Below are 57,671 nucleotides of genomic sequence, written 5' to 3'. Positions count from 1 at the left end.
CAATGTAGCGATACAGCGCATCGCCATGCTTGAGCACGCGGCCAACCGCTTCGACCGTGCGCACGAAGCGGCTGTCGTCGTTGGCGACGATGCCGATATCGGCCAGCAGCAACAGCGATGCGTCCAGGCGATGACCGCCCAGCGTATCGGTGAAATGGCCGCGCTCTTCGCTCCACGCCTCGTCCAGCACGCGTTCGCGGATGGTGTCGGCGCGCTCGCGCCAGTACACGCTGCGCTCGGGCAGCACCAGCCGGTCGGCGATTTTGGAGAGGCGATCGCAGGCGGCCCAGCACATCGCAGCGGTGTAGGTATGCACTTCGGCGCGGCCGCGGAATTCCCACAGGCCGGCATCGGGCACGTTGTGCAGCGCGAAGGCGCGCTCGCCCAGCGGCTCGAGGCGGCGGAAGGTGTCCGCATCGCCCTGGTCCTTCAGGCGCAGGTCGAAGAACAGCTGGGTGGACGCCAGCACCACGCTGCCGTAGACATCGTGCTGCTGCTGGATCCAGGCCAGGTTGCCGCGGCGTACCGGGCCCATGCCGCGGTAGCCGTCCATCGTTTCGACTTCGTGCTCTTCCAGCTGGGATTCGAAACCGATGCCATACAGCGGCTGCATGGTGCCGTCGGCGGTGGCGATATTGAAGATGTAGCCGATGAACTGCTCCATCGTGCGGGTGGCGCCCAGGCGATTCAGCGCACGCACCACGAACGCGGCATCGCGCAGCCAGCAATAGCGGTAATCCCAGTTGCGCGGGGTGTTGGGCGCTTCCGGGATCGAGGTGGTCATCGCCGCGATGATGGCGCCGCTGTCTTCGTACTGGCACAGCTTGAGCGTGATCGCGCTGCGGATCACCGCTTCCTGCCAGTCGAGCGGAATCGACAGGTAGCGCACCCATTCGCGCCAGTATTCTTCGGTGCGTTCCTGCGCTTCCTGCACGTAGCCGGTGAGCGAGCGGGTCAGCGATTCGTCCACGCCCAGCACCAGGTTGACCGGGTGGCTGAGTACGAACGGCAGGCCGTCGCGCACGAAGCGTACCGGCACGTCGGTGGTCAGGCGCAGGGTGAATTCGGGTAGCACCCAGCGGATGTGATTGCTGCCCCAGGTGGTTTCCGGGCTGCGCCCGCCCCAGTCGGCCAGCGGGCGGGCGCGCACGATGATGCGCGGGTTGCCTGCGAGCGGGCGGATCTGCCGGATGATGCTGACGGGCCGATAGAAACGCCCGTTGTTGCGCCAGCGCGGTGCGAAGTCGATGACTTCCACTTCGCCGCCGTGGTGGTCGCGCAACACGGTGCGCAGCACTGCGGTATTGGGCAGGTAGTGTTGCTCGCTGCTGGCGAAGTCCTCCAGCTCCACTGCAAAGTCACCGCCTTCGCGCTTGGGCGAGAGCAGCGAACAGAACGCCGGGTCGCCGTCGAAGGCCGGCAGGCAACTCCACACCACGCGTGCCTGCCGATCGACCAATGCCCCAAAGCTGCAGTTGCCGATGACGCCCAGATCCAGGTTTGGCTCGGTCATGGAGTGCGAACGATCCTTTTGAAGAAAAGAGGGGAAGGCGCGCCGCGCTCAGGCCTGGCGCGCGTTGCGTTGCAGCCACGCATGCACGTCGGCGGTGCCGTTGACGCGGAAGCGCGCGCTGGTTTCGGCGCGATCGCCGACCAGCACGCTCCAGCCGCCGAGGCGATTGGCTGCTTCGAAACCGAATTCGTCGGTGAGGTCGTCGCCGACGAACACCGGCGTGCGGCCGGCGAATGCGCCCTGCTGCATCAGCTGTTCGACCGCCAGGCCCTTGTTGCTGCCTTCGGGGACGAATTCGACCACGTGATCGCCCGGTTGCAGGCGGTATCCGGAAAGCTGGGCGATTTCCTGCTGCGCAAAAGCGAGCACGTCGGGGCCGGCCAGCGGCTGTGCGCGCCAATGCAGCGCGACGCTGACGCCCTTGTCTTCGACCAGCACGCCGGGGTGCCGGTGCGTGAGTGCGGCGGCACGCTGATGCAGGCCATGCAGCCACTCGGAGGTGTCCTGCGGCATCGCTGCGCGTGCGGCGATGTCGCTGCGCAGTTCGTGTCCGTGCAGGCCGGCGGCCGGAAGCAGCAACGGCGCGAACAAGGCATCCAGTTGCGACAGCGGTCGGCCGCTGACCAGTGCCACGGCGCCCTGCAGGCGGTCGCTTAACTGGCCGATGGCCGCGCGGACCTCGGGCAGGAGCCGCACAGCCTCGGGGCTGTCGGCAAAGTCGATGAGAGTACCGTCCACGTCCAGAAACAATGCGCAGGCATCGTCCAGCAATGGCGGCGACGGAAGGGGGGAGTGCACGTCTGCCATCGCGCTAGTGTGCGCAAGGCGATGTGATATTCAGGTTATGCAACAGCGGGGAGTGGGGATTCGGGAGTGGGATTGGCGATGCGCCGCCCTTGCCAATCCCGAATCCCCAATCCACCCATCCCGGCGTCAGAACGAGTACCGCACCCGCCCATACCAATATGCGCCGTTGCTGCCGATCGGCGAGAGCACGTCGTACGGCAGGTTGCCGAAGTAGGCGATGTCGTCGATGGAGCGGTCCGAGTAGTTGTCGAGAATGTTCTGGCCGCCGATCGCCAGCGTCCACTGCGTGCCCAGGTGGTACTCGGCTTCCAGGTCCAGCTGCCATTCCGCGCCATAGGTCTGGCGTGGCACGAAACCGCCGCCGAAGTCGAACACGCGCGTGGCGCTGCCGTAGCGATTGACCCGGGTCTGCAGGTTCCAGTGCTCGTTGTTCCAGTTGGCGGCCAGCGCGGCGCGTGTACGTGGTGCGGCATCGGTGAGCGTGTTGCTCTCCTCGACACCGAACAGCACGTAGTCCGGGTCCAGCGCGAGCAGCTGCGCCGGGGTGCCGATGACGTTCTTCAACTCGGTCTTGGCGTAGCTGTAGGTGCCGGTCAGCAGCAGGTCGCCGCCGAATGCGTACTGGCGCCAGTTGCCGACCAGCTCGGCGCCGCGGGTGCGGGTGTCGGCGGCGTTGAGGAAATAGCTGGCGCTCTGCACGCCGGCGACGGCGAAGTTCTGCTGCACGAAGTCGGTCAGCGTGGTGCCGGTGATGTCTTCGGACAGCGCGATGCGGTCGTCGATATCGATCTGGAAGAAGTCCAGCGACAGGTCGAAGTGGTCGCCCAGCTGGCTGGTGAAGCCCAGGCTGTAATTGAGCGATTTTTCCGGCTTCAGGTCGGTGGCGCCGAGCGCGCGTGCGATCGGGTTGTTGACCGACAGCAGGCGGCCCTGGGTCAGGCGGCCGGCGGCGTCATAGCCGGTGGACGTGGCTTCGTAGCCGATCTGGCTGAGCGAGGGCGCACGCACGTTGTTGGAGACCGCACCGCGCAGCGCGAACGCCGGGGCGAAGGCATAGCGCGCGGCCAGCTTGCCGGTCCACTGGCTGCCAAAATCCTGGTAATGCTCGTAACGGCCGGCCAGGTCGGTGGAGAACTTGTCGCCGAACTGGCTGGACACGTTGGCATAGGCGCTGGCCACGTTACGCGACAGGTCGGCCTCGTCCTGCGGGGTCAGCCCACCGCCGGCCTGCGAGCCGGTGGGGCGATCGGTGAACGGGCCGGCCGCATAGCTGGCCGGGTCGCCGGCATGGGTGCGGTACTGCTCGCGGCGGAACTCGGCACCGGTGCCGAAGGTGTGGGTGGCGCCGGCCGCATCGAACACGCGGGTCAGATCCAGGTTGCCCACGGTCTGCGCAAAGGCGAAATCGCCGGTCTTGAAGCGTGTGGTGCTGCCCGGGCCGAGCGAGGCGTTGAGCGAGTTGCGCAGCCGGTAGGTGAAGTCGTTGCGGCCGTAGTTGACGCTGGCGTCGTAGTCCCAGCTGCCGAGCTGCCCACGTGCGCCGGCGACGACCTGCAGGTCGCGGTTCTCGCCTTCGGAAATCGGGCGGTAGCCGTTGGGATAGATCTCGCGCCAGTTGGCGCTGCCGTCCGGGTAACGGAAGTAATTGGCGCCTTCGGTGTCGCGCTGGTTGTAGGTACCGAAGGCGTAGAACTCGCCGTTGGCGCTGAAGGGCACCTTGGTGTTGAGCCAGGCGTTCAGGCCCTTGGTGGCGCCATCGCCGAGCACGTAGTTGCGCTTGCCGGCCAGCGCCAGGTTGGCCGGGGTCTGCTCCTCGAACGACGGAATCTGGTCGAAGCCGGCGCGGTTGGTCGCCTCGCGATTCTTCAGCTCCAGGCCGACCTTGAAGAAGCCGCCGTCATCGCCGAGCAGGCTGCCGACCTTGGCGCTGGCGTAGCTGGTCTGGCCGTCGGTGACGCGGCGATTGATCGGCTCCACGTCGGTGTTGTAGGCGCCGAAGCTGGCTTCCAGCTCGCCGCGCTCGGGGTTGTCGTCCAGGATCACGTTGATCACGCCGGCAATCGCGTCCGAGCCGTACTGCGCGCCGGCACCGTCGCGCAGCACTTCGATGCGCTTGATCGCATTGATCGGGATGGAATTGAAATCCACCGGGGTGGTGCCCTTGCCGATCTTGCTGTCGGTATTGACCAGCGCCGAGGTGTGGCGGCGCTTGCCGTTGACCAGCACCAGCACCTGGTCGGGCGAGAGCCCACGCAGCTGCGCGGCGCGAATATGGTCGGCACCACCGGAGTTGGACTGGCGCGGGAAGTTGAACGAGGGCAGCAGCGCCTGCAGCGCGCTGCCCAGCTCGCCGTTGACCACGCCGGCCTTGCGGATGTCTTCGGCGGTGAGCACGTCCACCGGCACGGTCGATTCCAGCACGGTGCGGTCGCTGGCGCGGGTGCCGGTGACGATCACGGTGTCCAGCGTGGTAGCGCCGGGGGCGGCCTTCTGGGCCTGGGCGTTGGCGCTCAACACGGCGGCCACGGCCAGGCCGATAGCCGAAAGGGTGGGGCGGGTCATCTTTCTCTCCTGCGACAGCAACTGCGAACGCGCCGCGCGGACGGCATCCGGCCGGGCAGGGGCGCAAAGGGGTTCGGATCGTCCACATTCATCCGGATGGAGAGATATTATCGCGTTGTTCAGGCGCGTGCGAGATGGCACAGTGCGCGCACGCCGGCATCAGCTGATGCCGGCCCTGCATGAGCCCGCCCCGATCCGTCGTAAACGTACCCGTTGTGGAGAAGTCGATGAAGTTGCTGCCGTCCTGCCTGCTTGCCGCCATGCTGGCGCTGTCCGCCTGCGCCACCACCCCCGGCGGCGCGCCGGGCCCGACCACTGCCAGCCTCCAAGGCGATGCGGCGCGGCCGGCGGCGGCGCGCGGCTGGGTGCGCAGCGAGCTGTACTTCGGGGTGGGCGAGGAAACCGGCCCGGCCGATCGCCCGCAGACCCGTACCATCGACGAAACCCAATGGCGCGCGTTTCTGGACAAGGAAGTGACCCCGCGCTTTCCCGACGGCCTGACCGTGTTCGACGCCTACGGCCAGTGGCTGTTCCGCGGTGCCAAGGAGCCGAATCGGCTGGGCACCAAGGTGCTGGTGATCCTGCACGAGGACACCCCGCAGCGGCGCAACGACATCGAGGCGATCCGCCTGGCCTGGAAGCAGGCCACCGGCCACCAGTCGGTGCTGTGGTCGCGGCAGGCGGTGGAGGTGTCGTTCTGAGTCTGGCGACCATGCGGCTTGAACATCTGCAGCGACTGCGCGTGAGCGCTGCACGCACGCTGCTGTTTGCCGCACTGGGCGGGCTGTCGTTTGCGTGCTCTGCGCGCGACACCAGCGTGCAGGTGACGCTGGACGCAAACACGCAGGCGACCGCCACACTGGTCGGCGCACGCCTGCATGTGGTGTTGGGCCCGGGCGGCAAGGAGCAATGGTTCGACGCGAACCTGGACGAGGGCGAAGGCGGCGCCGGTGTGGACAGCGACGACTACAACTTCGACGGACATCCGGATCTTGCGGTGTCGGCGATGCTTGGCCAGGTCAACGAAGCGGTGCTGGTATTTGTGTTCGATCCGGCGCAACGGCGCTTTCGTGCGCTGACCGCGCCCACGCGCCCGGCAGTGCAGTGCGAAGGCTTCTTCAATCTGACGCCCGACAAGCAGCAGCGCAGCCTGACCAGCTCCTGCCGCAGCGGGCCGATGTGGTACGCCGATGTGTATCGCTACGCGTCCGATGGGCGGTTGTATGTGGCCAGGACGCAGCAGCCGATCGCCTCGCCCGACATCCAGACCTTGCTGGATCCAGGCACCGGCGATGGCATGCCACTCTCGGTGTGGCCCAGTTACGACGCCCGCGGGGCGAAGGTTTCAAGCGAGATCGGCACTACCCTGGACGCGCCGATGCCGGTGCAACTGCGCGTGCAGGTGGCGCGTCTGCCGCTATACGCCACCCCTACTGCGACCGGCACCAAGCGCTATCTGGTGCAGGGCGATCGGGCCGACGCGCTGGATGTCAGCGCCGATGCCACGCGCGTGCAGGTACGCTATCGCAGTGCCGGCCGTGGCGACATCGTCGGCTGGATCGAGGTCGCTGCGGCGATGAAGTAGGGCCGTTGCTGCCACGCAGCCGCCTGGCATGGAACAGACCGGCGCAATCGCGGCGACACGCTCTGATCCACCGCGCCGCTGTCGCACGTGCGGAGCAGCGGCTACCATCGGGCGATCCCCACGCTTCCTGGCTCCCATGTCGGCCCCTTCCTCGCGTACTGCGGCATCGCCGCGCTGGTTCGTCGCCGGCGACCTCAATGGCTTCTTCGGCCTGGTCGTCGACAATCTCTCCATCCTCGGTTTCATCGCGATGGCGTTGGTCGGGATGTTCCAGTTCCCGGCCGAGGTGGTGTTCGGGCGCATGTTTCCCGGCACCGCGTTCGGCGTGCTGGTGGGCAACCTGCTCTACACCTTGATGGCGCGGCGGCTGGCCGCACGCACCGGGCGCGACGACGTCACCGCGATGCCGCTGGGCCTGGATGCGCCGACCAGCATCGGCATGGCGCTGTTGGTGCTGGGCCCGTCATTCGTCGGCTTCAAGGCACAGGGACTGGACCCGCAGGCGGCTGCCATCGCCACCTGGAAACTCGGCATGGCCGCGTTGGTGGTGATGGGCCTGCTCAAGCTGGTGCTGTCGTTCGTCGGCGAGGCGGTCACGCGCGCGCTGCCGCGCGCGGCCTTGCTGGGTTCCATCGCCGGCATCGCGCTGGTGTTGATGGGCTTGCTGCCACTGCTGGAAACCCTGCGTTCGCCGGTGGCCGGCTTCGTCACCCTGGGTTTGTTGCTGTACGTGCTGCTCGCCAAGGGCCGGTTGCCGACCAAGTTGCCCGGCGTGCTGGTGGCATTCGTGATCGGCACTGCGTTGTATTACGGGCTGGGACTGGCCGGCCTGGGTGCACCGGGCTTCGCGGTGCCGGCATGGACACCGCCGCAGATCGTGTTGCCGCTGCCCAACCTGGGCTTCATCGACGGCCTGCCCGCCACGCTGGCGTACCTGCCGCTGCTGCTGCCGTTCGGCCTGTTGATGGTGGTGGGCGGCATCAATGTCAGCGAGAGCGCACGCGCTGCGGGCGATGACTACCGCACCCGCGACATCCTGCTGGTGGAAGCCCTGGCGACGCTGGTCGCAGGCGTCTGCGGCGGGGTGGCGCAGACCACGCCCTACATCGGCCAGCCGGCCTACAAGCACATGGGCGCGCGCTCCGGTTACACGCTGCTGACCGGACTGTTCGTCGGCATCGGCGGCATGCTCGGTGTGATCTCCGGTTTGGTGCAATGGCTGCCACTGGCGGTGCTGGCGCCGATCATCGTGTACGTGTCGATCGACATCACCACGCAGGCGTTCCAGGCCACGCCCAGGCAGCACGCCGGTGCGATGGTGCTGGGCTTTCTGCCATCGGTGGCCTACTTGCTGACCATCAAGGCGCCGGGCTGGATTCCGCCCGATCAACTGATCGCACTGACCACCAAACTCGATGGGCATGGCCTGCCGGAGCTGGCGGTGATCTTCGTGTTGGGCAACGGTTTCATCATCACCGCGATGCTGTGGATCGCCGCCGTGGCGGCGATGATCGATGGCCGGCTGCGGCGCGGCGCGGTGTTTCTGCTGGTGGCCGCGGGGCTGACGCTGTTCGGTCTGATCCATTCGGTGGACCCGCGCGGCGGCATCTATCTGCCGTGGTCGCTGCACGGCCTGGCGCGTGTGATCAGCTGGCAGTTCGTGGGTGCCTATGTCGCGCTGGCGGTGACTCTGCTGCTGCTCTCGCTGCTGCCCGCACGCGAGGAGGCAGTGCAATGACATCCTGCTCCAGCGTGTTGCGGGTAGTCATCGGTGGCGCACTATTGCTTGGCGCCGGCGGTGCCTGGGCGGCCTCGTTCGATTGCAAGCAGGCCGGCACGGCGGTCGAAAAACGGCTGTGCGCGGTGCCGGCGCTGGGCAATCTGGACGATCAGCTGGACGAATCCTATCGGGCGCTGCTGGACACCACGCCGCGTGGCGCGGTCGCGGGCGTGCGTGATCAGCAACGCGCCTGGCTGCGGCAGCGCAATGCCTGCGCGCAGGACGCCAAGCTGGACGACTGCCTGCAACGCACATTGAAGGCCAGGGCCGATGTGCTGGCCAAGGCGCTCGTTGCGCAGCAACAGGCGCTGGATCGCATCATCGCCTTGATTCCCACTGCGCCTGCCGATGCCGCGCGCCAGTTGCAGGGCTACGACACGCCGCTGGCTTCGGCGTGGCTGGCGTATCTGCATCAGTTTGTCCCCGCCGCGGGCGTGGATGCGAAGCTGGCGAGTGCGCGGTTTGAAAGTGCACGCAAGGCGCTGCGCAAGGTCGACGACTTCGCCGCATCCTTGCTCGACGATGTGGATGGCATGCCCGCCATGCAGGCGCAGGAACGCGTGCTGACATTGCTGCGGATGTGGATCGAACGCGACAACAGCGATCATCGTCCTTACGTGCATTGCTTCATCTTCGCCGCAGTGGGCGAGCCGGCGTATGAGGCGTTCGGGTCGCTGTATGGCTCGACACGCGACGGGTTCGCGCCGATCTGCGAGCCGCCGGGCGGTCTGTTTGCATTGGCGAGCTGGAAGCAGCTGGATGCCGGCTTCGACGGGTTGATCGAGGCCCTGAGCAAGGACGCCGGCACCATTCGCTATGCCAGTTACGCCGAGTGGAAAATCATCGCGTTACGCGCGTCGGTATCGCCACTGCTGTACCTGACACCGGCATTGCGCAAGCGCTACGGCGAGGATCCGGACAAGGCGATTGCGGCCTGGACCGGGGAAGACAGCGACTGGCCGGCGGCACAGCGCAAGGCCGTGCGCGCGTTGCTGCCGAAGGTGCGCGCCGACACGGCCGCATGGCTGGTGCGCGAGAAGCGCCTGCCTGCGAAGCAGGCAGAGCAGGCGGCCGCCGCGATCGTGGCGGCCTGGGTGAACGCGCGGCTGGATTTCGCAAGCTGAGAGCGGCGGAGACAGCCACTCGCGGCCATCGGGCGGGCGGCGTTGTCGTTTGATGTGGCAACGCTGGTCGTTCTGGTTCGAGCGTTGGCGATGTGGGTGAGCGAGAGTCAAAGCCTAACCAGAGCTGGAGCTGGAGCTTGCGATCTGCGGCCTGGCTGCAGGGCCCTTGCCCGCCCACCCTCGCAGGACACGCCGCAAGTACGTCCTTGTAGGCTCTTACGCGGCATCCATGCCGCGTAAGGTCCCGCGACGGTGGGCGGGCAAGGACCAGTGGAGATGGTCTGTGTGCACGGGTAAGAGCAGTGCGCAATGTGCGTTGTTCGATACTCGACGTCCGACACACGCGCGACAAGCAGCTTTTCACGAGATTGCTTTTGGTGTTGTGCTCCAAAGGACTGGACGACGCCGATGTATCAGCTGCAGAGCGGTTGATCTGCCGCTTGGCTGCGGGGCCCTTGCCCGCCCACCATCGCAGGACACGCCGCAAGTACGTCCATGTAGGCTCTTACGCGGCATCCATGCCGCGTAAGGTCCCGCGACGGTGAGCGGGCAAGGGCCAGTCGAGAGGGTCGGTGTGCATGGTTGCAAGCAGAGCATGAGGTGCGCTGGACCAACTCGGCTGCCAGTTCTAGCGCTGCTGCCAGCGTTTTCTGCCAGAGGCAGGCATCCTCGCGGCCAATCGCTCTTGTGCGACGCACATGGTCTGCTTGATGGCGTCATCGCCGCACATTGATGGAACCACCGCAATATCTCGTGGTCACACCCTGGATGTTGTCGATGTAAGGAGTTCCACGATGCAATCCAAGTCTTCGCGTTGGCCCTGGCTGCTGGCGGTGCCGGTGGTGGCTGGCGCCGCCTGGTGGCTATTCAGCGGGTCACCCAATACGCCGGGCGCATTGCCTGCGCCGATCAGCCAGACCGCCAGCGCCGTGGCGGCGGCCGTGACCCCCGCGCCGCCGGCACCGGCCGGGCCGCGCCATCCGGTGCAGCAGCCCTCGGCCGATGCCGCCGACGCTGCGATTCCTGCGCTGGCACAGAGCGATGCCGCTGCGTGGCAGGCCTTGCTGGAACTGGTGCAGGACGATGGCGCCTTGTCGATCGTGCTGCGCAAGCACCTGATCGAACGCGTGGTGGTGATGATCGACAATCTCACCCAGCCCAGCATCAGCCGTCGCGCCTCGGTGCTGCAGCCGGTGGCGGGCGAATTCGCAGTGTCCGATGCCAGCGGCAGTGTGGTGATCGATCAGGCCAATGCGGCGCGGTATGCGCCTTATGTGGCGGCGTTCACCCAGGTGGATGCGCAGGCGCTGGTGCGCAGTTATGTGCGTTTCTATCCGCTGTTCCAGCAGGCCTATGCCGATCTTGGTGCGCCAGACCGCTACTTCAACGACCGCGTGATCGACGTGATCGATCATCTACTGCGCACGCCCGACCCGGTACAGCCGATCAGGGTGCAGCGCGACGAGCGTGGCCGTTATCGTTTTGTCGATCCCGCGTTGGAGTCGCTGTCGGTCGGTCAAAAGGCGCTGCTGCGGTTGGGGCCGGCGCAAGCGGGTGCAGTGAAGGCGCAGTTGCAGCGGATCCGGACGGCATTGCTGCAAGGACGTTGACGCGGTGTGGGATGACGCGAGGAGAAGGCCGCCCGAATGCGGCCTTGCATGCATGGATGCAGCGTCGTGCGCCAGCCCAGCAGGGAAACAACGCAACTTCGGCGGCACGCGGTGCATAGCGCGCCGCCTTCGCTTACGCCGCATCCAGCTCCGGATAGTGCCGGAAGATGCCATTGGTATTGAACGCCACGCGCCGTTCGGAGGCCAAATAGGCCGCGAAGCGTGGGCGAGCGGCCACGCGCTCCTGCAAGGCCTTCAGGCCGGGAAGATCGGCTGACAGTGTCTTCATGCGCTTGGGGAACATGTATTCCAGCCCGCTAGTCAGTTGGAACAACGACAGATCCACATAGGAATGCGTGCCAAGCACATGCGTGCCGCCGGCCTGTTGCAGCACCTGCTCGAAGTAGCCCAGGAACTTGGGCAGGCGGTTGTCGCGCAGATCCTTGGCGCGCTTGGCTGCCTCGGCTTTCTGGTCTTCGTAATACAGGCCGGTGGCGATCGGATGATGGCTGTCGTGCACCTCGGCCACCAGGTCGGCGATGGTCAGCTGCAACTGCAATGCCTGGATGCGCTGTGCGTCCGAGTCCGGCACCAGCTGCAGTTGCGGTCCGATGACATGCAGGATCGCCGCCACCTGTGCAACCACCGTGTCGCCGGCCTTGAGGAAGGGCGGCGCGAACGGCTGCGCGCCGGCCTGGTGGCCTTCCAGAAAGGCATTCATCACCTCATCGCCTTCGACACGCGCCACGTCGGTGTAGTCGGCGCCGGCGTCTTCCAGTGCGAGTCGGACGAATTCGCCGCGGCCTTGCAGGCCGGTCCAGTAATAGAGCTGATAGTGCATGCGCTGCTCCGCGATCGATGGCGCTACAGCGTAGAAACCGCGCGGCTAGGCGGGCGTGAGCGAAGCGTCAGCGGGCTGTGACCCGATATCGTCGTGCGGTTGCGCCAGCAACCAGGCCAGCTTGCGCGCGCGTGGTTGCTGCTTGAGCTGCCACTCTGCGCGCGAGGCGGCGGCGCGGTCCACATACGGATGGCTGGCAAGCAGTTCCAGCGGCGGGTTTGCACGGGTATAGCGCGCGCCGGTGCCGCGCTGATGCGCCTGGAAGCGCCGTTCCAGATCGTTGGTGATGCCGGCGTAATAGCTGCCGTTGCGACATAGCAGCAGATAGAGGTGCCAGGGCTTGGGTGCATCCATGGGCCCATTATCGCCATTGGCCTGGTGTCGTGCAGCGAGGATCTTGGCGAGCGCTGGTTACGGGTGGTCGACACGCGGCGGCGCGTGAGTGAATAACCACCTAAACATTGGTTATTTGACGCTCGCGGCCGCTGCAAACAGCATGCGCTACTGCATTGCAGCGCCGTGTCGGCCTGCACCGCGGCAGGGTCGCCGTGCATGCATGGCGCTCGCCAATTCGCAAGAAATCTCCCCACGCTGCTGCACGACAGCCGACGCGACGAAAGGACGTACATGCCTGCGCGACACCGGACCTCTGCAAGGATCCTCGCTGCTTCGAGATGGTTGGCCAGGCCGCAGGTGCTGGCGTGGAGTCTGGCGTGGGCATGTGCGCCGGTGCTGGCCGATGAAGTGGGCGAGGCTGCTGCGACGCCGGAGCACGCTGCGCAAACCCTGGGCGCGGTCACGGTGACCGCCACGCGCCGCGAAACCACCTTGCAGCAGGTGCCGGTGGCGGTATCGGTGGTGCAGGGCGAGACGCTGGAGCGCGAAAACCGCAACAGCGTGGCCGACCTGCCGGCGCTGGTGCCCAGCCTGAGCTTTCGCAACGGTGCCTCCAACAAGGACACCTCGTTGTTCCTGCGTGGCGTGGGCACCATCTCCACCTCGCCAGGCGTCGAGCCCAGCGTGGCGACGGTGATCGACGGCGTGGTGCTGGGGCGTCCGGGCCAGGCCACGCTGGACCTGCTCGATGTCGAGCGTATCGAAGTCCTGCGCGGGCCCCAGGGCACCTTGTTTGGCAAGAATGCCTCCGCCGGCGTGCTCAATATCGTCAGCAAGCCGGCGCCGGAGCTGTTCGGCGGCTACGTGGATTACTCGCACTTCGGTGGCGGCGACGAAGACCGCGTGCGTGCCAGCGTCGGCGGCACGCTGGTGCCGGAACTGCTCAAGGCCAGCGTGTCGGCATTGTGGGCCGAGTACGGCGGCAACGTGCGCAATGTGGCCGACGGCCAGACCGTCAACGGCTACCGGCGCGCCGGCGCGCGCTTGCGGCTGGACCTGAGCCCGAACCCGGATTTGAACGCGACGCTGCTCGCCGACTACCTGCAATCGCACAGCGACGCGCCCAGCGGTGTGGTGGTGGACAGCACGCGTGCCGACTTCGCCGCGGCGCTGGCACCGGTCATCGCCAGGGACGACAACCGACAGATCAACAGCGATTACCGCACGTACCTGGACGACATCAACAAGGGCGCCTCGCTGCAGCTGGACCAGCAGTTCGGCGATGCGCTGCTGACCTCGATCAGCGCGTGGCGGCAATGGGACAACACCCAGTTCCAGGATGGCGATCGCACCGCGCAACGCAGCGCGGCGTTTCCGTCCTCGCACGACCGTGGCGACCTGGGGTACACGCAATATTCGCAGGAAGTGCGCATCCAGACCCCGCGCGACCGTGCGGTGGAGGCGGTCGCCGGGCTGTATTACCTGCATGCGCGCAATGACGAAACCTACCGCCGCACGGTGACGACGCCGACCGCCAGCAACGTGGGCGTGGCCGATTACGCCACCCGCGCGGAAACCTATGCCGCCTTCGGCGAGGCCACCTGGCATTGGCGCCCGGATCTGCGTGCGCTGCTGGGCGCGCGCTTCACCCGCGACACGCTCGACTACCGGCATCAGCGCGTGTCCAGCTCGGCAACCGCAGTCACCGGCATCCAGCCGTCCACCGCAAGCAGCGGCAGCACCGCAGACAACGGCGTGTCCGGCCGCGCCGGCCTGCAATACGACGTCGACGCGCGGACCACCGGTTACATCACCTATTCGCGCGGCTACAAGGGCCCGGCCTACAACGTGTTCTTCAACATGCAGCCGCGCGATACGCCGGCGCTGAAACCGGAGACCTCCAATGCCTGGGAGCTGGGCCTGAAGGCGCGCGCCCTGGACGATCGCCTCAGTGCGAACGTGGCGCTGTTCCATACCGAATACGCCAACTACCAGGCCAACTTCTTCGACACCGTGGCCGGGCAGGTGGTGACGCGCCTGATCAACGCCGGGCAGGTGCGCACGCAGGGCCTGGAACTGGATCTGGACTACCGGCCCACCGAGCGGCTCAGCCTGGCTGCCTCGCTGGCCTACACGCAGGCGCGCATCCAGCGGTTTGCCTGCCCCACCGCAGCGGCGGCCACCTGCAATGTCGACGGCCGGCCGTTGCCGTTTTCGCCGGACTGGAAGGGCAATCTGCGCGCCGGTTACCGGGTGCCATTGCGCGGCAGCCTGGCGCTGGAATTCAACGGCGACGTGAGCTGGCAGGACAGCGTGCAGTACGACCTCAGCCAGACCCCGCAGACCATCCAGGGCCCGTATGCGATCTGGAATGCCAGCATCGCACTGGCCGACGATGTGCATGGCTGGCGGGTGGCGGTGCTCGGCCGCAATCTCGGCGACCGCTCATACGCCCCGTTGCTGGCCAATGCCACCGGCAACGTGTTCCGGCTGGTGCCACGCGACGACCAGCGCTATGTCGGGCTGCAACTGCACAAGGATTTTTGACGATGTCCGTGATGTTTGTTGATGCTGATTCGAGCAATGCAGGCGCACCGCACGGTGGGCTGCGATGAGCGCTGCACGGCAGCTCTCGCTCGGTGCGTTCCTGATGGCCACCGGCCATCACGTGGCCGCATGGCGGCACCCGCAGGCCAGTGCCGACCCGCTGGTGTTCGACCATTATCGCGAGATGGTGCGCATCGCCGAAGCCGCCAAGTTCGATGCGGTGTTCGTGGCCGACAGCCTGGCTGCGGCCGGTGGGCCGGTGGCGTCGCGGATGGCACGCTCCAGCCTGTTCGAACCGCTCACGCTGCTGAGTGCGTTGGCAGTGGTGAGCGAGCGCATCGGCCTGATCGCCACCATGACCACCAGCTACAACGAGCCGTATCACGTGGCGCGCAAGTTCGCCTCGCTGGATCATCTGTCCGGTGGGCGTGCCGGCTGGAATCTGGTCACCTCCGATGCTGCCGACGAAGCATTGAACTTCAACCGCGACGCGCATTACGTGCATGCCGAGCGTTATGCGCGGGCGCGCGAATTCCAGCAGGTGGTCGCGGGGCTGTGGGACAGCTGGGACGACGATGCCTTCATCGCCGACACCGCTGCGGGCGTGCATTACGATCCGGCGCGGCTGCATGTGCTGGACCATCGCGGCGCGCACTTCCAGGTCCGCGGCCCGCTCAACATCGCGCGTGCGCCGCAGGGACATCCGGTGCTGGTGCAGGCCGGCTCGTCCGAGCCCGGGCGCGCGCTGGCTGCGGAAACCGCCGAGGTGGTGTTCACCGCGCAATCGTCGCTGGCAAAGGCGCAGGCGTTCTATGCCGACATCAAGGGGCGGCTGGAACAGTTCGGGCGCGCGCGCGATGCGTTGAAAGTGATGCCGGGTGTGTTCATCGTGGTCGGGCAGAGCCAGGCCGAGGCGCAGGACAAGTTCGCGCAGTTCCAGGAGCTGGTGGAGCCGGAGGTCGGCATCGCGCTGCTGTCGCGCATGCTGGGCAACTTCGATCTGTCCGGCTATCCCCCCGATGGCCCGTTGCCGGAGCTGCCGCTCACCGAAACCGGCCAGCGCAGCCGCCAGCAGTTGTTCACCGAGCTGGCCGGACAGGAGCAGCTGAGCATTGCCCAGCTCGGTCGGCGCATCGCAGGCGGACGCGGGCACTACAGCCTGATCGGCACGCCGACACAGATTGCCGACGAGCTGCAGGCCTGGTTCGAAGGCGAGGCCGCGGACGGTTTCAACGTGCTGGTGCCACATCTGCCCGGCGGCCTGGCCGATGTGGCCACGCACGTGGTGCCCGAGCTGCAGCGGCGTGGACTGTTCCGGCGTGAATATGCAGGACGCACCCTGCGCGATCATCTGGGGCTGGCACGCCCCGTCAATCGCTTCAGCGCACGCTGACTCACCGGATACCCTGATGACCTATCTCGCACATCCTGATCGTTACGACCGTATCGCCTACCGCCGTGTCGGCCGCAGCGGCCTTGTCCTGCCTGCGCTGTCGCTGGGCCTGTGGCACAACTTCGGCGACAGCACACCGATCGACACGCAGCGCGCATTGCTGCGGACCGCTTTCGACCTGGGCATCACCCATTTCGATCTGGCCAACAACTACGGCCCGCCGTATGGCAGCGCGGAAATCAACTTCGGCCGCCTGCTGCGTGAAGACTTCAAGCCGTATCGCGATGAATTGATCATTTCCACCAAGGCCGGCTGGGACATGTGGCCGGGTCCGTACGGGCAGGGCGGCAGTTCGCGCAAATACCTGCTGTCCAGCCTGGATCAGAGCCTGCAGCGGCTGGGCGTGGACTATGTGGACATCTTCTACTCGCACCGCTTCGATGCGGACACGCCGCTGGAAGAGACCGCCGGCGCATTGGCCAGTGCGGTGCAGCAGGGCAAGGCGCTGTACGTGGGCGTGTCGTCGTATTCGGCAGCGCGCACGCGCGAGATCGCCGCGTTGCTGCGCGAGTGGAAGGTGCCGCTGCTGATCCACCAGCCGGCCTACAACCTGTTCAATCGCTGGGCCGAGCACGAGCTGTTCGATGCGACCGACGAGGTCGGCGCCGGGGTGATCGCATTCACGCCGCTGGCGCAGGGCCTGTTGACCGGCAAGTACCTCGATGGCGTCCCCGGCGATGCGCGCGTGAATCGTCCCGGTGGCGACTCGCTGCGGCCGGAACATCTGTCCGAGGCCAACCTGCAGCGCGCACGCGGGCTGGATGCGATCGCGCAGCGGCGTGGACAGAGTCTGGCGCAGTTGGCATTGGCCTGGGTGCTGCGCGACCCGCGGGTGAGCTCGGCCTTGCTGGGTGCAAGCCGCCCGGAGCAATTGATCGAAAACGTCGCGGCCTTGCAGACAGCGCAGTTCAGTGCGGAAGAGTTGGCCGAGATCGATCGCTTTGCGGTCGAGGGTGGCGTCAACCTCTGGGAAAAACCGTCCACCGATTGGCAATGAGGAACACTCCGATGCGCTACCGCTTTTTGATTGCTGCGTTGCTGTTGTCCGGCCTCGCATGGCTGCAACCCGCAGCGGCGGCCGAGCCGGCGCAGCTGCGGATCGGCTATCAGAAAGCGGTGTCCAGCCTGGTGCTGGCCAAGCAGCATCGGTTGCTGGAGCAGCGCTTCCCGCGCACCAGAATCAGCTGGGTCGAGTTTCCAGCCGGCCCGCAGCTGCTGGAAGCCTTGAACGTGGGCAGCATCGACCTGGGCGGTGCGGGCGATATTCCGCCGCTGTTTGCGCAGGCCGCCGGTGCTGATCTGCTGTACGTGGGCTGGGTGCCGCCCACGCCCAAGGCTGAGACCATCCTGGTGCCGGCCAGCAGCACGCTGCGGCGGGTGGCCGACCTCAAGGGCAAGCGGGTTGCCTTCCAGAAGGGTTCCAGCGCGCACAACCTGCTGCTGCGCTTGTTGGTCAAGTCCGGCCTGAGCATGCGCGACATCACGCCGTTGTATCTGTCGCCGGCCAACGCTCGTGCGGCGTTCGCGGCCGGGCAGGTGGATGCCTGGGCGATCTGGGACCCGTGGTATTCGGCATTGACGCTGGATGGCAGCGCACGCCTGCTCGCCAACGGCGAAGGGCTGGGATTGACCGGCGGGTTCTTTCTTTCCTCGCGGCGTTACGCCACCGCGTGGGGTCCGTTCGTGCAGCAGGTGATGCTGCAGCTCAACCAGGCCGATGGCTTGCTGGAGCGCGACCGCGCCGGCAGCATCAAGGTGCTGGCGCAGGTCAGCGGGCTGTCGCCTGCGGTGGTCGAGCGCACGCTGGCGCATCGTCCGCCGGCCAGCGTGCAACCGCTCAGCGCCGAGGTCATCAAGGCGCAGCAGGCCACTGCCGATCTGTTCTACGCGCAGCGCCTGCTGCCCAAGCGCGTGCTGGTGGCCCCGGCGGTATGGCGTGCACCCGTGGTTGCTGCGGTGCAAGCGGCAGACAAGCAGGCGGCGGGCAAGTGATGCGTGGAAGCAGTACTACATCCGCAAGCAGGAGCGCATGCGCAGGCCAGAACGCGTGCTCAGCATCCGTGAGCGGGCAGGCGCATACCGCTGTCTCGCTGCATCGCCCCAACAGCAAGGCCGCGCGATGAGTCGCCGCTCGCAGCGATTAGGCAACGTGCTGGTGCCCTGGCTAGTGCCGCTGGCCTTGCTGGTGGCCTGGCAGGTCGCGGCCTTCGGCGGCTGGTTGCCGCAGCGCATCCTGCCCGCGCCGGATGCGGTATTCCACGCCGCAGTGACGTTGGTACAAACCGGCGAGTTGTGGCAACACCTGGCGATCAGCAGCTGGCGTGCGGCGGTGGGCCTGGCCATCGGCGGTAGCATCGGGTTTACGCTGGGCCTGCTCACCGGCGTGTCGCGTGTGGCCGAACGCCTGCTCGACAGCACCTTGCAGATGCTGCGCAACGTGCCGCATCTGGCGCTGATTCCGTTGGTGATCCTGTGGTTCGGGATCGACGAGGGCGCCAAGCTGTTTCTGGTGGCGCTGGGCACGTTCTTCCCGATCTATCTCAATACCTATCACGGTATCCGCAGCGTGGACCCGGCCTTGATCGAGATGGCGCGCAATTACGGCTTACGTGGCCCGCAGCTGTTTGTCGATGTGTTGTTGCCCGGTGCGTTGCCGTCGATTCTGGTCGGCTTGCGCTTTGCGTTGGGCCTGATGTGGCTGACCCTGATCGTGGCCGAAACCATTTCCGCCAGTTCCGGCATCGGCTATCTGGCCACCAACGCACGCGAGTTTCTGCAGACCGACATCGTGGTGGTGGCCATCGTGCTGTACGCGCTGCTCGGCAAGCTGGCCGATCTGGCCGCACGCGGGTTGGAAGCCTGGTGGCTGGGCTGGCATCCGGCGCAGCAACGGCGTGCGGAGCTGCGCCGATGAGCGGAACAGACACCGGCCTGCCGCTGAGCCTGCGCGGCATCGGCAAGCGTTGGGGCGACAGCGAGGTCTTGCGTGGTATCGACCTGGAGATTGCACCCGGCGGCTGCGTGGCGGTGGTCGGGCGCAGCGGCTGCGGCAAGAGCACCTTGCTGCGCGTGATCGCCGGGCTGGAAGCGGCCGATACCGGCACCGTCGACAGCGGTCATGCAGCGCTGGCAGCGCAGCGCGATGCGGTGCGGCTGATGTTCCAGGACGCGCGGCTGCTGCCGTGGAAGCGCGTGATCGACAACGTGGCGCTGGGCCTGGGGCGTGCCGGGCGTGTGCAGGCACAGGCGGCGCTGGATGCGGTGGGGCTGGGTGCACGCGGTGGCGAGTGGCCGGCGGCGCTGTCCGGCGGTCAACGCCAGCGCGTGGCCCTGGCGCGCGCACTGGTACATCGGCCGCGGCTGCTGTTGCTGGACGAACCGCTGGGCGCACTGGATGCGTTGACGCGCATCGAGATGCAGCAGCTGATCGTGCAGTTGTGGCGGGAGTACGGCTTCACCCTGGTGCTGGTGACCCACGATGTGGCCGAGGCGAGTGCGCTGGCCGATCGCATCGTGCTGATCGAGCATGGCCAGGTCGGCCTGGATCTGCCGGTGCCGGTGCCGCATCCGCGTGCCCCCGGCGCGCCGGCCCTGGCGGCAATCCAGGCGCAGGTGCTGTCGCGTCTGCTGGGGGCATCGCACGTTCCGGCGTCAGCGGCTGCGGAGAATCCTGCCGTGGCGCCTGCGTCGCTGCCGCTGCGGCGGATCGTCTAACGACATGTCCGTCGGCCTGGGGTGGTCCAGGTCAGTGGGCGAGCCCACACCGCCCGGCCCAGGCGCCACCGCGTGTGAGCCGGTCCTGCTGCCCCGTATCGGCACCTGCGCAGCCGCCAAACCTTGAAACCCCGCACGGCAGCCGCATCTGCACGGTATCGTCGGCGTCGCCGGCCACCAGTTCAGAGGATTATCCCCATGCGGATGGACAAGCTCACCTCGCGGTTCCAGCAGGCGCTGGCTGACGCGCAGTCGCTGGCCGTGGGCCGGGACCACAACATCATCGAGCCGGTGCACGTGCTCGCCGCATTGCTCGACCAGAGTGGTGGCAGCACACGCCCGCTGCTGTCGCAGGCCGGCGTCAACGTGCCGCTGCTGCGCGAGCGGCTGGGCGAGGCGCTGGACACGCTGCCCAAGGTCTCCGGGCAGGAAGGCAATCTGTCGATCGGCAACGATCTCAACCGCCTGCTCAACCAGACCGACAAATTGGCCCAGCAACATGGCGACGCCTTCATCGCCAGCGAGTGGTTCGTGCTGGCCGCCGCCGACGATGCCAGCCCGCTGGGCGTGGCCTTGCGCGCGGCCGGCGGCGACAAGAAGAAGATCGAAGCCGCCATCGACAAGCTGCGCGGCGGCGAGACCGTGCAATCGGAAAACGCCGAGGAACAACGCCAGGCGCTGGAAAAATACACCATCGACCTGACCGCACGTGCCGAGAGCGGCAAGCTCGATCCGGTGATCGGCCGCGACGAAGAAATCCGCCGCACGATCCAGGTGTTGCAGCGGCGCACCAAGAACAACCCGGTGCTGATCGGCGAACCCGGCGTGGGCAAGACCGCCATTGTCGAGGGTCTGGCCCAGCGCATCATCAACGGCGAAGTGCCCGAAGGCCTGCGCGGCAAGCGCGTGCTGTCGCTGGACATGGGCGCGCTGATCGCTGGCGCCAAGTTCCGCGGCGAGTTCGAAGAACGGCTGAAGGCGGTGCTCAGCGACCTGTCCAAGAACGAAGGCCAGATCATCCTGTTCATCGACGAGTTGCACACCATGGTCGGCGCCGGCAAGGCCGATGGCGCGATGGACGCCGGCAACATGCTCAAGCCGGCGCTGGCGCGCGGCGAGCTGCATTGCATCGGCGCCACCACACTGGACGAATACCGCAAGTACATCGAAAAGGACGCGGCGCTGGAGCGGCGTTTCCAGAAGGTGTTCGTGGGCGAACCGACGGTGGAAGACACCATCGCGATCCTGCGTGGGCTGAAGGAACGCTACGCGGTGCATCACGGCGTGGAGATCACCGACCCGGCGATCGTTGCCGCCGCCACCTTGTCCAACCGCTACATCACCGACCGCCAGCTGCCGGACAAGGCGATCGACCTGATGGACGAGGCGGCATCGCGCATCCGCATGGAGATCGACTCCAAGCCGGAAGAACTCGATCGCCTGGAGCGCCGCCTGATCCAGCTCAAGATCCAGCGCGAGATGCTGAAGAAGGAAAAGGACGACGCCTCGCGTCAGCGCCTGGCCGATCTGGAAAACGACATCGACAAGCTCGAGCGCGAGTTCTACGACCTCAACGAGTTGTGGAAGTCGGAAAAGGCCGCGCTGCAGGGCACCACCAAGGTCAAGGAGCAGATCGAGCACGCCAAGCTGGAACTGGAGGCCGCGCAACGGCGTCAGGACTACGCCAAGATGAGCGAGATCCAGTACGGCGTGCTGCCGCAGCTGGAAAAGCAGATGGCGCTGGCCAACGAGGTCGAACATCACGACTTCAAGCTGGTGCAGGACCGCGTGACCGCCGAGGAAATCGCCGAAGTGGTGTCGCGCTGGACCGGTATCCCGGTCAACAAGATGCTCGAGGGCGAACGCGACAAGCTGCTGCGCATGGAAGACGAGCTGCACCAGCGCGTGGTCGGCCAGAACGAGGCGATCAAGGTCGTCTCCGACGCGGTGCGGCGTTCGCGCGCCGGCCTGTCCGATCCCAATCGTCCGAGCGGCTCGTTCCTGTTCCTGGGTCCGACCGGCGTGGGCAAGACCGAGTTGTGCAAGGCGCTGGCGGACTTCCTGTTCGACAGCACCGAGGCGATGATCCGCATCGACATGAGCGAGTTCATGGAGAAGCATTCGGTCTCGCGGTTGATCGGTGCGCCTCCGGGCTATGTGGGCTATGAGGAGGGCGGCTATCTGACCGAGGCGGTGCGGCGGCGTCCGTATTCGCTGATCCTGCTGGACGAGGTGGAAAAGGCGCATGCCGATGTCTTCAACATCCTGCTGCAGGTGCTCGACGACGGCCGCTTGACCGATGGCCAGGGCCGCACGGTGGACTTCCGCAACACCGTCATCGTGATGACCTCCAACCTGGGCTCGCACCAGATCCAGGAGCTGTCCGGCGACGGCAGTGCCGAGGCCTATACGCAGATGAAGGCAGCGGTGATGGGCGTGGTGCAGGCGCATTTCCGCCCGGAGTTCATCAACCGGCTCGACGACATCGTGGTGTTCCATCCGCTGGACAAGGCGCAGATCAAGTCGATCGCGCGCATCCAGTTGCATGGGCTGGAAAAACGCCTGTCCGAGCGCGGCCTCAAGCTGGACCTGGACGATGCGGCGCTGGAATTGCTCGGCAATGTCGGTTTCGATCCGGTGTATGGCGCGCGCCCGCTCAAGCGTGCGATCCAGTCGCAGGTGGAAAACCCGCTGGCCCAGCAGATCCTGTCCGGCCAGTACCTCGGCGGCGACACCGTGCGCGTGCGTGCCGAGGGTGGGCGGCTGGTGTTTGGCAAGGGCTGAGTGAGTAAGGATCGTCCCGCAGAATGCGGGACGATCCGCTGACGTCGGGCAACGTGTTCGGATGGTGTTCCGGAGCAAGCAGTCTCCCGGTACTATCGGGCCAGAGACCCACGGAAGAAACACAGATGCGCATGGCTGATCTGATCATCGGTATCGTCATGTGGACAGGCTCGGCAGTTGCAGGCCACGCCGCCCAACCACCGGATTTCGTGGCTGCCGTCGATGCCTATGAAGCAAAGGACTATTTGCGCTGCGCGGAAATTTTAGGCTCGCTGCAACGCGCTTCCATCCCGTTTCCACAAAATGCGCAGCTGCTGCAGGTGGAATGTCTTGCGGCAGCTGGCCGCACCGATGAAGCGTTGCGTTATCTCGATTCGGAGATTCCGCACGGTCGTATCGCTGTTGAAGACCTGCGTGATAAAGATCGTCCCGGACTCAATCGACTGCGCAAGACCGAGGCGTGGCCAGCGTTGTTGGCGAAGGCAGAGCGTCTTGGTGCGCAGCAAAATGCTTTTTTGGATCAAGCGCTGCGACAGGAACTGCTGGTGCGTGTAGAAAAGGACCAGCAGGTCCGTCGCGCCGCGATTGCTGCCGGCGGAAAGCCGGAAGATTGGGCACGCATCGCACCGGTCGATCGCGATAACACCGCATGGTTGAAGCAAGTCGTCGCACGCCAAGGCTGGCCAGGCAATGCACTGGTTGGAGAGGACGGCGCAGAGGCCGCGTGGATACTGGTACAGCATGCCGATGCAGATCCGACGTTTCAGGCGCAGATGTTGCCGTTGCTGGAAGCGGCGCTTTCCCGCAGAGATGTAGCGGCAGACCATGTTGCGTTGCTGACTGATCGCGTGTTGCGTGCACAAGGCAAACCGCAGCGTTACGGAACGCAGTTTGAGACCGAGGCAGACGGGTACATGTCGCTGCAACCTACCGAGGACGAAGCGGGACTCGATGCGCGGCGGCGCGCAGTGGGGTTGCCGTCCATTGCCGATTACAAGCGGATGCTGCAAGAGACGTATCACACGCCAGTGCGTTGATCGTCGCGCACTGGGTACGCAATCGCGTAGTCAAACCGGGCGTCAACGGAACTAACCGCTGGCGATGTCGTCATGGCGTGCTGGCATGAGGTGCGGGCCGGTAGCCGGGTATTGTCGAATGTCCTGTCCGAGCGAGCCGCGCCATGACCGATCCGCAGTGGAAGCCCGAAACCATCGCCGTGCACGGCGGCTATCAGCCCGATCCCACCACGCGGGCGGTGGCGGTGCCGATCTACCAGACCGTCGCCTACGCCTTCGACGATACCCAGCATGGCGCGGACCTGTTCGACCTCAAGGTGCAGGGCAATATCTACAGCCGCATCATGAATCCGACCAACGCCGTGCTGGAGCAGCGCGTGGCTGCGCTGGAAGGCGGCATCGGTGCGCTGGCGCTGGCCTCCGGGCAGGCCGCGGTGACCTATGCGATCCAGACTATCGCCGAGGCCGGCGACAACATCGTCTCCTCCAGTGCCTTGTACGGCGGTACCTACAATCTGTTCGCGCATACCTTGCCGCAGTTCGGCATCAGCACGCGCTTTGCCGATTATCGCGATCCGCAGGCGTTTGCCGGCTTGATCGATGAACGTACCAAGGCAGTGTTCGTGGAGTCGATCGGCAATCCGCGCGGCAACATCACCGATATCGAGGCCGTGGCCGCGGTGGCGCATGCGCACGGCGTGCCGCTGATCGTGGACAACACCGTGGCCACGCCGTCGCTGCTGCGGCCGATCGACTTCGGCGCCGACATCGTGGTGCATTCGTTGACCAAGTATCTGGGCGGCCATGGCAACAGCATCGGCGGGGCGATCGTGGACAGCGGGCGCTTCCCGTGGGCGGCGCACAAGCAGCGGTTTGCGCGCCTCAACGAGCCGGACGTGAGCTATCACGGCGTGGTCTACACCGAAGCGCTGGGTGAGGCGGCGTACATCGGCCGTGCGCGCGTGGTGCCGCTGCGCAATACCGGCGCGGCGCTGTCGCCGTTCAACGCATTCCTGATCCTGCAAGGCATCGAAACGCTGCCGTTGCGGATGGAGCGCATCAATGCCAACACGCTGGCGATTGCGACGTATCTGCAGCAGCACCCGCGGGTTGCCTGGGTCAATTACGCCGCGTTGCCGGATCATCCGGAGCATGCGTTGGCGCAGAAGTATCTGGGCGGGCATGGCTCGGGCGTGCTGACCTTCGGCCTGCCCGGCGGGCGCGCGGCCGGCGCGCGTTTTCTGGATGCGCTGCAGTTGTTCACGCGGTTGGTGAACATCGGCGATGCGAAGTCGCTGGCAACGCATCCGGCATCGACCACGCACCGTCAGCTGGGCCCGGCCGAACTGGAACATGCCGGGGTCAGCGAAGACACGGTGCGGCTGTCGATCGGCATCGAGCACATCGACGACCTGCTGGCGGATCTGGAGCAGGCGCTGCAGGGGGCGTGAGGTTTGATAGCCGTGACCTGAGCAGGGGTGCGGGAAGAGACGAGCTAGCCTCTCTCTCGTCGGGGCGAGGAGGCACAGCTGGCGCGCCATGGGCGCGCGTGCCTTGGAGCGCCCGCGCCGCAAGCGCGGGCCGGGGGGCGGTGCTGGGTTGGGGTTGGGTATGGCGAAGCACATTGCCTCTCGGTACTGGCTTCGGTAAAAGCGGCAGCGCGGCCGGGGATCGGCTCTTCGGCTCGGCAGACATCCTGTCTGACTCGCCGTCGCGGCACATCCGTGTGCCGCTCTCCGCCGATCCCCGGCCACGCTGCCGCCTCGGCACGTTGTTGCCGCGACTTCGAGTTGCCGCGACTTCGAAAAGTGCTGAACGCGGTCAGGACGAAGTCGCCCGAAGCCCCTCTCACGTCGGGGAGAGGAGGCACAGCTTGCGCGCCATGGCGCGCGTGCCTTGGAGCGCCCGCGCCGCAGGCGCGAGCCGGGGCGCGGAGCGGGGGTTGGGGTGAGGGCACGGGGGCGAAGCCCACTCGCATGTGCGAGATGACGCTCGGTGGCAGGCATGCGGACATGCCGGCAGCCCCGGCATGCTGCTTCCATCCATGGCATGAGGCTTCGCTCCGTACCCTCATCCGCCCCTTCGGGGCACCTTCTCCCGGTGGGAGAAGGAATCGGCCATTCGCCATCCAGACGCGTGGAGACGCGTTGCGCCTGGCCGCCTGCCGCAGACCTCGGAGGTGCCCTGGGCCAATCCTGCTACCATGCGCGCCCCTGAGGTGACTGCCGGTTTGCCGGTGGTTTAAACGGGAATCCGGTGCGCGGATCGCCTTGGCGAACTGCAATGCCGGAGCTGCCCCCGCAACGGTGGGCGAGGTCAGATGCCGCAACACGCCACTGTGCAGTCGCATGGGAAGGCGCGGCATCGGAGGCGCAGGCTTCCACTCGCGAGCCCGGAGACCGGCCTGAGGGATTGAACCGGCACGCGGTGGGCGTGGCCTTGATCGTCTGGCGCTGCCGCGTGGACGCCTGGCCCGTTGCTGTCTGCCGCCCCATTGCCCCCGCGCGGGTAGGCGCGGTTCCAGGAGCAGCAATCGATGTCCGTTTCTTCCGTTTTGCCGCGTCGTGCGGTGCTGGCCGTGGGGCTGTCGCTGTGCGTGGCCACCCTGGCCCATGCCGAGGCCGCCATCGATCTCGACCAGGTCGTGGTCACTGCCTCGCGCACTGCGCAGACCCAGGACCAGACGCTGGCGCCGGTCACCGTGATCGACCGCGCGCAGATCGAGCGTCGCCAGGTGAATTCGCTGCAGGACCTGCTGCGTGGCGAAGCCGGGGTGTCGCTGGCCAACAACGGCGGCCCGGGCAAGCCGACCTCGCTGTTCCTGCGCGGCACCGAGTCCGACCAGGTGGTGGTGCTGATCGATGGCGTGCGCATCGGCTCGGCCACCTCGGGCGGAGCGGCGTTGCAGGATCTGCCGATCGAGCAGATCGAGCGCATCGAAATCGTGCGTGGTCCGTTCTCCAGCCTGTACGGTTCCGAGGCGCTGGGCGGGGTGATCCAGATCTTTACCCGGCGCCCGCAAGGCCGCTTCGTGCCCACCTTCAGCGCGGCGGCCGGCAGCGACAATGCGCGCCGCTATAGCGCGGGCCTGGCCGGGCGCAGCGAAGGCGATCTGAGCGAAAGCGGTGGCTGGTATTCGGCCAACGCGGTGCATGACGAAACCGATGGCATCAACGCGTATCTGGACACCAGCTCCAGCGACTACGACCCGGATCGCGATGGCTACCGCAACGATTCGCTGAGCGTGCAGGGCGGCTGGCGCTTTAATCGCCAGTGGGACGCCGACGTGCATGCCTTGCGCGCGCAAAGCCGCAACGAATACGACGGCTCGGCCTTCGGCGGCAACCTGTCCAAGGGCGTGCAGCAGGCGGTCGGTGGCCGTGTGCGTTACGCGCCTACCGATGCGGTCAAGCTCACTGCCAGCGTCGGCAGCAGTTCCGACTTCAGCGATGCGTATTACGACGGTGCGTATCTGTCCACCTATGACACCCGCCGCAAGCAGGGCACGTTGCAGGCCGATATCGCTGCCGGCGCGGGCCTGTTCACGGTCGGCTTCGACTGGCAGCGTGACGCCATCGCCAGCAGCGACAATTATGATGCCGACAGCCGCATCGACCGCGCCGCATTCGCGCAGTGGCAACAGAGCTTCGGTGCGCAGTCCTTGCAGGCCAGCCTGCGTCGCAACGACAACAGCCAGTTCGGCGGCAAGACCACCGGCAGCCTGCTGTGGGGCTGGGATGTTGCCGAGCATCTGCGCCTGACCGCCAGCTACGGCACCGCGTTCAAGGCACCGACCTTCAACGAGTTGTATTACCCCGATTTCGGCAATCCGTTGCTGGGGCCGGAAACCTCCAAGAGCGCCGAGCTCGGCCTGCGCGGTAGCTACGGCTGGGGCACCTGGACGCTGAGCGCGTTCCAGACCCGCATCGACGATCTGATCGCCTACGACGCGTCGTTGGTGGATGCGGCGCATCCGTTCGGGCAGCCGAACAATATCGATCAGGCGCGCATCCGCGGCGTGGAAGCCGGCTATGACACCGAGCTGGCCGGCTGGACCGTACGCAGCGCCTTGACCTGGCTGCAGCCGCAGGCCGATGGCGAGGTCAACAACGGTAACTGGTTGCCGCGGCGTGCGCGGCAGAGCGGGCGCATCGATGCGGACCGCAGCTTCGGTGCATTCGGCGTCGGCGCGAGCCTGTTCGGGTCCGGCAAGCGCTTCGACGATCTGGCCAACACCGAGCGCCTGGCCGGGTACGGGTTGCTGGATCTGCGCGTGAGCTATGCCGTGACCGTGGACTGGAAGGTATCGCTCACCGCCAACAACGTGTTCGATCACCAGTACGAAACCGCACGCTGGTATGCGCAGCCGGGGCGCAATTATCTGCTGACGTTGCGTTATCAGGCCGCGCAGTAAGCGCGGCTGTTGCGCCGTGCATGCGCACTGTGAGGTGAGCGCGCAACGAGGTGGGGCAGGGCGTCGTGCCGCTGGGCGAACTCACGCGTCGATTTGTCGACAGGCCGGCCGGCTGCACCAGGCATTGGCGCTACAGTGCGAGCGTGTGGTGCTGGTGGTGGCAGGTTTGCCGATGGTTCTGACGGGAGAGGCGGTGTGACAAGCGATTGGATCCATGGTGCCTGTGCGGTGCCGGACGCGCGCGTGCGCGCGGCTGCGCTGGCGCGGCAGGAGCAACTGACCAAGCCGCACGGCGCGCTGGGCCGGCTGGAACAGCTGGCAGTGCAGCTGGCGGCCTGGCAGCGCAATGAGCACCCCACCGTGCAGCGGGTCTGGATCGCGGTGTATGCCGCCGACCACGGCGTCGCCGCCGAGGGCGTGTCTGCGTTTCCGCAGGCGGTCACCGGCGAGATGGTGCGCAATTTCGCCCGCGGTGGCGCCGCCATTGCGGTGCTGGCGCGCGAGCTCGGTGCGCGCCTGGAAGTGGTCAATCTGGGCGTGGTCAACGACCCGGGCGAGTTGCCGCGGGTGCGGCGTGCCTGGATCGCGCCGGCCAGTGCCAACATCTGCGAGCAGCCGGCGATGAGTTCCACCCAGTTGCGCGACGCGCTTGCCGCGGGCGCCGAAAGCGTCGCCCAGGCAAAGAGTTGCGACACGCAGCTGTTTGTCGGCGGCGAAATGGGCATCGGCAACACCACCTCGGCCGCGGCGTTGGGCTGCGCGCTGCTGTCGCAATTTCCGCAGGCGATGGCCGGCGCCGGCACCGGGCTGGATGCCGAGGGCATCGCCCACAAGGCCACCGTAATCACCCGTGCGCTGGCCCTGCATGCCGATGCTGCGACGCCGTTGGAGCGGTTGCGCCGGCTGGGCGGTTTCGAGATCGCCGCCCTGGTCGGTGCCTACATCGCCGCTGCGCAGGCCGGGATTCCGGTGCTGGTGGATGGCTTCATCAGCACCGCCGCGGCGCTGGTCGCCACCCATCTCAATGGCGGCGTGCGCGAATGGCTGTTGTTCGGGCATCGCTCGCAGGAGCGCGGCCACGCCGCCTTGCTGCGCGCACTGGATGCCGAACCCTTGCTGCAACTGGACCTGCGCCTGGGCGAGGCCAGCGGCGCAGCGGTGGCGATTCCGCTGCTGCGTCACGCCTGCGCCTTGCACAACGGCATGGCCACGTTTGCCGAAGCCGGCGTGTCCGACGCATGAGTGTGCAGATCAGCTTGCTGCGGTACGGCGACACTGGCTAGCACAGCGACCGCGGTCAGCTCGACGACCCGCTCGCTTAACTGGCAGGCAGCAACTGCGCGCGGCCACCGCCGATGGCGCATGGGATGCGGTGGTGGCCTCGACGCTGTAACACCTGCGCCTGGTTCGCCACCGGGTTGTATGCAGCCGAACGCGCCAGCGACGTTGCGCAAGATCGGGACCGCGCGCCGTGCCGATCTGCGCGATGCTGGGGCTGTCCAACAGGAAACGCCCATGCCAGCAGCTGCTTCGGTCGTCTTCAATCGCCAGCGCAGCGTCGAGCGCGTCGTCGCCCATCTGCAGGCCAGCATTCGCGCCGGCGAACCGCTGCCGGACCTGGCCGCATTGGCGGCAGTCGCGCAGCAGTCGCCGCATCATTTCCATCGGGTCTATCGCGCGTTGGCCGGCGAAACCCTGGGGCAGACCATTGCGCGGCTGCGGCTGAGTTATGCGCTGCATCTGCTGGGCGAGCCGGCCAGCACGGTGACCGAGGTGGCGCTGGCGGTGGGTTATCAGACCCCGCAGGCGCTGGCACGCGCGTTCCGCAGCCTGTTGCAGGCCAGCCCGAGCAGCTTGCGCAACGCGCCCGCGGTGCGCGCACAGAAACTGCAGCAGCTGGCCATGCCCTCGCTGCCGCCGCAGATGTCCGGCGCACCCTTGCAGGTGCTGGTGCAAATGCTCGATCCGCTGGAAGTGGTGGTGCTGCGCCAGCGCGGCGCCTTCGACGATCTGGACCGTGGCTTCGGCCGCATCGCGGCCTGGGCCGAGCGCGCCGGTGCAATCGAACAACTGCAGGCCTTGATCGGCCTGCCGCTTAGCGACCACCGCGATGTGCCGGCACATCGGCATCTGTTCGAATGCGGCATGGTCTTCGACGCCGCACTGTCGCCGCCGGCGCCGCTGCAACTGCGCCAGCTCGACGGCGGCGCGCATGCAGTGCTGCGTCATGTGGGCTCTTATGCAGGTATCGAAGACGCGCTCGACCGCGTGCTCGCGCAATGGCTGCCCGACAGCGGCTACGTCCTGCGCGATGCGCCGCTGCACTATCTCTACCTGGACGACCCCGAAGCGGTGGCAGAGGCAGAGCTGCGTGCCGACATCCGTGTGCCGGTCCGGCCCGCGACGCACGCCGATGCCGCCGCCTGAGCTGCCACCGGCAGGAACACCATCTGCGGCGGCGGATGCATCAGGAACTGCTGGTGCGAGATATTCCACGCATACGCGCCGGCCAGCGGGAAGGCCAGGCAGTCGCCTGGCGCCAGCGCTGCGATAGGTTGGTTGCGCGCCAGCACGTCCTTGGGTGTGCACAGCTGCCCGACCAGGGTGACCAGGGTGTCGCGCAGCACCGGCGCATGCCTGCCACGCAATACGCGGAACGGGTGATCGTGGCCTTGCGCGGCCGGGGTGCGGAAGTGATGGGTGCCGCCGCGGGCGATCGCAAACCACGCGCCGTGGCTGCGCTTGAGGTCCAGCACGTCCATCAGATACCAGCCGCAGCTGGCGCTGACATAGCGCCCGGGTTCCAGCCGCAGGCGCAGTGCCTGGCCGTGTTCGCGTAGCAAGGCAGGCAAGCCGGCGCAGAAGCCTGCCCAGTCGAACGACGATTCCGGCGCCAGATAATCCACACCGAAGCCGCCGCCTGCATTCACCCGCAACGGGCCAAGCGCGTAGGCCTGCCGCCACTGCTGCACGGTGCGCAGGTAGGCGGCGATCAGATGCAGCTGCGCGCCGGCATCGCGCTGATGCGACATCAGATGGAAATGGAAGCCTTCCAGCCGCAGCGAGGGGCTGGCCCGCAGCCGCTGGATCGCCGCATCCAGATCGTCCGGGTCCAGGCCGAACGGCGAGGGCTGCCCGCCCATCATCAGGCGCGTGCTCTGCGCGCCGGGCACTGCGATGTTCATGCGCAGGAACACCGGCACGCAGCGGCCGGCCTGCGCCGCGATCGTGGCCAGGCGTTCCAGTTCGCCCAGGCTTTCCACATGCACGGTGCAGTCGGGCAGTGCGACGGCCTGGGCCAGTTCGCCATCGAGCTTGCCAGGGCCGCCGAACAACAACGCAGCCCGGGGTTGTTGCGTGTGCAGCCAGGCCAGTTCGCCGCCGGAGGCTGCCTCGAAGCCATCCACGTGCGGGGCGAGCGTGTGCAGGATCGGCGGCTCCGCATTGGCTTTTGCCGCGTAGAACAGCTCGCAGTCGGCCGGCAGTTGCGCGCGCATCCAGGCCGCATGCGCATCCAGTGCGGCCAGGTCGTAGACGTAGGCGCACAGCGGGCCATCGCTTTGGTCGCGGATGCCCGGCAATGCCTGCATCACTGCGTCAGTATCGATGCGCAGGCTCATGCCGCCACCCGCCGTGCCGCTGCGATGCGTGGAATCGGATTAGGCAGTGCGGTGTAATCGGATTGGCGATCGGCGCGTTGCCACAGCCGCGTGCCCAGGTTGTTCTTGCCGGGCAGCGGCGCGCCGTCGAGCAGGCCCTGCAGCGCGGCTTGCGGACCATGGCGCTGTTGCCAGCGTGCGGCGAGCTCGCCCACGCATTGCCACAGGCGCGCCTCCAGCACGGCATCGCCTTCGGTCAGATGGAAGATCGCCTCGGCCAGATTGTTGACCAGCGCGCAATACGCCACGCGATTCCAGCCCTGTTCCGGCGTGTAGTACAGCGATTGCCGCGCGCGTTCGCCCACGCCCTGCAAGCGCGTGGCGGGCCAGTGATGTGCGAGCAGCTTGGTGCCTTCCAGGTCGCGGATCCATACCCGCGTCGGCCAGCCATCGGCAAATCCGATCACGGTGTTCTGCAGGTGCGGTTCTAGCGCAATGCCGTGCTGGAACAGGGCACTCCACACCCCGTCCAGCAGCAAGCCGGCATAGGCGCGGAACCACAGCAGCGTGGCGGTGTGGCGATCCATCTGCGCGCCGCCCAATGCCTGCAGCCTGGACGCACACACGCTGTTGCCCTGCGCATCGCAGGTGAACAACGCGGCGGCCACCTGCGGTTGCCAACGCGCGCGTTGCGCGGCGGGCAGGGTCTGCCGGTACAGGATGCCGAAGCTCTCCGACAGGCCACGCGCCGCCAGCGGGTCGGCGTCGTGCAAGGCGGGATCGACCTGGGCGACCTCCAGCGAGGTGGCCGCCGGCTCCAGCATCACATCGAAGCCCGGCACCTGCACGGCCAGCGCACGCCAGCTCGGTGCCAGCAGCTCGGTGAGCGCGACCGCACTTTCCAGCTCGTACCAGGCGTTCTTGCGCACGCAGTTGGTCAACCGCACATGCACCGAGCACTTGAGGAAATAATCCAGTTCCGGGTGATACAGCGTGCGCACCGACGAGGTGGGCCGCAGTGCCTCGCCCAGCATGCCGACAGGCTCGATCAGCCCGCGCGCCTGCAGGGTGCGCAGCAGCGGGTCGTCGAGCAGGCGCTGCGCTTCCCACGGATGACAGGGATACAGCGCGTCGCTGCCGGAGAGTTGCCGCAGGCTGGCACGCACATCGCGGCCCTGCATGCGCAGCAGCCGTGGGTCGATGCGGAACCAGAACAGCTGGAACGCGGCGCGTGCTTCCGGCGCGCAGGCCAGCACCTGCGCCAGATCGACGCCTTCGCGGCTCTTGGGCGTGGGATGCAAGGCATGCCCCCACAGCATCGATTGTTCGGCGTCGATCATCGCCTCGCCGGTCGCGGCGGTGCCCTGTGCCTGGCGCAGCAGTGCGGCAGTGATCGCCACGCTGTTGGCGCTTTGCGCGAGCAGTTCCGGGTTGACCGCCTGCGTGCTGCCCAGCGCCTGCAGCAGGCAACGCGCCAAGGCATGCGCGTCCAGGCTCTGCCACGGTTGGCCGGCGCTCTTGAGAAACGGCGTGGAGGCAAAGCGGCAGCGGCCCAGGCGATCGGCATAGGCGATGCGCACGCACAGCGCGCCGGTGTCGCCTAGATCGATCCGCAGCCAGCGCTGCTCGGCCACGCGCGGGCCGGGGCGATCCAGCCCGCGGTAATCGAAGTCCGCTGCGCGCTGCGGAATCGCGAACTCGCGCAGGTAGCAGTTCAACCAGCAACTGCAGGCCTGCGCGTCGGCCATGCTGTCGTACCAGGGGTCATGCATCGTGTGCGGCGACATCGGCAGATCTCCTCGAAGGGAAGCGCACCAGAACGGTGAGCGCAGCGGCCGCCGCAGCCAGCGCGGCAGCCAGGAAGGGGGTGGCAGGGCCGGCCGCCTGGGCCAGCGCACCGGCAGCGGCACCGGCGAACACGCCGGCCCATTTGCCGCAGGCATCGAAGCGGCCGAACAGGCGCCCGGCGCCATGCCCGCTGGCGACCAGCGCCAGGCTGCGGTTGAGCCCACGCAGGCCGAACAACATGCCGAACCCGAACAGCAGGCGTGCCGCTGCCAATGCGATGGCGTCGTGCAGCAGCGCCTGCCACAGGCAGGCCAGCGCGAATAGCACCAGGCCGGGTACCAGCCAGGCCTCGCCATCGCCGCGCCGCCACCACGGCAGCACCACCAGATAGACCAGGTGCGGCAGGCTGTAGAGCAGGCCAGCCAGCGCGTCGTGGCCGGCGCCGCGCGCCAGCGCGTACGGGATGAAGTAGGGGAAGGTCACCACCATCGCGAAGCAGAACAGGAACTGCGCGATCAGCAACGCAGGCCACAGTGCGCTGGCCGGTGCTGACGCCGATGGCGCCGACGCAGCCACGTGCCTGGAGGGCACGGACTGCGCAGTGGGCGCGGTCGGCCGCGGCGTAGGCCGGTCGGCGGGCAGACGCCAGGTCAGCGCGAACGCCAGCAGCGGCAGCAGCGCAAGCGCGCGATACAGCGACTGCGCCGGGCCAAGCGCCACGGCCAGGCCCAGCAACGCGGGCGCGCTGACCATCGCCAAGCGCGCCGAATACTGCGTCCAGTCGAGCGCGCGCGCCAGCGGGCCGGCCTGCGGCTGGCTGGCCAGGTACGCATTGGCCGCCGCCAGCGAGCCGCCGCAGGTGCCTTGCACGATCAGGCCGATCACCAGCCAGCTCAGCGACGGCGCGAAGCCGGCGATCGCAAAGCCCAGCGCCAGCCCCAGCTGCGCACGCAGCAGCGAGCGCTTGCGTCCATAGCGGTCGGCCAGGCGCCCCCAGGTGCCGGCCGTCAACGCGGTGCACAGCGTCGGCAACACGTACAGCACGCCGCTCCAGCCAACCGCCGCAGACGGTGCCAGTTCGGCCAGCACCTGCGGCAGAAACAACGGCATGCCCAGTGCGGTGAAGGCGGCCAGGTAATGCGCGGCCAGCACCGGGCCCAGGATGCGCTTCATCGCTGGGCACCCGCCTGCCGACGCGGCCTGTGCTGCGCGCCGGCGAAGGCGTCGCCGAAGGGATTGGGCGCGCTATCGCCGTAGAACTTGTTGATGTCGCTCGCACCGGTGAGTTGCTTGCTGAGCAGGCTGCCGGCGCTGAGCAGGTACTTCACCGGCAGCCGCGGTGCGGCCAGCAGGCGACGTGCGGGAGCAGTATCGATGCCATCGACATCCAGCTGCGCCAGCGTCAAGGCGAACTGCGTCTGCAACTGCGTATACAGCGGCGCGCGCAGCGCCGGCTGCCATTCGGCCAGGCCTTCCAGCACCGCCTGCAGATCCAGCTGCAGCACGATGGTGCAGAACATCTGCGCCAGGGCTTGCGGCTGGTCCACCGCGATGCGCGCATCGTGCAGCGGGCCCAACGCGTCCAGATCCGGCAGCTGCGCGCGCAACTGCGGCATCGCGATGCGCGCGGCGTCGTTGTCCTTCATCAGCAGCCGCGTCGCCTGGCCATCGGCGTAGACCAGCACGCTGTTCTGCTGATTGGCTTCCAGCGCGATGCCGTAGCGCAGCCAAAGACGCAGATGCACCGCCAGCATCAGCTCGGTGTACTCGCGCCACCAGCCGAGCACATCGCCCTGCGCAAAGCGCTCGGCCAGATGGATCGCCATCGGCCGGCCATCGGGCAACCGCGCGCACAGCGCGGCCACCGGCACCAGCGTGGTGGCGTCCAGCGGTGGGTAACGCCGCAGCAGATAGGCCAGATGACGGGTCTGTCCCACATGCCCGCCATGCGATTCGTCCACGAACACGCAGCGGCCGCGCAGGGCCGGATCCAGCGCATCGATGCGCCGCAGTGCGCGCTCCAGCCAGTGGCCGTCGTACAGCGTGGAGGGCTTGATCAGGCGCAGATTGAGCGCGCCCAGCGTGCGCATCGGAATCGGCAGCTTGAGATGCAGCTGCGGATGCTGCAGCGGCACCAGCGTGCGGACCGACAGGGTGGGGCGCACCTCCAGCCAGGCCTGCGGCGCCCGCAGTGTGCCTGGCGGCAGTGCAAAGCCGTCCTGCTCCAGCCGCGCCCACACCAGCGGATGCACCGGCCAGGCGACATGCGTGTCGGCCAGCGCAGGCGGCAGGCCCAGCGTGGCGAAGTCCGGCCACAACTCGGCCGGCGCTTCACTGGTGCAGCTGACCTGCGCACGCGGAACCGCCAGCCAGCGCAGCGCGAAGGTGGGGGCGAATTCCGGTGCGTAATCGCGCAGTTCCGAGGCATCCAGCCCGGCCTTGGCACGTGCGGTGGGATAGAACGGATGATCGCGATAGCTGGCCAGTTGATCGCAGCGATACGCCCGCTCGGCTGCATCTGCATGCTGCAAGGCATTGAGCAGCGCAGGCGCCTGCGCGTCGTAGGCCTGGCGCGCCAGGCCCAGGTGGGCGGCAGCGCACTCGGCTTCTTCGGCGTAGGCGCGATGCAGCTGTTGCGTCTCGCTGTCCAGCTGCGCGCTCATGCGTTGCAGCCAGGCCTGCGCACCGCGTTCGACATGCGCGCAGTCGGCACCCTGCACGATCCAGCTGTCGCCGCAGGCGCTGATGTCCTGCAGATAGCCCTGCCGATGGATTGGTAACCACAGCGTGCCGTCGGGCAGATGCGCGATGCGCCACCAGCCCTCCACCGGGCTGGGGTCGGTCCATGCCGCCAGCACGCCTGCCTCGGGCGTTGCGGCGCTGCCGCGGGTGGCGATGCCGCGCAGGTCCTCGCGCAGGCAGGCATCGATGATGCGGGTGGCGATATAGCGTTGGTCGGCGGCACTGCTCATGCGCGCAGCTCCGCGCCATCGATCCGCCACTGCAGCCCCGCTTCGGCATGCACCACCGCCTGTTGCAGCGCCTGTGCATCGCTGGCCACCGCGCTCAGCACACCCAGGTAATCCTTGTTGGAATGGCTCAGGCGGATGCGTTCACCGGGCGCGCGCATCCGCCGGTACTGCACATCGCTGTGCGCATCATGGTGGCGGCGATCTTCGCTGGCGGTCACCAGCTCGCCGTCCTGCTCGGCGACGTAGTAACGCAGCAAGGCATGGGCGCGATCGCAGCGCAGCTGCGGCAGCGGCAGGCCCAGATGCGGCGCCAGCGCGGCGGTGAACCACTGCCTGCCGAACATGTCGTCGAGCAGGAACTCGCGGCGGTCGCCGATGCTGCGGTAGTTGATCTCCACCAGCACCGGGCCGTCGCTGGTGAGGATGAATTCGCTATGGCACAGCCCGAAGCCGACCCCGAAGCTGCGCAGCTGTTGCAGCGCCTGCGCAATCACCGGCGTGTCCACGCGGGCATCCCATTGCGCCTCGCATTCCACGAAGTGCGGCGGCGGCGACAAACGCACCTTGAAGCCGCCCAGCGCCTGCAGCGTGTGGCCGTCGCCCAGCGTTTCCAGCGTGAACAGCGCGCCTTCCAGCATGCCTTCCAGCAGCACGGTGCGCTGCGGATGGCGCTGCCACACATCGTCCAGATAGGCCTGCAACTGCGCGGCGTCTGCACAGTGGCGCACGTCCAGGCTGGCGACACCTTCGCGCGGTTTGGCCACCACCGGCCACGGAATGTCAGCCGGCAATGCGGCGCCCGGTGCCAGCGTGCAGAACCACGGCGATGGCAGCCCACGCGCACGCAGGCGCTGACGCATCGCCGCCTTGTTCTTGGCCGCGTAGCAGACCTGCCAGTCCTTGCCGGGCAGGCCGAGACCCGCTGCGACCAGCGCGGTGCTGGTCTGCAGATGATCGCTGTTGCTGAACACCGCGCACGGCGATACATCGGCGTCGTGCAGTACATCCAGCACGCCGAGCGGATTGAACACATCGCATTCGATCACCCGTTGTGGTGCATGCGCCGGATGCTCGCGGAAATGGCTGAGGTGATCGAGTCGGTGGTCGGTCAGCAGCCACACCGGCAGGCCGAGCGCATGCGCGGCCGGAAGAAACCCTTCGGTGATGGCCGGATGGCAGACATGGGTGAGGATCACCAACGGTGCAGCGGATGTGGCAGTCATGGCAGCTCTCGTTCAACAGGACGGTGGAAAAACCGGTACTGAAACGGGCTGCCTGGCGCCGCAGGGGCGTTGGGTGGCCTGCGATACGGTGATCGCATGCCGCATGCTGCGGCAGGGAGACGTGCGTCATGCACGCCGTGTTGTCTGCGGCGCCCGCCAGCGCGAGCGCCGTTGCCGTCAGCCGACCGACGCCCCTGTACGTCGGTCGCTACGGCATGTGCCGGGTCGAAGGCCTAAAACGTGTACTCCAGCCCGGCGGTGACGGTGCGCGACGGTGCGGCCTGGCGGCCCCACGGGCTGGTATCCACACCGCGGAACCAGTACTGCCGATCGAACAGGTTGTTGATCGCCAGCGACGCGCTGAATTTTTGTCCATCGCGTTCGAACAGGGTATGGCTCACCTGCGTGTTCCATACCCAGTACGACGGCAGCTCGCCGACCGAGGCGATCGCGTTCTCCTGCACGGTGTTTGCCGCATCGCTGTAGGCCTTGCTGAAGTAGTAGCTCGACAGTGCGACAGTGGTGTGACCGAGCGTGTAGTTGCCGCCCAGGGTGATCTGGTTGCGCGAGGTGTAGGGCACGCGCAGTCCGCGGAATGCACCCGATTCCTGGCTGGCATCCAGATACGCATAACCGGCGTTGAGGGTGAGCGCGCGCAGGTTTTCCGGGCTCCATTGCAGTTCCAGTTCGCCGCCTTGATGGCGGGTCTTGCCGAGGTTGCGGAACACGCGCGTGGTGTTGTCCAGCTGGATCTGCTGATCGAAATCGATCAGATAGGCACCGAGCTGGATGCGGGTGCGGTCGTTGGGCTGGTAGCGCGTGCCGGCTTCGTAATTCCATGCAAGTTCGGCATCCAGGTTGTTGCCGAAGATGATCTGGGTGACCTGCGGCGCACGCAGCGAGCGCTGCCCGTCCGCATAGAAGAACCACTGTTCGTTGGCCTGAAACCCGACCGTCAGACCCGGCAACACATCGCGGGTCTGGTTGAGCGTACGCAGGCCGGTGGCACGATTGAAATAGCGCGAATCCAGCCGCTCGTAGCGCAGGCCCGGGGTGATGGTCAGGCGTTCGTCGGGCAGGGTGATCGCATTGCTGACGTAGGCGGCCAGTGCGCGGTCTTCGAACTGCCAGTCACGCACGCTGGTGAACAGGCCATCGCGCAGGCGCAGATTGCCGACCAAAAAGTCGATGTCCTCGTGCACCGCACGCACGCCGGCGGTCCACTGCTGACGCACGCCACCGGCATCGCCCATGCTCCAGCTCAGCCGCGGCTCGCTGCCGACCACGCGGAAGTCGCGCGGTGCGGTCTGGCGCAGTTGTGGTGGCAAGTCCGAACGCCAGGTTTCGGTGGCGGCCTGGCGCATGCCGACGATAAAGTTGCGGCTGCTGCGCGCGCTGAAGTTGGTCCAGGACAACCGAACATCTTTCAGCGGCCCCCAGTCTCCGAACAACTGCTCGTAGCTCAACGATGCGCGCGTGGTACGCCCATTGAAGCTGTCCAGCGGGCGCGTGGACTGGCGCGGGTCGCGCCGGTAATCGTCCGGGCTGAGCGCGCCGGCCAGATCCATGTCGACCAGATAGCGTTGCACGCTGGCCTTGAGCAACTTGGTGTCGTCCAGCCACCACTCCGCACGCACGCGCAGATTGCTGATGTCGGTATCGCTGTGCGCGCGCCAGTACTCGCCGTAAGTGCGATTGGCATCGACCTGCAGGCCGAGGTTGTCGGTGAGGTAGCCGCCGCTGCTGAGCGCGCTGTCCTGCAGGAACTGGCCCTGGCCGCCGGCGGTGACCTTGTGCGCCAGCGTGGTGCTCCACTCGCTGGGGATCTCCTTGCTGACCAGATTGATTACCCCGCCGACGTTGTTCGGCCCGTACTGCACGGCCGCGCCACCGCGCACGATATCGATGCGGTCGATCTGGTTCAGCCCCACCGGAAACAACGACAGGCTGGTCTGCCCGTACGGCGCCAGTGCCAGCGGAATGCCGTCTTCCAGCACCTGCACGCGGCCGCTGCGGCTCTCGTACAGGCCGCGCAGCATCAGCTGCGGCAACGCACCGGTGCCGGTCTCGTCGAAGATCTTGATGCCAGGCACGCGCTGCAAGGCATCGTCCAGCGAGCGGTTGCCGCCATTGCGCAGTTGCTCGCGGTCGATCACCTGGCGGCTGCCGGCATAGCGCTGCACGTCGTCGGGCCTGGAACGCCCGAGCAGGCTGCCTTGCACCTGGATCGTGTCCAGCGCACGGATCGGCGTCTGCGCATCGGTGGCCGCCGCATCCGGCGACTCGGTGGCGAACGCCAACGGCGGCAGGGCCCAGGTGGCCGCAGCGATGGCGATGGTCAGGGCGTGGAAACGGAACGTCGACATCTACGGCGTGCTCCTGCAGGCGGGTGGTGGAGTGGGTGCGGCGAAGCTGGCCAGGTGGCCGCGCAGTGCGCGTTGAATCAGCGCGCGGTCTTCGCCCGCCAGCAGCCAGCGCAGGTCCGGCTGTTGCAGCCAGTGCGCGCGTTGCGCGTCGGTGCGCGGATTGGGGCAGAACGGCACGTTGGCCGCAACGCAATGCGCATGCAGTTGCAGCAGCAGCTCCCACACCTGTGGATGGGTCGGTTGCGGGCCCAGGCCCAGGTCCAGCGCAAGATCCAGTGCGCCTTCCATCACCAGTGCCACGCCGGGCAGCGCCAGCAGCTCGGGCACTGCCGCAATGCCGGCGGCACTTTCGATCATCGGCACGATGCGGATATCGCGATTGGCCTGCGCGATGTAGGTGGTCAGGTCGATATTGCCGAAACCGGTGACGCGCCCGCCGGTGATGCCGCGCCGCCCCAGTGGCGGGAACCGTGCCGCGGCGATGGCATCGGCCAGTTGCGCGGCCGATTCGGCGCGTGGAATCACGATCCCGCGCGCGCCGGCATCCAGCACGCGGCCGATCAGTTTTTCGTCCACCTCCGGCACGCGCACCCAGGCCTCGCAGCCGGACAGCTCGCAGGCACGGATGGCGTGTTCCAGTTCGTCCGGCGCGCGCAGCACATGTTCCAGATCGAGCACCACAAAGCCGTAGCCGATGCGGCCCAGCAGCTCGCACAACTGCACGCTTGGCACTGCGTTGAGAACGCCAACCGCAAACGTCATGGATGAGGCCGCCAAGGAAACGGGCGCTCATCCTGCTCCGGATGGGAATGATTATCAAGTGGATTTGGTGGGCAGTTTTCGGTGCCCAGGTCGCAGTTCGATCAATGCACGGCTGCAAGCCGTTCCGCACTGAACCACCTGCGGGCAACAAAAAACCCGCAGGCGCCGCCGGCGGGTTTTTCGTTCTTGCAGCGCTGCGTCCCCCGCCTTGCGGTTACGACGCCGGTACGCGCAATGCCCGATACGGCGGGGTGGACATCACCATCTCGGCCAGCGAATAGGCCAGCTCGCGTTCGGCCAGCACCGCGCCGTCGGCACCGTGTTCGAGCAGGTGTTTGACCTCGGTGTCGCTGTGCGCGCGTGCCAGCAGCGTCAGCGAGGGGTTGATCGCGCGCAGCTTGGCCAGCGCCTCGCCGGCTTCCAGCGGCTGCGGGATCGCCAGGATCGCGATCTTGGCATGCTCCGGGCGGGCTTCGGCCAGCACGCGGTCGGCCGCCGCACTGCCGCGGATACCGGGGATGCCGGCCGCATGCGCCTTGGCCACATGATCGCCGTTGTCGTCGATCACCAGCACCGGCACGCCGCGGCTACGCAGCAACTGCGCCAGCGCGCTGCCGACGCGGCCATAGCCGATCACGATGGCATGGCCGTCCAGCGGCAGCGGCGGGCCGGGCGGCAGTTCCGGCTCCACCGCGGCCGGGGCGTCCTGCGCCTGCCTGGCCTGCCAGCGGTCCAGCCACGAGAACAGGAACGGGTTGGCGATGATCGACAGCAGCGCGCCGGCCAGGATCAGGTCGCGCCCGGTTTCCGGCAGGATCGCCAGCTGCACGCCCAGTCCGGCCAGGATGAAGGAGAACTCACCGATCTGCGCCAGGCTGGTGGAAATGGTCAGCGCGGTGCCGGTGGGGTGGCCGAATGCACGCACGATCACGAATGCGGCCAGCGACTTGCCCAGGGTCACGGTCAGGAACGTGGCCAGCACCTGCCACGGATGCTCGACCAGGATCATCGGGTCGAACAGCATGCCCACCGAGACGAAGAACAGCACCGCGAACGCATCGCGCAACGGCAGCGAATCGCTGGCGGCCTTGTGGCTGAGCTCGGATTCCTTCAGCAACATGCCGGCGAAGAACGCGCCCAGCGCGAACGACACCCCGAACAGCGTGGCCGACAGGAACGCCACGCCCAGCGCGATGCCGAGCACGGCCAGCGTGAACAGCTCGCGCGAGCCGGTGGCGGCGACCTTTTCCAGCGACCACGGAATCACCCGCCGCCCGACCACCAGCATCACCGCCACGAACGCCACCATCTTGAACAGCGTCAGGCCCAGCGCGGCCAGCAGCGAGGTGGATTCGCCGGCATGTGCCGCCGCCGGCGCGGCGGTGCCCAGCACCTCGGCCAGGGCCGGCAACATCACCAGCGCGATCACCATCACCAGGTCTTCGACGATCAGCCAACCCACCGCGATGCGGCCGCGCTGGGTTTCCAGCAGGCGGCGTTCTTCCAGTGCACGCAGCAGCACCACGGTACTGGCCACCGACAGCGCCAGACCGAACACCAGCCCATGCATCAACGGCCAGCCCATGCTCCAGGCCAGCGCCCAGCCAAGCAGCGTGGCGACCACGATCTGCGCCAACGCGCCCGGAATCGCGATCCATTTCACTTCCATCAGATCGTCGAGCGAGAAGTGCAGGCCCACGCCGAACATCAGCAGCATCACGCCCAGCTCGGACAGCTGGTTGGCCATGGTCTGGTCGGCCACGAAGCCGGGCGTGAACGGCCCGACGCAGACGCCGGCCAGCAGATAGCCGACCAGCGGCGAGAGTTTCACTTTCTGTGCGAGCGTGCCCAGCACGAAAGCGACCGCGAGGCCGACGGCGATGATGTCGATGAGGCTGGTGTCGTGATGCATTCCAATCCGTTGTGAGAGTGTCCGAGAGAGCGTCGCGGGCGCGACCAGCCAACGGCACTGCGCCGGGCGTCGCCTGCGGGCATTGCGTGGTCATGGCTGGAGTCCGGCGCGGGGGAACCGGGACCGCGTTGCTGGTCCGGTTGGCCGGACGCCCATAGTACACAGCGCTTGATTAACGCGATGCGACATGCCGCGCATGCACGCAGGCCGATACATGGGTCAGACGCTGCGGGTAAACCGCTGTGGCCCGCACGTGCGCGTACGAGTTGCGACGCAGGGCGCAAGTCCGGCACGCCGATTCAACATTGACGACACCGCTTCGCCCCTGCGCAAGGCCGCGGCGCGGCGCCGGCCGACAATCCGGGCTCCCAGTGGAGCGCCTGCGTCCTTCGGCAGGCCCACGCACGCATCGCCCCTGTTGCGAGCGATGCCACACGAGCCAGGCCATGCATCTCAGCGATTTGGCAACACCCCAATTCCGGCACGATCCCTATCCGACCTACGCGCGCCTGCGCGAGGAAGGCGCGTTGGTGCAGGTGGCAGACGGGCGGCTGATGTCTGGCCGTTACGCCGTGGTCGATCGCCTGCTCAGCGACCGCCGGGTCGGCCGCGACTATCTGCAAAGCATTCGTCTGCGTTACGGCGAGGCGGCGGTGCACCTGCCGCTGTTTCAGGGCATGAGCCGCATGTTCCTGCTGCTCAACCCGCCGCTGCACACCCAGTTGCGCGGACTGATGACGCAGGCCTTTGGTGCGCGGCAGATGGAGTCCATGCGTGAAGTGGCCAGCGATACCGCCGCCGGGTTGATCGATGCTTTCCAGGCCAACGGCCATTGCGATCTGCTGACCGAGTTCGCGTTCCCGCTGCCGATCGCCATCATCTGCCGGATGCTGGATATCGATGCGGCCGATGTCACCGCGTTGAGTCACGCGACCAGCGCACTGGCAAAAGTCTTCGATCCGATGATGACGGCGGAGGAACTGCAGGCGACCAGCGTTGCGTACGACCAGCTGGCAACATATTTCCACGGCGTGATCGCGCAACGGCGCAGCGCTGGCGGCGACGATCTGATCGCGCGTTTCATCCAGGCCGAGGACAACGGCCGCCGCCTGAGCGACGAGGAGATCGTCTCCAACGTGATCCTGCTGTTCTTTGCCGGCCACGAAACCACCTCCAACATGATCTGCAATGCGCTGGTCGCGCTGCATCGGCATCCACAGCAATTGCGCCTGCTGCAGGAAACCCCGAGCCTGCTGCCCAATGCAGTGCTCGAATGCATGCGCTACGACAGCTCGGTGCAGATCGCCACGCGCACGGCCTTGCAGGATTTTGAGATCGAGGGCGTGGCGATCCCCCAGGGCGTCATGCTGTATCTGATGCTGGGCGCGGCCAATCACGACACGCTGCAGTTCACCGACCCGCAGCTGCTGGATATCCGCCGCCAGCAGGGCCGTGCGCTGTCGTTCGGTGGCGGCATTCACCACTGCCTGGGCAACCGGCTGGCGCTGATCGAAATGGAAGCCGCGCTGGCCTGCCTGCTGGCGCGTCTGCCGGCGCTTCGGCTGGAGCAGCTGGACACGCTGAGCTGGAACGATCGCGCCAACCTGCGTGGTGTGGACGCGCTGCTCGCCTCCTGGTGAGCTGCGGCGCAGTGCCGGGCCGGGCCAGCTCGGCACGCATTGTTGCGGCAGTCATAGCGCTGGCAATCACCGTGGCAGATGACGCACGGCCGCTGCGCGCGAATCGAAGCCCCCAACGACAAACACCGCCGATCACTCGGCGGTGTTTGCGTTGACGCAGGCGCGGATCGGCAGGTCCGCTCGAACCCGCCGGTCAGAACCGGTAGGTGACCCGCCCGTACCAGTAGCGCCCGTTGAAGCCGAACGGCGACAGCGACGAATACTGCAGGCCGCCGGCGCGGTCGTCGTAGGCGGTGGTCAGCTGCGCCTTGGTCGGATACTGATTGGTGAGGTTGTCCGCGCCCACGGTGAAGGTGAACGCGTTCCAGGTCTGGCTGGCGGCCAGGTTCAATAGCCAGCGCGCGTCATAGGTCTGGTCCTGGCTGCCATCGGCCGGGTCGCTGATGCGCTTGATCGATCCGTAGCGGGTGGCGTTGAAGTTCAGCGCAAAGCCGCCCAGCGTCCAGTCCGCCGCTGCCATGTACTTGGTGCGCGGGGTGGCGTCGGTGAGCAGGCCCTGGCTGGCGCGCCCGAAGTTGGGGTTGGACAGTTCCAGGATCGTGGTCTTGTTGTAGTTGGCGCTGGCACTGAGATTGAGCTTGCCGTAGCTGCCCAGGTCGGCGAGATAGCTGTTGATCCAGTCCACGCCACGGGTGCGGCTGGTGGCGCCGTTGACGAAGAACTGCACCGCGGCCACCTGGCCGATCGGCTGCGCCAGCTGCAGCTGGTCCGAATACAGGATCTGGTCCCAGATGCGGATCTGGTAGACGTCCAGGCTGGAAGTGAAGCTGGCGGTCGGCTGCCACACAGCGCCCAGGCCGTAGTTGGTGGATTTCTCCGGGCTCAGCGGGCCGGCTCCCAGCGCCACCGCGACCGGGTCGGAGGTGCGGTAGGTACCGACCTGCACCAGCTCGCCGTTCTGGATCAGCGTCACCACCGAGGCGTAGTTCTGCTGGGCCAGCGACGGTGCGCGGAAGCCGTTGGAGATGGTGCCGCGCAGCGAGAAGGTGTCGCTGAAGGCGTAGCGCGCCGACAGCTTGCCCGAACGCGTGGAGCCGGCATCGCTGTAATTTTCATAACGCCCGGCGATACCGCCGGACAGCTTGTCGGTGATGTCCGCTTCCAGGTTGGCGTAGACCGCATTGCTGTGGCGTCCGAACTTGCCGGCCACCGTTGGCTCCAGGCCGGAGAACACCTGAGCGCCGCCCGGATACGGCGCGCCGTCGTCGGGATTGATGGTATTGGGATCGAAGAAGTACGACTCCGGCGAGCCGGCGGTGATCTGGTAGCGGTCCTGGCGATGCTCGGCACCGAAGGCCACATTGACCGGATACGCCAGGCCCCAATCGAAGGACTTGTTGACGTCCAGGTTGATCGTGCCCTGTTCGGTTTCGAAGCCACCGGAATTGAAGTTGGTCGGCGAGCTGCCGGTGGTGTAGTACAGATTGGTGTTGATGCTGTTGAGGATGTTGAAGGTCATGTCGTTCTTGCCGTAGGTGGCCGACACGTCCCAGTTCCATTCGCTCTCGGTGCTGCCTTTCAAACCCAGCACGGCCGAGCGGTCGTTGGTGGGGTTGTAGATCTGCGGCAGGAAGCCGTTCGGGTAGATCGCCTGCACATTGCGCGCGGTGTTGTCGGCAGCGCGGTAATAGCCGTTGGAGGTGACCTCGCGACGGCTCATGCTGAGGTGGCCGTACAGCTCCAGGTTGGGCGAGAACGCGTAGCCGAATGCGGCCAGCCCCTGATAGAACGTGGAGGCCGGGTCGCCGTGGCGCTGGTAGGGCACACCGCCTGGATTGGGCGTGCCCGGCACGGTGGTGGCGCGGTTGGTGTTCTCGCCGCGATTGGTGCTCATGGTGTTCTGGTAGTTCCAGGACAGCCGCACCCAGCCCGGCGCGGTGTCGCCGCCGCTGCCGCCGAACGGCAGGCCGACCGAGCCGTCGATGCCGTTCTGCTCGCCATCGCCCTTGTCCATGATGCCGCCATTGATCGACACGCTGTTGCTGCCGGCATCGGCGCCATGCTTGAGCACGATATTGACCACGCCGGCGATCGCATCGGAGCCGTACTGGGCCGAGGCGCCGTCACGCAGCACTTCGATGCGTGCGATGGCCGACATCGGCAGCGAGTTCAGGTCGGCCGGCGCCGAGCCGCGGCCGACGTACGGGTTGTAGTTGATCAGCGAGGAGGTGTGATAGCGCTTGCCGTCCACCAGCACCAGCACCGCATCCGGCGACAGGCCGCGCAGCGTGGCCGGGCGCGCGGCATCGTTGCCGTCGGAGATCGCCGGGCGCGGGAAATTCAGCGACGGCAGCAGCTTGCCCAGCGCGGTGGCGATGTCGGTGGCGCCGGTGGCCTGCAGCGACTGCTCGGTGATGATGTCGATCGGCGATTCGGATTCGGCCACCGTGCGGTCGCTGACGCGCGTACCGGTGACGATCAGGGTGTCCAGGGTCTTCTGCGGCTGGGCAGGCTGCGATTGCGCACTGGCAGCGAACGTACAGACGGTGAGTGCGACCGAGATCGCAAGCGAGAGTGCGTTGGAGGTGTGCATGGGAATGGAGACTCAAAGGGGATGGTGGACGCAGCGATGCGCTGCGCGCATTGCCGGGGGAAGACGACGGCGGACTGCGTGATCCGTGTTGCCTGCGCGCAGCGCGTGTGCGCTGGCAAGGCGACGTGCACAGCAAGACAGCAGACTGCGACGCAGCGTCTGCTGCGTGGCGCATCCTTGCGAAAGAAGGGGGGAACTCGCCCTTTCGCGACAATCGGAAAGGGCGAGCGATGCTGCGGGCGTGCTGCCTCGTCTCAGCGAGGTGGGACGAGGCGATCGACGTGCCGGCCGCTGCCGACCGGCACGCGGCGATTTACCACTTGTAGCTCACGTTGGCGTACACCAGCGCACCGTTGAAACCGAACGGCGAGGCGCTGCTGTAGGGCAGGTAGGTGCGCGTGCCCAGGCCGGCTTCCTGACGGTCGGGATACTCGTTGAGTACGTTGTCGCCGCCGATGGTGAAGTTCCAGTCGTTCAACTTGTAGGACGCGGCCAGGTCCAGCGTCCATTTGGCCGCATAGGTCTGGTCGCTGCCGGCGTTGGTGCCAAAGGTGCTGAACTCGCCCCAGCGCGTGGCGGTGCCGGTGAACGACCAGTTGCCCGGCGACCAGGTGCCGCCCAGGAAGAACTTGTCGCGCGGCGTGCCTTCGGTGATGCGACCGAGTTCGGCGCGGCCGATGCGCACCGCGCCCGGATCGATCGCTTCCAGCGCAGCCGGGTTGTCGGCGACCCGTTCCACTTCGGTCTTGTTGTAGTTGTAGCCGGAGGTCAGCTCCGCGCTGCCGCCGTCCAGGTTCCAGCGATAGGTGCCGACCGCATCCACGCCTTGGGTCTTGGTGTCCACCGCGTTGGTGAAGTAGCGCCCGCCACCGATGCCCGGGAAGCCATTGGCCTGCAGATAATTGCGCGCCGCATTGGAGGTGAGGTTTTCCGACAGCACGATGCGGTCATCGATATCGATGCGGTACGCATCGACCGTGATGTACAGGTTTTCGATCGGCTGCAGCACCACGCCAAGACCGTAGTTCTTGGATTCCTCGGCCTTCAACGGCTCGGCACCGAGTGCGATCGCGGCCGGGTTGTCGGTACGGAAGGTGCCGATCTCGAACGGGATCGCAGTGACCGTGCCATTGGGCTGGGCCACGTTGAGGAACTGGGTGGCGATCGACTGGAAGTTCTGCTGCTGCAACGACGGCGCACGGAAACCGGTGGAGGCGGTGGCGCGGACGGCCACCTTGTCGGTGAACGCGTAACGCAACGACAGCTTGCCGGTGGCGGTATCGCCGAAATCGCTGTATTTCTCGTAGCGCCCGGCCAGACCGGCCGAAAGCTTTTCGGTCAGATCCGCTTCCAGGTCGACGTACGCCGAATGGCTGTTGCGGTTGTAGTAGCCGGCGTCGGAGAGTTTGAAGCCGGGGAACACCTGTGCGCCCGGGATCAGTGTGCCTGCCGCAGAGGGAATGCCGCCATTGGCCGAGGATGCCGCATCGCCGGGGGACTGGTTGAACTTCTCACCGCGCCATTCCGCACCGAAGGCCAGCGTGACCGGATACGCCAGGCCCCAGTCGAGCGTCTTGGTGAAGTCGGCATTGAGCACGTTCTGGGTCACTTCCAGCGTGCCGGCATGGAAGTCAGTCGGGCTGGCCAGGCCCAGGCTGTTGTTCAAGCTGTTGCGCACATCGAAGGTGAGATTGTTCTGGCCGTAGTTGTAGCTCAGGTCGATGTTCAAGCCGCCTTCGGTCGAGGTCTTCAAGCCGCCCACCCACGACACGTCCTTGCTGACGTTGTAGATCTGCGGCAGGAAGCCGTCCGGATAGATTTCCGGGCGGTTGCGGTTGTCGCCGGCAAAGCGGAAATAGCCGTTGGACAGTACCTCGCGGCGGCTGACCATGCCGAACGAGTAGAAGGTCAGGTAATCGGTGGGGCTGTATTCGCCGTTGAAGGAGATGGCGCCCTGGTCGATGTCCGGATCGCCGTAACGCTGCTCCACGCGGCCCTGGAATGGCAGCGCACGGTTGGTTTGGTCCGAATGCCCGGCCTGTGCGGCCAGATGCACCTTGCCGGTTCCGGCAAAGCTGAAACCGGCATCGCCGGACAGCTGATACTGCTCGCCGTCGCCGGCGCTGTACTTGCCATAGCGGCCAGTGACGCTGCCGCCTTCGCCGCTGCCCTTGAGCACGATGTTGATCACACCGGCAATCGCATCCGAACCGTATTGCGCCGATGCGCCGTCACGCAGCACTTCGATGCGCTCCACTGCGGCGATCGGAATGGTGTTGAGATCGGCCGGCGACGAACCACGACCCTGGGTGTCGTTGAGATTGATCAACGCGGTGCTGTGATAGCGCTTGCCGTTGACCAGCACCAGCACCTGATCGGGCGACAGGCCGCGCAACTGCGCCGGGCGCACTGCGTCCGAGCCGTCGGAGATGGCCGGGCGGGGGAAATTCAACGAGGGGATCGCGCGTGACAGCGCGGTAGCCAGCTCGGTGGTGCCGGTCGATTCCAGTGCCTGTGGCGAGATGATGTCGATCGGCGATGCCGATTCGGCCACGGTGCGATCGGCCACGCGCGTGCCGGTCACGATCAAGGTATCGAGCGTTTTCTGGGTGGGAGCCTGTGACTGCGCGGACGCGTTTGAAGCGGAAAACGACAGTGCAAGAACAACGGCAACTGCGAGTGGACTGGTCTTGCAATTCATGCGGTGACAACTCCGAGTGGGGAACGGATGCATCGCAGGGGCCCCCTCCCGGGCCGCGTCCGTTGCGGCAGCTGCGGTGCGTTCCCAACCATTAACCACGTGTAACCGCATGTCAAATTTTGGTTACGTTGCGCAAGTAACTGTCATGCATGACGTGCTACTGCCATCGTTGTCATCGTGCACCAAAGTGATGCGCCGTTTGCACCAGACCTGCGGCATCAGCCGCTTGCCTGCACCATCATGGACATCGATACCAGATATGAAACTTCTGCATCAGAACGTGATGTGCACCGCATCGGCACTGCGTTGCGCAGGACCATGGAACACCGCTTCGATGTTGTTGCCATCCGGGTCGAGCACGAACGCAGCGTAGTAGCTCGGGTGATACGGGCGCACGCCCGGCGCGCCGTTGTCGCGACCGCCGTGGGCGAGGGCGGCCTGATGGAATGCGTGCACCATGGCCACGTCGTGCGCCTGGAAGGCCAGATGGTGGCGGCCGGTGAGTTGGCCTTGCGCCATCGTGTCGCGATCGGACACGAACAGCTCGTCGGCCCAGAAGAATCCCTCGCCTTCGCCACCGATCGGAATGCCCAGCACATCGAGCACCGCCTGGTAGAAACGTCGGCTCGCCGCCAGGTCGTGGACGACCAGATGCAGGTGATCGATCAGGCGGCCACGTGAGAGCTGCGCTGCGTCCATGGTGGGTGCTCCGGCAGGGTGGAAGCGGTGTTGATACCACCGCGGCCGCCGGCAGCTCTTCACGGCGCATCGATGCCCGCGCCTGGATGGCTGCATCAAAATGCCGTACGTACAACGGATAAAACGCACACGCCCCGGGCAAGCCGGGGCGTGTGGTCAGGCGTCAGGATGCGGCCGTGCCGCGTGCGTCAGTAACCAACACGTGGCAACACCGCAGCAGTGTGGATCGCTGTCTTGATTACCAGCGATAGTTGATGCGGCCGTACACGTAGGCACCGTTGAAGCCGAACGGCGACAGATTGCTGTACGGGAACTGCCCGCTGGTGGAGTTGGCGAAGTTGTTCTCGTCCGGGTACTCGTCCAGCAGATTGTCCGCACCCAGGGTCAGCGTCCAGCGATCGATCTTGTAGCTGGCCGAGGCATCCACCACCCACTTGGCGCCGAAGGTCTGGTCGTTGATCGCCGCTGCCGGACGCGTGCTGTACTTGCCATAGCGCGTGGCACCCAATGCCAGCGTCCAGTGCTCCAGATTCCAGCTACCGCTGACCAGGAACTTGTCGCGCGGGAAGCCTTCTTCGATGCGACCGCGTTCGGTGCGGTCGATGCGCTCCAGGCTCAGCCCGTTGGCCGACAACGCCGCCGGATTGGCGGCGACGCTGCGCACTTCGGTTTCCGAATAGTTGTAGCCGGCGGTCAAATCCACGCTGCTGGCGGCGAGCTGCCAGCGGTAGCTGCCGACCACATCCACGCCGCGCGTGCGCGTGTCCACCGCATTGGTGAAGTAGCGCCCGCCGTTGATGCCGAAGATGCCCTGCGCTTCGAGCAGGTTACGCACGCCGGTACCGGTGAGGTTGGACGACAGCACGATGCGGTCGTCCACATCGATCTGGTACGCATCCACGGTGAGGTAGAGCGCATCGGTCGGCTGCAACACCAGGCCCAGGCTGTAGGACAGCGAGGTCTCGGCATCCAGCGGCTCTGCACCCAGCGCGCGCGCCACGTTGCTGTCGGCCGGGAAGGTGCGGATCTCGAACGGGTTCGGATTGCCGGCCAGGAAGGTGGTGCTGGTGGACTGGAAATACTGCTGCGCCAGCGACGGCGCCCGGAAGCCCGACGCCACCGTGCCGCGCAGCGCAATCTTGTCGGTGAACGCATAGCGCCCGGACAACTTGCCTGATGCCTGGCTGCCGAAGTCGTTGAAGTCTTCGTAGCGCCCGGCCAGGCCGGCGGAGAACTTGTCGGTGAAATCGGCTTCCAGATCTGCGTACAGCGCGTAGCTGTCACGCGAGTACCGCCCGGACACGCTGGGCGCGAATCCGCCAAAGCCCTGCGCGCCACCGGCCAGTGTGCCGGCCTGGAAATACGAGCCCACTTCGCCCGGCGACTGGTTCCACTTCTCGTTGCGGTATTCGGCCCCGAAGGCCACCGTCACCGGGTACGCCAGGCCCCAGTCGAAGCCGCGCTTGACGTCCAGGTTGACGATGTTCTGCGTGGTCTCCAGCGCGCCATCGTAGAAGGAGGTCGGCGAGCTCGGCCCCAGGCTCACGTTGAGCGTGTTGCGGGTGTGGAAATCGATCTTGTTGTAGCCGTAGTTGTAGCTGGCATCCCAGTCCCAGCCGCTGGCGGTGGAGCCGCGCACGCCGGCCACCAGCGAGCGGTCCTTGGCATAGGTCTGGATTTCCGGCAGGAAGCCCTGCGGATACACCGACAGGATGTTCTGGCTGCTGCCCGGCGCGCGGAAGAACGCGAACGAGGTGATGTCGCGGTTGCTGGCGGTGGCGAAGGCGTAGCCGGTGATGCTGTCGCTGAAGGCGAACTCGGTATTGGCCGACACCGCCTGCGCATTCACGTCCGGGTCGCCGATCTTGAACGCCTTCTGGCCCACGGCCGGCTGCGAGGCGCTGGGTGCGCCGGCATAGCCGCGCGCGCGGTCGGTGGGGTCCTGCTGGTTGAGCTGGGCGGCCACATGCAGCCAGCCGCGCTCGTTGCCGTAGGCCACGCCGGTGTCGCCGGACAGCTCGTAGTTGCTGCCGTCGCCGGCCGAATACTGGCCGAAGCCGGCCTGCAGGCTGCCGCCCTTCTCCGCGCCCTTGAGCACGATGTTGACCACACCGGCGATGGCATCGGAGCCGTACTGCGCCGACGCGCCATCGCGCAGCACTTCCACGCGCGCGATCGCCGCCACCGGAATGGTGTTCAGGTCCACCGCTGCGGCGCCACGGCCGATGGTGCCGTTGAGGTTGAGCAGCGAGGAGGTGTGGCGGCGCTTGCCGTTGACCAGCACCAGCACCTGGTCCGGCGACAGGCCGCGCAGCTGCGCGGGGCGGATCGCGCTGGTGCCATCGCTCAGGGCCGGGCGCGGGAAGTTCAGCGACGGCAGCGCGCGGGCCAGCGCGGTGGCCAGCTCCGAGGTGCCGGTGGCCTGCAGCGACTCGGCGCTGATGATGTCGATCGGCGACTGCGACTCGGCCACGGTACGGTCGGACACCCGGGTGCCGGTGACGATGACGGTATCGAGCGTATTGGCCGGGGCGCTGGCCGGGGTGGCGGTCTGGGCGAAGGCGGGGGAGGCGAGCAGCGCCGCAACGACGGCGGTTGCGAGCGTGGACAACGGGTAATTCATGACAACTCCGAACGGGGGTCCAGGCAGGACCAGCAAGGCTGGGCGGGGTCTGGTCGCGGCGATGCGAAGGGAACGACGGCCAGCCCGAAGGCGCTAATTATTCGTTAACGCTAGAATGGCGTCGCAGGAGTGCTGCTCATCTGCTCATTCCTTTTCGTTCTATCGGACTGTCCATCAATGATTTCCCTGCGCAACTTCTCCATGCGACGCGGCGAGCGTCTGCTGTTGTCCAACGTCGACCTGACCATGCATGCCGGCTACCGCGTCGGTGTGGTGGGCCGTAATGGCACCGGCAAGTCGAGCCTGTTTGCCGCGGTCAAGGGCGAACTGGAAGCGGACAAGGGCGATGTCGACCTGCCCGGCAAGGTGCGCACCGCCAGCGTCTCGCAGGAAACCCCGTCGCTGCCCGATCCGGCGCTGTCGTTCGTGCTCGGCGGCGACATCGAGGTCTCGGCGATCCTGCAGGAAGAGGCCGCGGCCACTGCGCGCGAGGACTGGGAAGCGGTCGCCAACGCGCACCAGAAGATGGCCGAGCTGGGCGCCTACGACGCCGAGGCGCGTGCCGGCAAGTTGCTGCACGGCCTGGGCTTCCCGGCCGACACCCATCACCGCGCGGTGTCCTCGTTCTCCGGCGGCTGGCGCGTGCGCCTGAATCTGGCGCGCGCGCTGATGATGCCCAGCGACCTGCTGCTGCTGGACGAACCCACCAACCACCTGGACATGGATGCGGTGCTGTGGCTGGAGCAATGGCTGCTCAAGTACCCGGGCACCTTGCTGCTGATTTCGCATGACCGCGAGTTCCTCGACAACGTGGCCACGCATACGCTGCATCTGCACGGCGGCACCGCCAAGCTGTACGTCGGCGGCTATACCGATTTCGAGCGCCAGCGCATCGAGCACCTGCGGCAGCAGCAGATCGCCCACGACAAGGAGCAGGCCGAGCGCGCGCATCTGCAGAGCTTCATCGACCGCTTCAAGGCGCAGGCCAGCAAGGCCACCCAGGCACAGAGCCGCATGAAGCGCCTGGCCAAGATGGCCGGCACCGAAGCGGTACGCGCCGAGCGCGAATTCCGCATCCAGTTCGCCCAGCCCAATCGGTTGCCGTTTTCGTTGATCCGGCTGAATCACGCTGCGTGCGGGTATGCGGCTGCGCCGCGGGATTCGGGAATGGGGAATGGGGAATCGCAAAAGCTGGGGTCCAGCGATGCGATTACCGTGTTGCACGATGTTGGATTCGGATTGGAGGCGGGTGACCGGATCGGGTTGCTGGGGCCGAATGGTGCGGGTAAGTCAACGCTGGTCAAGACGTTGGTGGGCGAGCTGCAGCCGCTGTCGGGCGAGCGCAGTGCGCATCCGGATCTGCGGATCGGCTACTTCGCCCAGCACACGGTGGAATCTCTGCACGAGGGCCAGTCGCCGATGGATCACTTCCGCGAGCTGTCGCCGGATGGCTCCAACCAGGCGTTCCGCGATTTCCTGGGCAAATGGAATTTCGCTGGCGACCGCGCCTTCGAAGTGGTGGATGGGTTCTCCGGCGGCGAGCGCGCGCGCCTGGCGCTGGCGCTGATCGCCTGGCAGCAGCCGAACGTGCTGCTGCTGGACGAGCCGACCAACCATCTGGACCTGGAGATGCGCGAAGCGCTGGCCGAAGCGCTGAGCGACTTCGAAGGCGCCATCGTGATGGTCTCGCATGACCGCCATCTGATCGGCCTGGTCTGCGACAGTTTCTGGCGCGTGGCCGATGGCGTGGTCGAACCGTTCGCCGGCGATCTGGACGAATACGCCGCCTGGCTGCGCAGCCGCCCGGCCGCCCAGGGCACCAAGCAGAAGATGGCCGAAGTGGCGCCGACCCCGCCGCCGCCGACCAAGTCGCTGCCGCCGAAGAAAGCCGTCAACCCGCACAAGCTGGCCAGCGCGGAAAAGCGCGTCGGCGAACTGGAAGCGGCGCTGGCGGCGCTGGACCGCGAACTGGCCAACCCCGGCAACTATGCCGACAACGACAAGATGGCGGTGCTGGGCCGCGACCGCGAAGCGACCGCGCAGCAGTTGGCCGCCGCCGAGGCGGCGTGGATGGAGCTGCTGGACGGGGCGGACTGACAGCGCGCTTCCGGCTGCGCCGTGGCGGCGCACCCAGCCGGAAGAACGTCACTGCGCCGGTATCGCGCCGTGCTTGCCTCATCAAGGCGCGCGTGCGTGGCACCGCCCGATGTGGCAGGACCATCGCGGGCTACGCGGCAGCGGCGTTGCCGATCCCTGCGACGGTCACGTCGTGCGATCAGCCTGCCCGCAGTCGTGCCAGTAACGACGTGCTGGCATACCCGTCCTGCGGCAACTGCTGACTACGCTGGAAGGCACGGATTCCCTGGCGAGTTCGCGCCCCCAGCGCACCGTCGACGCCGCCCACGTCGAATCCCTTGTTGGTCAGCCACTGCTGCAGCTCGGTGATATCTGCCACGCTACTAAGCGGCGGATCGTCTTTTGGCCAGGGCTGCTCGACCCCGGCTCCACCCGCATAGCCATCGGCCAGCAGACCGACCGCCAGCGCATAGGCGGTGGAATTGTTGTAGCGCAGAATGCTGCGGAAATTGTCGAACACCAGGAAAGCCGGGCCGCGATACCCGGTGGGCAAAAGCACCGATGCCTGTTCCTGGGCCAGTGCGGGCGCAATCGGCTTGCTGCCACACACCACACCCTGGCGCTGCCATTCGGCAACGGTTTTCTTGATCGTCATGTCGGCCTGCGCGTAGTCGAAGCCGCCTGACAGATGCACTTCCTGGCCCCAGGGAACAGCGCTGCTCCAGTTGCTCTGCTTGAGATAATTCGCGGCAGAGCCCAAGGCATCCGCACTGGAATTCCACACATCCCGTTTGTGGTCCCCATCGTCGTCGACGGCGTAGTCGTGATAGGTGCTCGGAATGAATTGCGTCTGTCCCATGGCGCCGGCCCACGAACCCACAAACTGCGATCGATCGATGCCTTTTTCCGTCTGCAGGATCTGCAACGCCGCAAGCAGTTGCGTATTGCCATAGCGGGTGCGCCGACCCTCATGCGCCAGCGTCGCCAGCGAGCGGATCACGTAGCGGTCGCCGATCTGTTTGCCGTACTCGCTTTCCATGCTCCAGATGGCCGTCAGGATGCCCGGATCCACACCGTAGTGCTGCTGCAACTTTTGAAAGAGGGCGCGCTGGCTGACCAGCAGTTGCTGTCCTTGCTGGATGGCGGACGGGGTGACACGGTCGTCGAGATAATCCCAGAGATAGCGGGTGAATTCGGGCTGCTGCTGATCCAGCGCCTGCACCGATGGATCGGGTGTGACGCCAGCGAATGCGGTGTCCAGTGTGGTTGTTTCAATGCCGGCAGCGAGCGCACGCTGGCGGAAATCGACCAGCCATTGTTCGAAGCTGGGCGCGGGTGCGGCATCTTGTTGGGCAGCGGCGTTCGTTGCGGGAGGCGAGGTTGTTCCAGGGGCAGTGGCTCGCGCTGTCGCGTTGGCGGCAGCAACACCTGCGCCGATACAGAGCGAGAAACGAAGAAGATGCGAAGGCGTGATCATGGGGCCGCCCGATGCAGGATGGGAGCCCAATGTAGCCATCACTTTCCGGGAATAAAGCTATTGCAGCTATTCGTTTTCATCACTTCTTTCATCTCTAAAACAGGCGGCCAACAGCGAGTGTGCCGGCGTGCCGATCCCTCGGCGCGGGTCCAGAGGGAACAGGTGCCGCTGGACCGCTCATGCGGAAATGGTTTGCGCTAGCCAGCGGTGAAAGCTGAGCGCGGCGGCGCCGGCCGGCCGCGAGCGCAGCCGCGTCAGCCAATAGCGTCCGGCGTCGATCTGGATCGGGAACGGGCACACCAGGCGCCCGGCATCCAGATCCTGGCGAAACATCGGCAACGGCAACAACGCCACGCCGGCACCGGCCGCCGCGGCGCTTGCCAGGGTCAACGACGAATCGAACATCGCCCCGCGCGCGGCGATCTCGGTTACGCCCGCCGCGCGAAACCACTGCGGCCATTCGTCCAGGCGGTAGGAACGCAACAACGGCATGCCTGCCAGATCGGCCGGGGTGCGCAAGCCACGCGCCATGCTGGGTGCACACACCGGCGCAAATGGCGCCTCCATCAACGCCTCGGCAATCTGGCCTTGCCAGTCGCCATCGCCAAAACGGATCGCCAGATCCAGGCCTTCGCCGGCCAGATCGACCCTGTTGTTGTGGGTGGACAGGCGCAGCTCGATCTCCGGATGCGCCGCATGAAAGGCGTCCACGCGCGGCAGCAGCCAGCCGGTGGCGAAGGTACCGACCACGCCGACGCTTAGCACCTCGCGATAACGGCCATCGGCAAAGCGCTCCAGGGTGGCCGCGATGCGGTCGAAGGCCTCGCCGAGCACCGGCGCCAGTGCCGCGCCTTCGTCGGTAAGCGCCACGCCGCGCGGCAGGCGGTGGAACAGGCTGGTTCTCAGTTGCTGCTCCAGCGCCTTGATCTGGTGGCTGAGCGCGGCCTGGCTGACGCACAGCTCGCTGGCGGCGCGGGTCAGGTTCTGGTGGCGCGCGGCGGCCTCGAAGGCGCGCAGGGCATTGAGCGGAAGACGGGGCCGGGGCATGCGCAGAGATTAGTTCAATTCATGCCAGGGATCGAAACATCGCAATAGTCCGGTGGCCGGCATGCGCCGATACTGCGCGCTCTCCAAGGGAGGTTGCTGCATGTTGA

At 66.7% G+C, this 57,671-nt stretch carries 39 protein-coding genes, 2 pseudogenes and 1 riboswitch (2 of these 42 only partly in view); of the genes and pseudogenes, 22 read left to right on the top strand and 19 right to left on the bottom strand.

The window, feature by feature from the left end:
- From KHN93_RS15875 to KHN93_RS15865, 3 genes are all read right to left on the bottom strand, one after another.
- Positions 1-1,513 carry the 5' portion of a glycoside hydrolase family 15 protein gene (locus tag KHN93_RS15875; RefSeq protein ID WP_024939413.1) on the bottom strand. 266 nt of this gene lie to the left of the window's left edge, so only the first 1,513 of its 1,779 coding nucleotides appear in the window; the start codon lies at positions 1,511-1,513; its stop codon lies beyond the left edge, outside the window.
- A 48-nt stretch (positions 1,514-1,561) separates the two neighbouring features.
- Positions 1,562-2,320 (bottom strand): trehalose-phosphatase, encoded by a 759-nt coding sequence (gene otsB, locus KHN93_RS15870; protein WP_047129187.1) that lies wholly within the window; start codon positions 2,318-2,320, stop codon positions 1,562-1,564.
- Positions 2,321-2,446: 126 nt separating this feature from the next.
- The gene (locus tag KHN93_RS15865) at positions 2,447-4,882 is read right to left on the bottom strand and encodes a TonB-dependent receptor plug domain-containing protein (protein WP_104559981.1); all 2,436 of its coding nucleotides are present in this window, start codon (positions 4,880-4,882) and stop codon (positions 2,447-2,449) included.
- 227 nt (positions 4,883-5,109) lie between these two features.
- Here KHN93_RS15865 and KHN93_RS15860 point away from each other — a divergent pair, with 227 nt between their 5' ends.
- The 5 genes from KHN93_RS15860 to KHN93_RS15840 all read left to right on the top strand — a co-directional run bounded on the left by KHN93_RS15860 (position 5,110) and on the right by KHN93_RS15840 (position 10,981).
- Positions 5,110-5,583 carry a DUF3574 domain-containing protein gene (locus tag KHN93_RS15860; protein WP_024939416.1) on the top strand — a complete coding sequence of 158 codons (474 nt, stop codon included), beginning with the start codon at positions 5,110-5,112 and terminating at the stop codon, positions 5,581-5,583.
- Positions 5,550-6,467, top strand: coding sequence for an XAC2610-related protein (locus KHN93_RS15855; protein ID WP_425600155.1), 918 nt, complete (start codon positions 5,550-5,552; stop codon positions 6,465-6,467). The genes KHN93_RS15860 and KHN93_RS15855 overlap by 34 nt, the downstream gene beginning before the upstream one ends.
- A 136-nt stretch (positions 6,468-6,603) precedes the next feature.
- Positions 6,604-8,205 carry a SulP family inorganic anion transporter gene (locus KHN93_RS15850; protein ID WP_211920704.1) on the top strand — a complete coding sequence of 534 codons (1,602 nt, stop codon included), beginning with the start codon at positions 6,604-6,606 and terminating at the stop codon, positions 8,203-8,205.
- Positions 8,202-9,371: a lysozyme inhibitor LprI family protein gene (locus KHN93_RS15845; RefSeq protein WP_211920702.1), complete on the top strand. Its 1,170-nt coding sequence runs from the start codon at positions 8,202-8,204 to the stop codon at positions 9,369-9,371. The genes KHN93_RS15850 and KHN93_RS15845 overlap by 4 nt, the downstream gene beginning before the upstream one ends.
- A 794-nt stretch (positions 9,372-10,165) precedes the next feature.
- Positions 10,166-10,981 carry a DUF3014 domain-containing protein gene (locus KHN93_RS15840; protein ID WP_104559889.1) on the top strand — a complete coding sequence of 272 codons (816 nt, stop codon included), beginning with the start codon at positions 10,166-10,168 and terminating at the stop codon, positions 10,979-10,981.
- A 133-nt stretch (positions 10,982-11,114) separates the two neighbouring features.
- Here the strand turns inward: KHN93_RS15840 and KHN93_RS15835 are convergent, their stop codons facing one another.
- Together KHN93_RS15835 and KHN93_RS15830 are read right to left on the bottom strand one after the other, a co-directional pair.
- Positions 11,115-11,822, bottom strand: a complete 708-nt coding sequence (locus tag KHN93_RS15835) for a glutathione S-transferase (RefSeq protein WP_211920700.1) — start codon at positions 11,820-11,822, stop codon at positions 11,115-11,117.
- A gap of 45 nt (positions 11,823-11,867) precedes the next feature.
- Positions 11,868-12,176: a GIY-YIG nuclease family protein gene (locus KHN93_RS15830; RefSeq protein WP_104559887.1), complete on the bottom strand. Its 309-nt coding sequence runs from the start codon at positions 12,174-12,176 to the stop codon at positions 11,868-11,870.
- A gap of 273 nt (positions 12,177-12,449) precedes the next feature.
- Between KHN93_RS15830 and KHN93_RS15825 the strand changes: the two genes are divergently transcribed.
- The 14 genes and pseudogenes from KHN93_RS15825 (at position 12,450) to KHN93_RS15760 (ending at position 30,513) form a co-directional block, all read left to right on the top strand.
- Positions 12,450-14,705: a TonB-dependent receptor gene (locus KHN93_RS15825; RefSeq protein WP_244812129.1), complete on the top strand. Its 2,256-nt coding sequence runs from the start codon at positions 12,450-12,452 to the stop codon at positions 14,703-14,705.
- A gap of 64 nt (positions 14,706-14,769) precedes the next feature.
- Entirely contained in the window at positions 14,770-16,098 is a 1,329-nt protein-coding gene (locus KHN93_RS15820; protein ID WP_104559886.1) for an LLM class flavin-dependent oxidoreductase, read from the top strand.
- 16 nt (positions 16,099-16,114) lie between these two features.
- Positions 16,115-17,155: an L-glyceraldehyde 3-phosphate reductase gene (gene mgrA / locus KHN93_RS15815; protein WP_211920698.1), complete on the top strand. Its 1,041-nt coding sequence runs from the start codon at positions 16,115-16,117 to the stop codon at positions 17,153-17,155.
- Positions 17,152-18,150 (top strand): aliphatic sulfonate ABC transporter substrate-binding protein, encoded by a 999-nt coding sequence (locus tag KHN93_RS15810; protein ID WP_104559884.1) that lies wholly within the window; start codon positions 17,152-17,154, stop codon positions 18,148-18,150. The genes mgrA and KHN93_RS15810 overlap by 4 nt, the downstream gene beginning before the upstream one ends.
- 127 nt (positions 18,151-18,277) lie before the next feature.
- The gene (gene ssuC / locus KHN93_RS15805) at positions 18,278-19,072 is read left to right on the top strand and encodes an aliphatic sulfonate ABC transporter permease SsuC (protein WP_104559883.1); all 795 of its coding nucleotides are present in this window, start codon (positions 18,278-18,280) and stop codon (positions 19,070-19,072) included.
- Positions 19,069-19,872, top strand: a complete 804-nt coding sequence (locus KHN93_RS15800) for an ATP-binding cassette domain-containing protein (RefSeq protein ID WP_104559882.1) — start codon at positions 19,069-19,071, stop codon at positions 19,870-19,872. Before ssuC ends, KHN93_RS15800 begins: the two co-directional genes overlap by 4 nt.
- Before the next feature lie 198 nt (positions 19,873-20,070).
- Positions 20,071-22,656 (top strand): ATP-dependent chaperone ClpB, encoded by a 2,586-nt coding sequence (gene clpB, locus KHN93_RS15795; protein ID WP_102255979.1) that lies wholly within the window; start codon positions 20,071-20,073, stop codon positions 22,654-22,656.
- 125 nt (positions 22,657-22,781) lie between these two features.
- Positions 22,782-23,693 carry a DUF6624 domain-containing protein gene (locus KHN93_RS15790; protein ID WP_104559881.1) on the top strand — a complete coding sequence of 304 codons (912 nt, stop codon included), beginning with the start codon at positions 22,782-22,784 and terminating at the stop codon, positions 23,691-23,693.
- Between the two features lie 143 nt (positions 23,694-23,836).
- Positions 23,837-25,123, top strand: a complete 1,287-nt coding sequence (locus KHN93_RS15785; protein ID WP_016901315.1) for an O-acetylhomoserine aminocarboxypropyltransferase/cysteine synthase family protein — start codon at positions 23,837-23,839, stop codon at positions 25,121-25,123.
- 748 nt (positions 25,124-25,871) lie between these two features.
- Positions 25,872-26,094, top strand: a riboswitch (cobalamin riboswitch).
- A 114-nt stretch (positions 26,095-26,208) separates the two neighbouring features.
- Positions 26,209-28,086: a TonB-dependent vitamin B12 receptor gene (btuB, locus tag KHN93_RS15780; RefSeq protein ID WP_211920696.1), complete on the top strand. Its 1,878-nt coding sequence runs from the start codon at positions 26,209-26,211 to the stop codon at positions 28,084-28,086.
- 44 nt (positions 28,087-28,130) lie between these two features.
- A pseudogene (locus KHN93_RS15775) lies at positions 28,131-28,285 on the top strand (bifunctional adenosylcobinamide kinase/adenosylcobinamide-phosphate guanylyltransferase); the annotation flags it as partial.
- Positions 28,282-29,328 carry a nicotinate-nucleotide--dimethylbenzimidazole phosphoribosyltransferase gene (gene cobT, locus KHN93_RS15770; protein ID WP_024940845.1) on the top strand — a complete coding sequence of 349 codons (1,047 nt, stop codon included), beginning with the start codon at positions 28,282-28,284 and terminating at the stop codon, positions 29,326-29,328. The pseudogene KHN93_RS15775 and the gene cobT, both read left to right, overlap by 4 nt.
- Positions 29,325-29,526, top strand: a pseudogene (locus KHN93_RS15765) (histidine phosphatase family protein); the annotation flags it as partial. The gene cobT and the pseudogene KHN93_RS15765, both read left to right, overlap by 4 nt.
- A gap of 75 nt (positions 29,527-29,601) precedes the next feature.
- Positions 29,602-30,513 (top strand): AraC family transcriptional regulator, encoded by a 912-nt coding sequence (locus KHN93_RS15760; RefSeq protein WP_230673905.1) that lies wholly within the window; start codon positions 29,602-29,604, stop codon positions 30,511-30,513.
- Here the strand turns inward: KHN93_RS15760 and KHN93_RS15755 are convergent.
- From KHN93_RS15755 to ybaL, 8 genes are all read right to left on the bottom strand, one after another.
- Positions 30,417-31,706, bottom strand: coding sequence for a type III PLP-dependent enzyme (locus KHN93_RS15755; protein WP_047130440.1), 1,290 nt, complete (start codon positions 31,704-31,706; stop codon positions 30,417-30,419). The genes KHN93_RS15760 and KHN93_RS15755 overlap by 97 nt on opposite strands.
- Entirely contained in the window at positions 31,703-33,472 is a 1,770-nt protein-coding gene (locus KHN93_RS15750; protein WP_047130441.1) for an IucA/IucC family protein, read from the bottom strand. The genes KHN93_RS15755 and KHN93_RS15750 overlap by 4 nt, the downstream gene beginning before the upstream one ends.
- Positions 33,450-34,646, bottom strand: coding sequence for an MFS transporter (locus tag KHN93_RS15745; RefSeq protein WP_047130442.1), 1,197 nt, complete (start codon positions 34,644-34,646; stop codon positions 33,450-33,452). Before KHN93_RS15745 ends, KHN93_RS15750 begins: the two co-directional genes overlap by 23 nt.
- On the bottom strand, positions 34,643-36,445 hold the full coding sequence (locus KHN93_RS15740; RefSeq protein ID WP_211920694.1) for an IucA/IucC family protein: 1,803 nt from the start codon (positions 36,443-36,445) through the stop codon (positions 34,643-34,645). Before KHN93_RS15740 ends, KHN93_RS15745 begins: the two co-directional genes overlap by 4 nt.
- Entirely contained in the window at positions 36,442-37,668 is a 1,227-nt protein-coding gene (locus KHN93_RS15735) for an ATP-grasp domain-containing protein (RefSeq protein ID WP_211920692.1), read from the bottom strand. The genes KHN93_RS15740 and KHN93_RS15735 overlap by 4 nt, the downstream gene beginning before the upstream one ends.
- A gap of 233 nt (positions 37,669-37,901) precedes the next feature.
- Positions 37,902-40,034, bottom strand: coding sequence for a TonB-dependent receptor family protein (locus KHN93_RS15730; RefSeq protein WP_211920690.1), 2,133 nt, complete (start codon positions 40,032-40,034; stop codon positions 37,902-37,904).
- Positions 40,035-40,796 carry an HpcH/HpaI aldolase family protein gene (locus KHN93_RS15725; protein WP_211920688.1) on the bottom strand — a complete coding sequence of 254 codons (762 nt, stop codon included), beginning with the start codon at positions 40,794-40,796 and terminating at the stop codon, positions 40,035-40,037.
- A 214-nt stretch (positions 40,797-41,010) separates the two neighbouring features.
- Positions 41,011-42,708, bottom strand: a complete 1,698-nt coding sequence (gene ybaL, locus KHN93_RS15720) for a YbaL family putative K(+) efflux transporter (protein ID WP_016903742.1) — start codon at positions 42,706-42,708, stop codon at positions 41,011-41,013.
- Between the two features lie 446 nt (positions 42,709-43,154).
- On the opposite strand from ybaL, the gene KHN93_RS15715 reads away from it, so the two are divergent.
- Complete coding sequence (locus tag KHN93_RS15715; RefSeq protein WP_211920686.1) at positions 43,155-44,348, top strand: cytochrome P450; 1,194 nt, start codon at positions 43,155-43,157, stop codon at positions 44,346-44,348.
- A 193-nt stretch (positions 44,349-44,541) separates the two neighbouring features.
- On the opposite strand, the gene KHN93_RS15710 is transcribed toward KHN93_RS15715, so the two are convergent.
- The 4 genes from KHN93_RS15710 to KHN93_RS15695 form a co-directional block, all read right to left on the bottom strand.
- Entirely contained in the window at positions 44,542-46,941 is a 2,400-nt protein-coding gene (locus tag KHN93_RS15710; RefSeq protein ID WP_054591040.1) for a TonB-dependent receptor plug domain-containing protein, read from the bottom strand.
- A gap of 313 nt (positions 46,942-47,254) precedes the next feature.
- Positions 47,255-49,642: a TonB-dependent receptor plug domain-containing protein gene (locus tag KHN93_RS15705; RefSeq protein ID WP_211920684.1), complete on the bottom strand. Its 2,388-nt coding sequence runs from the start codon at positions 49,640-49,642 to the stop codon at positions 47,255-47,257.
- A 273-nt stretch (positions 49,643-49,915) separates the two neighbouring features.
- Entirely contained in the window at positions 49,916-50,341 is a 426-nt protein-coding gene (locus KHN93_RS15700) for a VOC family protein (RefSeq protein WP_181141847.1), read from the bottom strand.
- 238 nt (positions 50,342-50,579) lie between these two features.
- Entirely contained in the window at positions 50,580-52,964 is a 2,385-nt protein-coding gene (locus KHN93_RS15695) for a TonB-dependent receptor plug domain-containing protein (protein WP_211920682.1), read from the bottom strand.
- 177 nt (positions 52,965-53,141) lie between these two features.
- On the opposite strand from KHN93_RS15695, the gene KHN93_RS15690 reads away from it, so the two are divergent.
- Positions 53,142-55,061, top strand: coding sequence for an ABC-F family ATP-binding cassette domain-containing protein (locus tag KHN93_RS15690; RefSeq protein WP_211920680.1), 1,920 nt, complete (start codon positions 53,142-53,144; stop codon positions 55,059-55,061).
- 178 nt (positions 55,062-55,239) lie between these two features.
- Here KHN93_RS15690 and KHN93_RS15685 read toward each other — a convergent pair whose 3' ends face one another.
- Entirely contained in the window at positions 55,240-56,517 is a 1,278-nt protein-coding gene (locus KHN93_RS15685) for a lytic murein transglycosylase (RefSeq protein WP_211920678.1), read from the bottom strand.
- Between the two features lie 177 nt (positions 56,518-56,694).
- Entirely contained in the window at positions 56,695-57,564 is an 870-nt protein-coding gene (gene ampR, locus KHN93_RS15680) for a LysR family transcriptional regulator AmpR (RefSeq protein ID WP_211920676.1), read from the bottom strand.
- Positions 57,565-57,664: 100 nt separating this feature from the next.
- Here ampR and bla point away from each other — a divergent pair, with 100 nt between their 5' ends.
- A protein-coding gene (gene bla, locus KHN93_RS15675; RefSeq protein WP_211920674.1) for a class A beta-lactamase crosses the window boundary here: on the top strand, positions 57,665-57,671 show its start. The gene runs 887 nt beyond the window's last position; only the first 7 of its 894 coding nucleotides appear in the window; its start codon is at positions 57,665-57,667; its stop codon lies off the right edge, out of view.

It is taken from the genome of Xanthomonas arboricola pv. juglandis (assembly GCF_905367715.1).
Classification (GTDB): domain Bacteria; phylum Pseudomonadota; class Gammaproteobacteria; order Xanthomonadales; family Xanthomonadaceae; genus Xanthomonas; species Xanthomonas arboricola.
The sequence above is the reverse complement of the archived record's forward strand: the minus strand, read 5'-3'. Positions and strand labels throughout refer to the sequence as shown.

Excerpts from the sequence above, each read along its gene's own strand:
- KHN93_RS15840 (WP_104559889.1), top strand. The coding sequence starts at position 10,166 with ATGCAATCCAAGTCTTCGCGTTGGCCCTGGCTGCTGGCGGTGCCGGTG.
- KHN93_RS15845 (WP_211920702.1), top strand. The coding sequence starts at position 8,202 with ATGACATCCTGCTCCAGCGTGTTGCGGGTAGTCATCGGTGGCGCACTA.
- KHN93_RS15745 (WP_047130442.1), bottom strand. The coding sequence starts at position 34,646 with ATGAAGCGCATCCTGGGCCCGGTGCTGGCCGCGCATTACCTGGCCGCC.
- mgrA (WP_211920698.1), top strand. The coding sequence starts at position 16,115 with ATGACCTATCTCGCACATCCTGATCGTTACGACCGTATCGCCTACCGC.
- ampR (WP_211920676.1), bottom strand. The coding sequence starts at position 57,564 with ATGCCCCGGCCCCGTCTTCCGCTCAATGCCCTGCGCGCCTTCGAGGCC.
- KHN93_RS15835 (WP_211920700.1), bottom strand. The coding sequence starts at position 11,822 with ATGCACTATCAGCTCTATTACTGGACCGGCCTGCAAGGCCGCGGCGAA.
- KHN93_RS15825 (WP_244812129.1), top strand. The coding sequence starts at position 12,450 with ATGCCTGCGCGACACCGGACCTCTGCAAGGATCCTCGCTGCTTCGAGA.
- KHN93_RS15810 (WP_104559884.1), top strand. The coding sequence starts at position 17,152 with ATGAGGAACACTCCGATGCGCTACCGCTTTTTGATTGCTGCGTTGCTG.
- KHN93_RS15850 (WP_211920704.1), top strand. The coding sequence starts at position 6,604 with ATGTCGGCCCCTTCCTCGCGTACTGCGGCATCGCCGCGCTGGTTCGTC.
- KHN93_RS15730 (WP_211920690.1), bottom strand. The coding sequence starts at position 40,034 with ATGTCGACGTTCCGTTTCCACGCCCTGACCATCGCCATCGCTGCGGCC.
- KHN93_RS15740 (WP_211920694.1), bottom strand. The coding sequence starts at position 36,445 with ATGAGCAGTGCCGCCGACCAACGCTATATCGCCACCCGCATCATCGAT.
- KHN93_RS15800 (WP_104559882.1), top strand. The coding sequence starts at position 19,069 with ATGAGCGGAACAGACACCGGCCTGCCGCTGAGCCTGCGCGGCATCGGC.
- KHN93_RS15865 (WP_104559981.1), bottom strand. The coding sequence starts at position 4,882 with ATGACCCGCCCCACCCTTTCGGCTATCGGCCTGGCCGTGGCCGCCGTG.
- ybaL (WP_016903742.1), bottom strand. The coding sequence starts at position 42,708 with ATGCATCACGACACCAGCCTCATCGACATCATCGCCGTCGGCCTCGCG.
- KHN93_RS15710 (WP_054591040.1), bottom strand. The coding sequence starts at position 46,941 with ATGCACACCTCCAACGCACTCTCGCTTGCGATCTCGGTCGCACTCACC.
- KHN93_RS15695 (WP_211920682.1), bottom strand. The coding sequence starts at position 52,964 with ATGAATTACCCGTTGTCCACGCTCGCAACCGCCGTCGTTGCGGCGCTG.
- KHN93_RS15700 (WP_181141847.1), bottom strand. The coding sequence starts at position 50,341 with ATGGACGCAGCGCAGCTCTCACGTGGCCGCCTGATCGATCACCTGCAT.
- KHN93_RS15725 (WP_211920688.1), bottom strand. The coding sequence starts at position 40,796 with ATGACGTTTGCGGTTGGCGTTCTCAACGCAGTGCCAAGCGTGCAGTTG.
- KHN93_RS15685 (WP_211920678.1), bottom strand. The coding sequence starts at position 56,517 with ATGATCACGCCTTCGCATCTTCTTCGTTTCTCGCTCTGTATCGGCGCA.
- otsB (WP_047129187.1), bottom strand. The coding sequence starts at position 2,320 with ATGGCAGACGTGCACTCCCCCCTTCCGTCGCCGCCATTGCTGGACGAT.
- clpB (WP_102255979.1), top strand. The coding sequence starts at position 20,071 with ATGCGGATGGACAAGCTCACCTCGCGGTTCCAGCAGGCGCTGGCTGAC.
- KHN93_RS15750 (WP_047130441.1), bottom strand. The coding sequence starts at position 33,472 with ATGTCGCCGCACACGATGCATGACCCCTGGTACGACAGCATGGCCGAC.
- KHN93_RS15860 (WP_024939416.1), top strand. The coding sequence starts at position 5,110 with ATGAAGTTGCTGCCGTCCTGCCTGCTTGCCGCCATGCTGGCGCTGTCC.
- KHN93_RS15785 (WP_016901315.1), top strand. The coding sequence starts at position 23,837 with ATGACCGATCCGCAGTGGAAGCCCGAAACCATCGCCGTGCACGGCGGC.
- KHN93_RS15715 (WP_211920686.1), top strand. The coding sequence starts at position 43,155 with ATGCATCTCAGCGATTTGGCAACACCCCAATTCCGGCACGATCCCTAT.
- KHN93_RS15705 (WP_211920684.1), bottom strand. The coding sequence starts at position 49,642 with ATGAATTGCAAGACCAGTCCACTCGCAGTTGCCGTTGTTCTTGCACTG.
- KHN93_RS15830 (WP_104559887.1), bottom strand. The coding sequence starts at position 12,176 with ATGGATGCACCCAAGCCCTGGCACCTCTATCTGCTGCTATGTCGCAAC.
- KHN93_RS15820 (WP_104559886.1), top strand. The coding sequence starts at position 14,770 with ATGAGCGCTGCACGGCAGCTCTCGCTCGGTGCGTTCCTGATGGCCACC.
- ssuC (WP_104559883.1), top strand. The coding sequence starts at position 18,278 with ATGAGTCGCCGCTCGCAGCGATTAGGCAACGTGCTGGTGCCCTGGCTA.
- KHN93_RS15690 (WP_211920680.1), top strand. The coding sequence starts at position 53,142 with ATGATTTCCCTGCGCAACTTCTCCATGCGACGCGGCGAGCGTCTGCTG.
- btuB (WP_211920696.1), top strand. The coding sequence starts at position 26,209 with ATGTCCGTTTCTTCCGTTTTGCCGCGTCGTGCGGTGCTGGCCGTGGGG.
- KHN93_RS15735 (WP_211920692.1), bottom strand. The coding sequence starts at position 37,668 with ATGACTGCCACATCCGCTGCACCGTTGGTGATCCTCACCCATGTCTGC.
- KHN93_RS15760 (WP_230673905.1), top strand. The coding sequence starts at position 29,602 with ATGCCAGCAGCTGCTTCGGTCGTCTTCAATCGCCAGCGCAGCGTCGAG.
- KHN93_RS15755 (WP_047130440.1), bottom strand. The coding sequence starts at position 31,706 with ATGAGCCTGCGCATCGATACTGACGCAGTGATGCAGGCATTGCCGGGC.
- KHN93_RS15790 (WP_104559881.1), top strand. The coding sequence starts at position 22,782 with ATGCGCATGGCTGATCTGATCATCGGTATCGTCATGTGGACAGGCTCG.